62 protein-coding genes are annotated in these 53,356 nt (G+C 65.6%); 35 read left to right on the top strand and 27 right to left on the bottom strand.

Annotated features, from left to right (window positions below):
• Positions 1–469: 469 nt before the first annotated feature.
• The gene (locus tag VIR62_RS14880) at positions 470–898 is read left to right on the top strand and encodes an ExbD/TolR family protein (RefSeq protein ID WP_431872529.1); all 429 of its coding nucleotides are present in this window, start codon (positions 470–472) and stop codon (positions 896–898) included.
• Between the two features lie 157 nt (positions 899–1,055).
• Positions 1,056–1,601, top strand: a complete 546-nt coding sequence (locus tag VIR62_RS14875) for a hypothetical protein (RefSeq protein ID WP_431872528.1) — start codon at positions 1,056–1,058, stop codon at positions 1,599–1,601.
• A gap of 168 nt (positions 1,602–1,769) precedes the next feature.
• Here VIR62_RS14875 and VIR62_RS14870 read toward each other — a convergent pair whose 3' ends face one another.
• Entirely contained in the window at positions 1,770–2,177 is a 408-nt protein-coding gene (locus tag VIR62_RS14870) for a GFA family protein (protein WP_431872527.1), read from the bottom strand.
• Positions 2,178–2,372: 195 nt separating this feature from the next.
• Between VIR62_RS14870 and VIR62_RS14865 the strand changes: the two genes are divergently transcribed.
• Positions 2,373–2,555 carry a hypothetical protein gene (locus tag VIR62_RS14865; protein ID WP_431872526.1) on the top strand — a complete coding sequence of 61 codons (183 nt, stop codon included), beginning with the start codon at positions 2,373–2,375 and terminating at the stop codon, positions 2,553–2,555.
• Positions 2,556–2,679: 124 nt separating this feature from the next.
• Positions 2,680–3,075, top strand: a complete 396-nt coding sequence (locus VIR62_RS14860; protein WP_431872524.1) for a hypothetical protein — start codon at positions 2,680–2,682, stop codon at positions 3,073–3,075.
• A gap of 374 nt (positions 3,076–3,449) precedes the next feature.
• Here VIR62_RS14860 and VIR62_RS14855 read toward each other — a convergent pair whose 3' ends face one another.
• The 3 genes from VIR62_RS14855 to VIR62_RS14845 all read right to left on the bottom strand — a co-directional run bounded on the left by VIR62_RS14855 (position 3,450) and on the right by VIR62_RS14845 (position 6,940).
• Entirely contained in the window at positions 3,450–4,499 is a 1,050-nt protein-coding gene (locus tag VIR62_RS14855) for a ribonucleotide-diphosphate reductase subunit beta (protein ID WP_431872523.1), read from the bottom strand.
• A 138-nt stretch (positions 4,500–4,637) separates the two neighbouring features.
• Complete coding sequence (locus VIR62_RS14850) at positions 4,638–4,979, bottom strand: hypothetical protein (protein WP_431872522.1); 342 nt, start codon at positions 4,977–4,979, stop codon at positions 4,638–4,640.
• A gap of 44 nt (positions 4,980–5,023) precedes the next feature.
• Positions 5,024–6,940, bottom strand: a complete 1,917-nt coding sequence (locus tag VIR62_RS14845) for a ribonucleoside-diphosphate reductase subunit alpha (protein ID WP_431872520.1) — start codon at positions 6,938–6,940, stop codon at positions 5,024–5,026.
• 391 nt (positions 6,941–7,331) lie between these two features.
• Between VIR62_RS14845 and VIR62_RS14840 the strand changes: the two genes are divergently transcribed.
• On the top strand, positions 7,332–7,640 hold the full coding sequence (locus VIR62_RS14840) for an ArsR/SmtB family transcription factor (RefSeq protein ID WP_431872518.1): 309 nt from the start codon (positions 7,332–7,334) through the stop codon (positions 7,638–7,640).
• Positions 7,637–8,122, top strand: coding sequence for an SRPBCC family protein (locus VIR62_RS14835; RefSeq protein ID WP_431872517.1), 486 nt, complete (start codon positions 7,637–7,639; stop codon positions 8,120–8,122). Before VIR62_RS14840 ends, VIR62_RS14835 begins: the two co-directional genes overlap by 4 nt.
• 32 nt (positions 8,123–8,154) lie before the next feature.
• On the opposite strand, the gene VIR62_RS14830 is transcribed toward VIR62_RS14835, so the two are convergent.
• Complete coding sequence (locus tag VIR62_RS14830; RefSeq protein ID WP_431872515.1) at positions 8,155–8,655, bottom strand: winged helix-turn-helix transcriptional regulator; 501 nt, start codon at positions 8,653–8,655, stop codon at positions 8,155–8,157.
• Positions 8,656–8,744: 89 nt separating this feature from the next.
• On the opposite strand from VIR62_RS14830, the gene VIR62_RS14825 reads away from it, so the two are divergent.
• Entirely contained in the window at positions 8,745–9,389 is a 645-nt protein-coding gene (locus VIR62_RS14825; RefSeq protein ID WP_431872514.1) for a dihydrofolate reductase family protein, read from the top strand.
• Positions 9,390–9,393: 4 nt separating this feature from the next.
• On the top strand, positions 9,394–10,047 hold the full coding sequence (locus VIR62_RS14820; RefSeq protein ID WP_431872512.1) for a glutathione S-transferase family protein: 654 nt from the start codon (positions 9,394–9,396) through the stop codon (positions 10,045–10,047).
• Here the strand turns inward: VIR62_RS14820 and VIR62_RS14815 are convergent.
• Together VIR62_RS14815 and VIR62_RS14810 are read right to left on the bottom strand one after the other, a co-directional pair.
• On the bottom strand, positions 10,005–10,472 hold the full coding sequence (locus VIR62_RS14815) for a hypothetical protein (protein ID WP_431872511.1): 468 nt from the start codon (positions 10,470–10,472) through the stop codon (positions 10,005–10,007). The genes VIR62_RS14820 and VIR62_RS14815 overlap by 43 nt on opposite strands.
• Positions 10,469–10,606 (bottom strand): hypothetical protein, encoded by a 138-nt coding sequence (locus VIR62_RS14810; protein ID WP_431872510.1) that lies wholly within the window; start codon positions 10,604–10,606, stop codon positions 10,469–10,471. The genes VIR62_RS14815 and VIR62_RS14810 overlap by 4 nt, the downstream gene beginning before the upstream one ends.
• Positions 10,607–10,787: 181 nt before the next feature.
• Here VIR62_RS14810 and VIR62_RS14805 point away from each other — a divergent pair, with 181 nt between their 5' ends.
• Positions 10,788–12,308, top strand: a complete 1,521-nt coding sequence (locus VIR62_RS14805; RefSeq protein ID WP_431872508.1) for a fumarate hydratase — start codon at positions 10,788–10,790, stop codon at positions 12,306–12,308.
• Between the two features lie 35 nt (positions 12,309–12,343).
• Here VIR62_RS14805 and VIR62_RS14800 read toward each other — a convergent pair whose 3' ends face one another.
• Both VIR62_RS14800 and VIR62_RS14795 read right to left on the bottom strand, forming a co-directional pair.
• The gene (locus VIR62_RS14800) at positions 12,344–14,686 is read right to left on the bottom strand and encodes a putative bifunctional diguanylate cyclase/phosphodiesterase (RefSeq protein WP_431872506.1); all 2,343 of its coding nucleotides are present in this window, start codon (positions 14,684–14,686) and stop codon (positions 12,344–12,346) included.
• 242 nt (positions 14,687–14,928) lie between these two features.
• Positions 14,929–16,899, bottom strand: coding sequence for a M1 family metallopeptidase (locus tag VIR62_RS14795; RefSeq protein ID WP_431872504.1), 1,971 nt, complete (start codon positions 16,897–16,899; stop codon positions 14,929–14,931).
• A gap of 196 nt (positions 16,900–17,095) precedes the next feature.
• Between VIR62_RS14795 and VIR62_RS14790 the strand changes: the two genes are divergently transcribed.
• The 3 genes from VIR62_RS14790 to VIR62_RS14780 all read left to right on the top strand — a co-directional run bounded on the left by VIR62_RS14790 (position 17,096) and on the right by VIR62_RS14780 (position 19,688).
• On the top strand, positions 17,096–18,133 hold the full coding sequence (locus VIR62_RS14790) for a PRC-barrel domain-containing protein (RefSeq protein WP_431872502.1): 1,038 nt from the start codon (positions 17,096–17,098) through the stop codon (positions 18,131–18,133).
• 302 nt (positions 18,134–18,435) lie between these two features.
• Complete coding sequence (locus tag VIR62_RS14785) at positions 18,436–19,014, top strand: CC0125/CC1285 family lipoprotein (protein WP_431872501.1); 579 nt, start codon at positions 18,436–18,438, stop codon at positions 19,012–19,014.
• Positions 19,015–19,082: 68 nt separating this feature from the next.
• The gene (locus VIR62_RS14780) at positions 19,083–19,688 is read left to right on the top strand and encodes a GGDEF domain-containing protein (protein ID WP_431872499.1); all 606 of its coding nucleotides are present in this window, start codon (positions 19,083–19,085) and stop codon (positions 19,686–19,688) included.
• 6 nt (positions 19,689–19,694) lie between these two features.
• On the opposite strand, the gene gpmA is transcribed toward VIR62_RS14780, so the two are convergent.
• Genes gpmA through VIR62_RS14765 form a run of 3 tightly spaced genes read right to left on the bottom strand, consistent with a single transcriptional unit; the run spans position 19,695 to position 22,124 of the window.
• The gene (gene gpmA, locus VIR62_RS14775) at positions 19,695–20,381 is read right to left on the bottom strand and encodes a 2,3-diphosphoglycerate-dependent phosphoglycerate mutase (protein ID WP_431872498.1); all 687 of its coding nucleotides are present in this window, start codon (positions 20,379–20,381) and stop codon (positions 19,695–19,697) included.
• Between the two features lies 1 nt (position 20,382).
• Entirely contained in the window at positions 20,383–21,513 is a 1,131-nt protein-coding gene (locus tag VIR62_RS14770) for a M14 family metallopeptidase (protein ID WP_431872496.1), read from the bottom strand.
• On the bottom strand, positions 21,510–22,124 hold the full coding sequence (locus VIR62_RS14765) for a DUF4136 domain-containing protein (RefSeq protein WP_431872495.1): 615 nt from the start codon (positions 22,122–22,124) through the stop codon (positions 21,510–21,512). Before VIR62_RS14765 ends, VIR62_RS14770 begins: the two co-directional genes overlap by 4 nt.
• 93 nt (positions 22,125–22,217) lie before the next feature.
• Here VIR62_RS14765 and galE point away from each other — a divergent pair, with 93 nt between their 5' ends.
• From galE to VIR62_RS14745, 4 genes are all read left to right on the top strand, one after another.
• Complete coding sequence (gene galE, locus VIR62_RS14760) at positions 22,218–23,249, top strand: UDP-glucose 4-epimerase GalE (RefSeq protein WP_431872493.1); 1,032 nt, start codon at positions 22,218–22,220, stop codon at positions 23,247–23,249.
• A 60-nt stretch (positions 23,250–23,309) separates the two neighbouring features.
• Positions 23,310–25,025 (top strand): diguanylate cyclase domain-containing protein, encoded by a 1,716-nt coding sequence (locus tag VIR62_RS14755; RefSeq protein WP_431872491.1) that lies wholly within the window; start codon positions 23,310–23,312, stop codon positions 25,023–25,025.
• 62 nt (positions 25,026–25,087) lie between these two features.
• Positions 25,088–26,503: an amino acid permease gene (locus VIR62_RS14750; protein ID WP_431872490.1), complete on the top strand. Its 1,416-nt coding sequence runs from the start codon at positions 25,088–25,090 to the stop codon at positions 26,501–26,503.
• A gap of 160 nt (positions 26,504–26,663) precedes the next feature.
• The gene (locus VIR62_RS14745) at positions 26,664–26,852 is read left to right on the top strand and encodes a hypothetical protein (protein WP_431872488.1); all 189 of its coding nucleotides are present in this window, start codon (positions 26,664–26,666) and stop codon (positions 26,850–26,852) included.
• Positions 26,853–26,874: 22 nt separating this feature from the next.
• Here VIR62_RS14745 and VIR62_RS14740 read toward each other — a convergent pair whose 3' ends face one another.
• The 8 genes from VIR62_RS14740 to VIR62_RS14705 form a co-directional block, all read right to left on the bottom strand.
• Positions 26,875–27,567: a c-type cytochrome gene (locus VIR62_RS14740; protein WP_431872486.1), complete on the bottom strand. Its 693-nt coding sequence runs from the start codon at positions 27,565–27,567 to the stop codon at positions 26,875–26,877.
• A complete protein-coding gene (locus VIR62_RS14735; protein WP_431872485.1) occupies positions 27,568–27,945 on the bottom strand; it encodes a cytochrome C oxidase subunit IV family protein in 378 nt (125 codons plus the stop codon). It abuts the gene before it with no gap.
• Between the two features lie 7 nt (positions 27,946–27,952).
• Positions 27,953–28,648 carry a heme-copper oxidase subunit III family protein gene (locus VIR62_RS14730; protein ID WP_431872483.1) on the bottom strand — a complete coding sequence of 232 codons (696 nt, stop codon included), beginning with the start codon at positions 28,646–28,648 and terminating at the stop codon, positions 27,953–27,955.
• A gap of 13 nt (positions 28,649–28,661) precedes the next feature.
• Positions 28,662–29,282 carry a cytochrome c oxidase subunit 3 gene (locus VIR62_RS14725; RefSeq protein WP_431872481.1) on the bottom strand — a complete coding sequence of 207 codons (621 nt, stop codon included), beginning with the start codon at positions 29,280–29,282 and terminating at the stop codon, positions 28,662–28,664.
• On the bottom strand, positions 29,279–31,036 hold the full coding sequence (locus tag VIR62_RS14720) for a cytochrome c oxidase subunit I (RefSeq protein WP_431872480.1): 1,758 nt from the start codon (positions 31,034–31,036) through the stop codon (positions 29,279–29,281). The genes VIR62_RS14725 and VIR62_RS14720 overlap by 4 nt, the downstream gene beginning before the upstream one ends.
• Positions 31,037–31,894, bottom strand: coding sequence for a cytochrome c oxidase subunit II (locus tag VIR62_RS14715; protein ID WP_431872478.1), 858 nt, complete (start codon positions 31,892–31,894; stop codon positions 31,037–31,039).
• Positions 31,895–32,058: 164 nt separating this feature from the next.
• Positions 32,059–32,613 (bottom strand): SAM-dependent methyltransferase, encoded by a 555-nt coding sequence (locus VIR62_RS14710; protein ID WP_431872476.1) that lies wholly within the window; start codon positions 32,611–32,613, stop codon positions 32,059–32,061.
• Positions 32,610–33,962 (bottom strand): APC family permease, encoded by a 1,353-nt coding sequence (locus VIR62_RS14705; protein WP_431872474.1) that lies wholly within the window; start codon positions 33,960–33,962, stop codon positions 32,610–32,612. The genes VIR62_RS14710 and VIR62_RS14705 overlap by 4 nt, the downstream gene beginning before the upstream one ends.
• Before the next feature lie 111 nt (positions 33,963–34,073).
• On the opposite strand from VIR62_RS14705, the gene ykgO reads away from it, so the two are divergent.
• Both ykgO and VIR62_RS14695 read left to right on the top strand, forming a co-directional pair.
• Positions 34,074–34,199 carry a type B 50S ribosomal protein L36 gene (ykgO, locus tag VIR62_RS14700; protein WP_006833921.1) on the top strand — a complete coding sequence of 42 codons (126 nt, stop codon included), beginning with the start codon at positions 34,074–34,076 and terminating at the stop codon, positions 34,197–34,199.
• Between the two features lie 7 nt (positions 34,200–34,206).
• The gene (locus VIR62_RS14695; RefSeq protein ID WP_431872472.1) at positions 34,207–34,815 is read left to right on the top strand and encodes an HAD family hydrolase; all 609 of its coding nucleotides are present in this window, start codon (positions 34,207–34,209) and stop codon (positions 34,813–34,815) included.
• Between the two features lie 13 nt (positions 34,816–34,828).
• Here the strand turns inward: VIR62_RS14695 and pyk are convergent, their stop codons facing one another.
• The gene (pyk, locus tag VIR62_RS14690; protein ID WP_431872470.1) at positions 34,829–36,289 is read right to left on the bottom strand and encodes a pyruvate kinase; all 1,461 of its coding nucleotides are present in this window, start codon (positions 36,287–36,289) and stop codon (positions 34,829–34,831) included.
• Positions 36,290–36,424: 135 nt separating this feature from the next.
• Here pyk and VIR62_RS14685 point away from each other — a divergent pair, with 135 nt between their 5' ends.
• The 6 genes from VIR62_RS14685 (at position 36,425) to ruvA (ending at position 39,729) form a co-directional block, all read left to right on the top strand.
• Positions 36,425–36,667, top strand: coding sequence for a DUF2312 domain-containing protein (locus tag VIR62_RS14685; protein WP_431872468.1), 243 nt, complete (start codon positions 36,425–36,427; stop codon positions 36,665–36,667).
• 73 nt (positions 36,668–36,740) lie between these two features.
• The gene (locus VIR62_RS14680) at positions 36,741–37,061 is read left to right on the top strand and encodes a heavy metal-binding domain-containing protein (protein WP_431872466.1); all 321 of its coding nucleotides are present in this window, start codon (positions 36,741–36,743) and stop codon (positions 37,059–37,061) included.
• A 107-nt stretch (positions 37,062–37,168) separates the two neighbouring features.
• Entirely contained in the window at positions 37,169–37,837 is a 669-nt protein-coding gene (locus VIR62_RS14675; protein ID WP_431872464.1) for a hypothetical protein, read from the top strand.
• A gap of 58 nt (positions 37,838–37,895) precedes the next feature.
• Positions 37,896–38,639 carry a YebC/PmpR family DNA-binding transcriptional regulator gene (locus VIR62_RS14670; protein ID WP_431872462.1) on the top strand — a complete coding sequence of 248 codons (744 nt, stop codon included), beginning with the start codon at positions 37,896–37,898 and terminating at the stop codon, positions 38,637–38,639.
• Positions 38,636–39,133 (top strand): crossover junction endodeoxyribonuclease RuvC, encoded by a 498-nt coding sequence (gene ruvC, locus VIR62_RS14665; protein ID WP_431872534.1) that lies wholly within the window; start codon positions 38,636–38,638, stop codon positions 39,131–39,133. Before VIR62_RS14670 ends, ruvC begins: the two co-directional genes overlap by 4 nt.
• Positions 39,130–39,729, top strand: coding sequence for a Holliday junction branch migration protein RuvA (gene ruvA, locus VIR62_RS14660; RefSeq protein WP_431872460.1), 600 nt, complete (start codon positions 39,130–39,132; stop codon positions 39,727–39,729). Before ruvC ends, ruvA begins: the two co-directional genes overlap by 4 nt.
• Here the strand turns inward: ruvA and VIR62_RS14655 are convergent.
• Positions 39,726–40,856 (bottom strand): dipeptidase, encoded by a 1,131-nt coding sequence (locus tag VIR62_RS14655; RefSeq protein ID WP_431872458.1) that lies wholly within the window; start codon positions 40,854–40,856, stop codon positions 39,726–39,728. The two genes, ruvA and VIR62_RS14655, sit on opposite strands and share 4 nt — an antisense overlap.
• A gap of 99 nt (positions 40,857–40,955) precedes the next feature.
• Between VIR62_RS14655 and ruvB the strand changes: the two genes are divergently transcribed.
• From ruvB to pal, 7 genes are all read left to right on the top strand, one after another.
• Positions 40,956–41,987, top strand: coding sequence for a Holliday junction branch migration DNA helicase RuvB (ruvB, locus tag VIR62_RS14650; RefSeq protein ID WP_431872456.1), 1,032 nt, complete (start codon positions 40,956–40,958; stop codon positions 41,985–41,987).
• 76 nt (positions 41,988–42,063) lie between these two features.
• Entirely contained in the window at positions 42,064–42,525 is a 462-nt protein-coding gene (gene ybgC, locus VIR62_RS14645; protein ID WP_431872454.1) for a tol-pal system-associated acyl-CoA thioesterase, read from the top strand.
• Entirely contained in the window at positions 42,525–43,217 is a 693-nt protein-coding gene (tolQ, locus tag VIR62_RS14640; RefSeq protein WP_431872453.1) for a protein TolQ, read from the top strand. Before ybgC ends, tolQ begins: the two co-directional genes overlap by 1 nt.
• Before the next feature lie 136 nt (positions 43,218–43,353).
• Positions 43,354–43,797, top strand: a complete 444-nt coding sequence (locus VIR62_RS14635; protein WP_431872451.1) for an ExbD/TolR family protein — start codon at positions 43,354–43,356, stop codon at positions 43,795–43,797.
• Positions 43,797–44,573 carry a hypothetical protein gene (locus tag VIR62_RS14630; RefSeq protein WP_431872450.1) on the top strand — a complete coding sequence of 259 codons (777 nt, stop codon included), beginning with the start codon at positions 43,797–43,799 and terminating at the stop codon, positions 44,571–44,573. Before VIR62_RS14635 ends, VIR62_RS14630 begins: the two co-directional genes overlap by 1 nt.
• A 19-nt stretch (positions 44,574–44,592) precedes the next feature.
• Entirely contained in the window at positions 44,593–45,927 is a 1,335-nt protein-coding gene (gene tolB, locus VIR62_RS14625) for a Tol-Pal system beta propeller repeat protein TolB (RefSeq protein ID WP_431872448.1), read from the top strand.
• A gap of 35 nt (positions 45,928–45,962) precedes the next feature.
• A complete protein-coding gene (pal, locus tag VIR62_RS14620) occupies positions 45,963–46,493 on the top strand; it encodes a peptidoglycan-associated lipoprotein Pal (protein ID WP_431872446.1) in 531 nt (176 codons plus the stop codon).
• Positions 46,494–46,565: 72 nt separating this feature from the next.
• On the opposite strand, the gene VIR62_RS14615 is transcribed toward pal, so the two are convergent.
• The 4 genes from VIR62_RS14615 to VIR62_RS14600 all read right to left on the bottom strand — a co-directional run bounded on the left by VIR62_RS14615 (position 46,566) and on the right by VIR62_RS14600 (position 49,017).
• A complete protein-coding gene (locus tag VIR62_RS14615; protein ID WP_431872533.1) occupies positions 46,566–47,510 on the bottom strand; it encodes an isoaspartyl peptidase/L-asparaginase family protein in 945 nt (314 codons plus the stop codon).
• 97 nt (positions 47,511–47,607) lie between these two features.
• Positions 47,608–48,141: a DUF488 family protein gene (locus tag VIR62_RS14610; RefSeq protein ID WP_431872444.1), complete on the bottom strand. Its 534-nt coding sequence runs from the start codon at positions 48,139–48,141 to the stop codon at positions 47,608–47,610.
• 38 nt (positions 48,142–48,179) lie between these two features.
• Positions 48,180–48,662, bottom strand: coding sequence for a DUF6644 family protein (locus VIR62_RS14605; protein WP_431872442.1), 483 nt, complete (start codon positions 48,660–48,662; stop codon positions 48,180–48,182).
• A 4-nt stretch (positions 48,663–48,666) separates the two neighbouring features.
• Positions 48,667–49,017, bottom strand: a complete 351-nt coding sequence (locus tag VIR62_RS14600) for a DUF6152 family protein (protein ID WP_431872441.1) — start codon at positions 49,015–49,017, stop codon at positions 48,667–48,669.
• An 87-nt stretch (positions 49,018–49,104) separates the two neighbouring features.
• Between VIR62_RS14600 and ispG the strand changes: the two genes are divergently transcribed.
• From ispG to VIR62_RS14580, 4 genes are all read left to right on the top strand, one after another.
• Positions 49,105–50,232 (top strand): flavodoxin-dependent (E)-4-hydroxy-3-methylbut-2-enyl-diphosphate synthase, encoded by a 1,128-nt coding sequence (gene ispG, locus VIR62_RS14595; RefSeq protein WP_431872531.1) that lies wholly within the window; start codon positions 49,105–49,107, stop codon positions 50,230–50,232.
• A 112-nt stretch (positions 50,233–50,344) separates the two neighbouring features.
• Positions 50,345–51,238 carry a DMT family transporter gene (locus VIR62_RS14590; RefSeq protein WP_431872439.1) on the top strand — a complete coding sequence of 298 codons (894 nt, stop codon included), beginning with the start codon at positions 50,345–50,347 and terminating at the stop codon, positions 51,236–51,238.
• Positions 51,235–51,555, top strand: coding sequence for a DMT family transporter (locus VIR62_RS14585; protein ID WP_431872437.1), 321 nt, complete (start codon positions 51,235–51,237; stop codon positions 51,553–51,555). The genes VIR62_RS14590 and VIR62_RS14585 overlap by 4 nt, the downstream gene beginning before the upstream one ends.
• A complete protein-coding gene (locus VIR62_RS14580; protein ID WP_431872435.1) occupies positions 51,555–51,920 on the top strand; it encodes a TfoX/Sxy family protein in 366 nt (121 codons plus the stop codon). The genes VIR62_RS14585 and VIR62_RS14580 overlap by 1 nt, the downstream gene beginning before the upstream one ends.
• Positions 51,921–52,003: 83 nt before the next feature.
• Here VIR62_RS14580 and VIR62_RS14575 read toward each other — a convergent pair.
• Positions 52,004–53,356 (bottom strand): amidase (locus VIR62_RS14575; protein WP_431872433.1); only part of this gene is annotated, 1,353 nt, incomplete at its 5' end.

Genomic DNA, 53,356 nt, shown 5'->3' with positions numbered 1-53,356 from the left:
TCCTGGCGGACCTCGCGCTGATATTCGCGATAGTCGCCCCAGCTCTGCGCGCTGGCGGCGGTGGCCGGAAGTGCGACGGCGGCCAGGGAAGCGGCCAAAACAAGGATACGCATACTCACACTCTCCTCTTCTCGCGCCCGCGACGGGCGGGCGTTTACCCGGAAGAAGCCGTGATACGCGCTCTTTCCTGAACCGTTCGGCTACGGAACGTTCACCCACGGTTCGGGAAAAGCTGAGTGGAAAGGGGCCATGTCGCCATCACGCACAGCGGGCGCAAAGTTCACGAAGTTCACGATGTCGCGGTTTTTTTCCTCTCGCACAGCGATGCACTGAATGAGTCGCCATGCCGGGCCGGAGCCTGCCGACGCACGCTGACACAGAAGACCGGCTGTAGGAAAATGGTTTTTGAACCCATTGAGGGCGCGCACGCTTTCAGTTATGTTATCCTATAACATGACAGGAGGGCCTGATGAAAAAGCGCACGATCCCGCCCTTTGCCGGAGCCGGAGAGGCGCCGATCCACGATCTCAACACGACGCCGCTGATCGACGTCATGCTGGTGCTGCTCATCATGTTCATCGTGACGATCCCGGTCACGACCCACAAGGTGCCGCTGGACCTTCCGCAGGGGCCGCCGACGACGAGCGAGCGCGTCGTGCATCGGCTGGAGTTGGACGCGGGCGGAGCCATCGCTCTCGACGGACGAGCGGTGAGCCAGGCGGAGCTGCCGGCGCTACTCGCCCCCATCGCCGCCTATCCGGCGAGCGACCTTCACCTCCGCGCGGAGGGCGCGACGCCCTACGACCGCTTCGACCATGTGCTGGCGATCGTGAAGCGCGCGGGAATCACCCGGCTTGGCATGGTCGATAACGCCCGGTTCGTGAAGGCGGTGCGTTAGACGCAGGCGGGCGCGGCGCTGGTGCCCACCCAAGGGGTTGACCCGCTTTCAGGATTGAATAGTTTTGTCGTGCCGCTCCTTCGCGGGGCGGCTTGGCGGAGGGGGGCTCTCCGACCCCTCCTGCCCTTTCAGTGGTAACTCAGAGTGGAGGAGACATATGCCATTAAAGCGAAAGGCCGTTCTGGCCGGCCTGGTCTCGCTGGTGCTGGCCGGAACCGCGGTGGCGGCGCCCGGCGCCGCGCGCCTCAACGTCATGAACGTCAGCCTGCCGGACGGTTCGGTGGCGCACATCCATTATCGAGGCGACGCGCCGCCGCGCGTAGTGATCGCCGAGGCGCCGACGCTACGCTGGTTCGTGCCTATGAGCGCTTACCGCGTCGACAGGGCGCCGTTCGCCACCTTCCGGCGGATAGCGGCCGAGATGAACCAGCGAATGGCCGCGATGATGCGGCTGATGGCGGCCGTCCCGACGATCGCGCTGGACGGCGCGCCGGGCCTCAGGCTCGCCAGCGACGGAAGCCTGCCGGGCGGAAGCTACAGATTCGTCTCGCGCAGCGTCACTCAGGGCGGCTGCACCCGCACCGTCCAGATGGCGCGGGCGGCGGGCGACGCCGAGCCCAATGTCGTCACCCGCACGTCGGGCGACTGCGATGGCGCGGCGGAAGTGGCGCCGGCGCCGGCGGTCAGCCGCACGACGATCTGATCGGCCCGTTGCCGGCTTTGGAGGCGCTGGGGTTCAACATTCCGCGCCTCTTCTTCGTGACTTCCACCTTCGCGCTACGACCGCTTCGACCATGTGCCGGCGACCGTGAAGCGCACCACGTCGGCATGGCGGACAATGCCCGGTTCGTAGAGGCGGTGCGCTGGCCTCTCAGCTTTCCGTCGGGGTGCTGAACCGAGCGAATTGCGGCAAAGCGGGATTGGCGGCTTCCCAGGACAGGCGCTCTTCGGTCCAGATCTCCATCGTGGGCGGGCAGGATTCGGGATCGTCCAATGAGGCGGTGGTGACGTCGAACAGGCCGGGACGGTTGGCGCGGGCGTAGGTGAGCGACGTCCCGCAGCGCGCGCAAAAGCCGCGCTCGATGCCCGGCGAGGATTCGTACACCGCAAGTTCGCCGGCGACGATCTCGACCTTGTCCTCCGCAAAGATCGCCCAAGCGAGCGACGGCCCCCCGGTCGCGCGCCGGCAAGATTCGCAGTGGCAGAGCGAAGTCGATTGCGGCGGGGCCGTCACTCGGTAACGGATCGCTCCGCAAAGGCAGCCGCCTGACATGTCCATCAGCCTTCCTTTTCTATCGCGCAAATGTCCCCCTACATCAGATCGCTTTTTGCTGCACTGATCGCGCCTGGGCGGATCGGGAAAGTCGCGACGGGAGCGAAACGGACTTTACTTCCCCGTCCTGCGGGAGTAGGGGCCCCGTCCCGCGCAATTCCGTGCCCGATAAGAGGAGGCCGACAATGCCACGCATCGACCATGACGACCTCCCTTGCTTTCGAGGTCACCTCCAAGCGTCGTAAGGGCTTCCCGTCCGAAACACGGGTGAAGCGCGGTCTGCGCTTCGTGCGCGGCGGAGAAAAGGAGCTGGTCGAAAAACTCGGCCGGCGCGACCCCTGCTCGTGCGGCTCCGGAAAGAGCTTTCAAGCGCTGCTGCCTTAGCACCGGCCGGTTTCGACGGCCGGGAGCGCAAGGACTATTGGCGCGACTGAGCCCGCCCCGGTCCGCACCTTCGCCAATCGCTGAAACCAGCATCCAGCCGGGCCGGTCCGGCGGGAGGATCATCATGTACGTTCGTTTCATCACGCCGTGGTGGCGTTTGCCGCGCGGCACCGACTGTGGCCTGTTCGGCCCGGCCTATGCCTGCGCGCGCGACGCGGAGGTGCCGGCCGTGTTGCGTGCGGCGCTGTGGACCGAGATCGAGTGGTTCGAGCAGAACCTGCCAGTGCCGTCGCGCTTCTGGGTGAAGTCGCGCGGCCGCTGGCTGCCCGACGGCATATGCTGGTTCGTGGACGACGCGTGCGAGATGATCGCCCGTGCATTCGCGCTGGCGGCGCTGATCGGCGAGGCGGGCGTGCCGACCCGCAAGGTCGCGACGCGCCGCCCGGGCACGATCCTGTACCGCGACCCGTGGCAGATTGTCGCAAAGCCGGAGGCGGCGACGCCGACCACCTGGCACTGAGGGCTCCGCCGCAGCCGAAAGGCTGCGGCGGTCTATCGCGATTTATGTGGCAGGCAGCTGTTACATTAGAACTACGTCGCCGTAGAGGCATAAAAGGGCGATTTGAACTGCTGCTTGTCTGTGCGAGTTTATGTCGCTTCCTGCCCCATCGTTCGTCCGAATGAGTACGCGAAGTGCCTCTACGATCTCGCCGCTACCGCTCTCGAGGCGTGATCCGCAATCATCAAACATGATGTTTAGATCATCTGCGATAATCTTCCGCAGACCTGATCCGAGCGGCAGCCCAAATCCAAAACTTGAGCCTGCGCCAAGCACTAGGACGGTGTTGTTACGCACCGTTACCAGTCAGCCTCCAACGTCCCGAGTCCTCCCAGCTACTCCGCCGCCACCCCAGCCCGCGTGAACATGTCGTCGCCGCCTTCTTCCTCGACGGTGTCGTTCGCCTTGGCCTTCTTGCGCCGGTCGAAATTGTCCCAGACCTCGCCCCAGTTCCCGCGGGTCGCGGCCTTGCTGTATTCGGTCGCGCGAGTTTCGAAGAAATTGGCGTGCTCGACGCCGTTGAGGAGCGGCGCCAGCCAGGGCAGCGGGTGGTCGTCGACCATGTAGATGGGCGTGAGGCCGAGCTGGCCGAGGCGCCAGTCGGCGATGTAGCGGATATACTTCTTGATCTCCTTGGGCGTCATGCCGGGGACGGGGCCCTGCTCGAACGCGAGATCGATGAAGGCGTCCTCGAGGCGGACCGTCTTCTGGCAGACGTCCATGATGTCCTCGCGCACCGCCTTGGTCATGCAGTCACGCTCCTTGACGAAGGCGTGGAACAGCTTGGTGATGCCCTCGCAATGGAGGCTCTCGTCGCGCACCGACCAGCTGATGATCTGGCCCATGCCCTTCATCTTGTTGAAGCGCGGGAAGTTCATCAGCATCGCGAAGCTGGCGAAGAGCTGCAAGCCCTCGGTGAAGCCGCCGAACATGGCCAATGTGCGGGCGATGTCCTCGTCGTTGTCGACGCCGAAGGTGGCGAGATAGTCGTGCTTGTCCTTCATCTCCTTATACTGGAGGAACATGCCGTATTCGCTCTCGGGCATGCCGATCGTGTCGAGAAGGTGGCTGTAGGCGGCGATGTGGACCGTCTCCATGTTGGAGAAGGCGGCGAGCATCATCTTGATCTCGGTCGGCTTGAACACGCGGCCGTACTTCTCGTGGTAGCAATCCTGCACCTCGATGTCGGCCTGGGTGAAGAAGCGGAAGATCTGGGTGAGGAGGTTGCGCTCGTGATCGGTGAGCTTCTGCGCCCAGTCGCGGCAATCCTCGCCGAGCGGCACCTCTTCCGGCATCCAGTGGATCTGCTGCTGGCGCTTCCAGAAATCGAACGCCCAGGGGTATTCGAAGGGCTTGTACTGCTTGCGGGCTTCGAGAAGGGGCATCTTACGTCTCCGTCTAATTCGTCATCCCAGCGAAGGCTGGGATCCAAGCTGTGCTGTCCGCGCCACCGCGCTGGTCGGATTCCGTCTGGACCCCGGCCTTCGCCGGGGTGACGGGGAAAAGGGGCCGTTGGCTTCGCGTCACCGCACCCTCACGATGCGGTCGCGGTAGACGATGTGGCTCTTCCTCGCGCCGACGCCCAAAAAGACGACGCCGATGAAATAGCCGAAGTCGTACCACCCGCCATTGTTCGGCACCGCATAGACGGCGACGTCCGGCATGAAGAGCGACAGGATCCAGGCGACCGGGAAGATGAAGCCGTGCCAGAGGCCGTAGAGGAAGCCCGGCGAGCCCGCCTCGACGCCCGCCGAGACCTGCGTCGCGCAGGCGGCGAGGAGGGTTAGCGCGGCGAGAGAGATCAGTGCCCGAGGCCGTTCCCCGGCGAAAGCCGGGGTCCAGTCGGACTTGCCCGCATCTGCCACAGCTTTCCGCTGGGCCCCGGCTTTCGCCGGGGGACGAGAGCTCATCATTGGCACGCTAGACACTCGTCGTAATCCGTCGACTGGAGCTCAATCTGCTTCAGGTCCGGCGTATTGTCGGCCTCGACGCCGCCCGCGAAGCCGGCGCGCTGGACGGACTTGGAGCGCAGGTAATAGAGCGACTTGATGCCGAGCTCCCAGGCGCGGAAGTGGAGCATCAAGAGGTCCCACTTGTCGACGTCGGCGGGGATGAAGAGATTGAGCGAGGTCGCCTGGTCGATGAAGGGCGTGCGATCGGCGGCGAGCTCGAGGAGCCAGCGCTGGTCGATCTCGAAGCTGGTCTTGAAGGTGTCCTTTTCCTCCGGGGTCAGGAAATCGAGATGCTGGACCGAGCCGCCCTTCTCCAGGATCGAGTTCCACACCGCGTTGCTGTCCTTGGACTTTTCCTTGAGCAGCTTTTCGAGGTGCGGGTTCTTGACGATGAAGGAGCCCGACAGCGTCTTGTGGGTGTAGATGTTGGCCGGGATCGGCTCGATGCAGGCAGAGGTGCCGCCGCAGATGATGCTGATCGACGCGGTCGGCGCGATCGCCATCTTGCAGGAAAAGCGCTCCATCACGCCCTGGTCGGCGGCGTCGGGGCAGGGCCCGCGCTCGACCGCGAGCTGCATCGACGCTTCCTGCGCCTGGGCGGCGATGTGCTTGAAGACCTTGAGGTTCCACGATTTCGCCATCGCCCCCTCGAAGGCGATGTTGCGCGCCTGGAGAAAGGAGTGGAAGCCCATGACACCGAGGCCGACCGAGCGCTCGCGGGAGGCCGAATATTTGGCGCGGGCCATCTCTTCGGGCGCGCGCTCGATATAGTCGGAGAGCACGTTGTCGAGGAAGCGCATGACGTCCTCGATGAAGACCTTGTCGCCGTTCCACTCGTCCCAGGTCTCGAGGTTGAGGCTGGAGAGGCAGCAGACGGCGGTGCGGTCGGCGCCGAGATGGTCCTTGCCGGTGGGAAGGGTGATCTCGGAGCAGAGGTTCGAGGTCGTGACCTTGAGGCCCAGGTCGCGGTGGTGCTTGGGCATCGACCGGTTCACCTGGTCGATGAAGATGATGTAGGGCTCACCAGTGGCGAGGCGCGTCTCGACCAGCTTCTGGAAGAGGGCGCGGGCGTCGACGGTGGCCCGGACGCTGTCGTCCTTGGGCGATTTCAGATCCCATTCGGCGCCCTCGCGCACCGCCTCCATGAAGGCGTCGGTGACCAAGACGCCGTGGTGGAGGTTCAAGGCCTTGCGGTTGAAGTCGCCCGAGGGTTTGCGGATTTCGAGGAACTCCTCGATCTCGGGATGCGAGATGTCGAGATAGCAGGCGGCCGAGCCGCGGCGGAGCGAGCCCTGGCTGATCGCGAGGGTGAGCGAGTCCATCACGCGGACGAAGGGGATGATGCCGCTGGTCTTGCCGTTGAGGCCGACCGGCTCGCCGATGCCGCGCACGCCGCCCCAATAGGTGCCGATGCCGCCGCCGCGCGAGGCGAGCCACACATTCTCGTTCCAGGTGCCGACGATGCCCTCCAGGCTGTCGGAGACGGAGTTCAGATAGCAGGAGATGGGAAGGCCGCGACCGGTGCCGCCATTCGACAGCACGGGCGTCGCCGGCATGAACCAGAGCTTCGAGATATAGTCATAGAGCCGCTGGGCGTGCGCGGCGTCGTCGGCATAGGCCGAGGCGACGCGAACGAAGAGGTCCTGGTACGATTCTCCGGGGAGCAGGTAACGGTCCTTCAGCGTCTCCTTGCCGAACTCGGTCAGGAGCTCGTCGCGGCCGTGATCGACCTCGACCGGATAGGGGAGCGGCTTCACGCTCTTCGAGTCTTCCGCCGCCTTTTTGGGTGCCTTCGCGTCTCTCGCCTTCGGCGCCGCATCGAGGGTTGTGGCCATGTCGTTCGTTCCCACTTCGCTGCCGCCTGAAAGGTCCATCGCATTATCCCCTGTTCTTGTTCCGTTCACCAGCGAATTAACGCCAGCTTAGGCGCTTTTCCATGGGGGCGGGGCGCTATTTTCAGCTTGTCCCCGATATCCACAGGGCACGAAAAGCCACTCCCACGAATATGGTGATCGCGGCCAGCGCCTACAACGTCTAGCGTCACCCCCTTGGTTGCGCCACTAGCCATTGTGCCTCAACTGGAATCGGATGCAAGGGCGTTCGGCAAATTTTAATCACTCATTTCGTCGCATTGGCGGATTTCCGCCGTTCCCCGCTGACAAGGCTGACGGGGCTCGGGAGGGACCTTGGATCGGGGCGCGGAAAGGACCGCGATACAAGGTTGACAACGCGTAAGTGTTGCCTTACACGTTAGTGATGGCTTACATGATAAGTGGATGGACCGCCCTTGCCGACCCGACCCGCCGCGCGATCTTCGAGCAGCTGGTCGAGCATCCGTCCTCGGTTGGTGAGCTGGCTCGGGCCTTGCCGGTCAGCCGGCCGGCGGTTTCGCAGCACCTGAAAGTCCTTAAGGAGGCCGGGTTCGTGACCGACACGCCGGCCGGCAAGCAACGCATTTACCGGGTCGATCCCGCGGGGCTGGCGGGCCTTCGCGCCGAGCTCGACCTGTTCTGGAGCAAGACGCTGACGGCCTACAAGGCGGCCGTCGAGCAACTACCGGAGGAGCCCCAATGAGCACCCATGCCGCAGACACGTCCGTGAAACACTCCATCGTGGTCGACGCGCCGATCGAGCACGCATTCAAGGTCTTCACGGAGGATTTCGGCCGCTTCAAACCCGCCGAGCACAACCTGCTCGGCGCCCCGATCGCCGAGACGGTGTTCGAGCCGCGGGTCGGTGGTCATCTTTATGACCGCGGCGTCGACGGCGGCGAGTGCCGCTGGGCACGCGTGCTGGCCTACGACCCGCCCAACCGGGTGCTCCTGAGCTGGAACATCACACCGCAATGGCGGGTCGAAACCGATCCGGACAAGACCAGCGAGTGGGAAGTGTGGTTCACCGCCGAGACGCCGAAACGGACCCGCGTCGAGATCGAGCACCGGAACCTGGAACGCCATGGCGAAGGCTGGGAAAGCGTACGCGACGGCGTTGGCGGCGACCAGGGCTGGCCGCTGTACCTGCGGCGTTTCGCCGACCTACTGGCCCGCCAGGGCTGACGGTCGGTGTCGACACGAAAAGAAAATGGGCCTTACCCGCGGGCCGCCAGCGCGGCTTGGTAGGTGGCCTGGAGGCGTTCGGCGACGGTCGGGCCTTCGTGCTCCAGAAGGAGCCCGAGATGGGCGGCGCGAAGCTCGTCCATGAAGGCGTTCCACATGTCCGGCCCGCCCTCTTCGAGCAGCCTGGCGCGGACCGACAGCTCGTGCGTCACGGGGAGGTGGCGGCGGCCCCAGGCGCCCATGACGACGAACAGCGGAAGGAGCTGGATCGCCTTTTCGGTGAGGCTGTAGATTGCCTTCTGCTTGTGGCTGGGATCGTCGGCGCGGGTGAGGAGGCCGTCCCGCGTGAGCCGTTTCAGACGGTCGGCGAGGATGTTGGAGGCGATACCTTCCTCGGATCGATTCAGCAGCTCGCGGAAATGGCGGCGGTTGCCGAACATCATGTCGCGGAGAATGATGAGGCTCCAGCGATCGCCGAGCACTTCCAGGGTAAGATTGATCGGACATCCCGACCGCATTTCAACCACGCCCACGAACCTCCTGCCGAAAAACCACTTGCAATATACAATCAGTAACGTAATACGCAACCAGTTGCAATCCACAAGCAGATGGGGAGCGGATTATGTCGAAGCTCAGAGTGGCTGCATTCACCGTCTCGATCGACGGCTATGGCGCCGGGCCGGACCAGGGGGTCGAGCATCCTCTCGGTGTGGGCGGCGAGGCTCTTCATGAGTGGATGATCCCGACGAAGACCTTTCAAGGCCTGAACGACAGGCCCGGAACGACCGGCGCGGACGACGATTTCGCGAGGCGCAGCTTCGAGAATATCGGCGCGTGGATCATGGGCCGAAACATGTTCGGGCCGGTGCGCGGCGCCTGGCTGGATGAGTCCTGGCGCGGCTGGTGGGGCGAGACGCCGCCCTATCATGTCCCAGTCTTCGTCCTCACCCACCATGCGCGCCCGCCGCTGGAGATGGACGGCGGCACGACCTTCCACTTCGTGACCGGCGGCATCCATGAGGCGCTGAAGCGCGCGCGAGAGGCAGCGGGCGGCCGCGACATCCGGATTGGCGGCGGCGTCTCGACGATCCGGCAATATCTCGAAACCGATCTCATCGACGAGATGCATCTGGCGGTGTCGCCGATCCTGCTTGGGAGCGGCGAGCCTCTTCTTGCCGGGATCGATCTCAATGCGCTGAGCTTTGAGGTGACCGAGCATGTCGCGACCGATAAAGCGATGCACGTCGTCCTCCAGAAGCGGAGATAGGCCCATGACGATCGAGCTCTTCGCCCACCCCTTCTCGTCGTACTGCCAGAAGGCGATCACGGCCTTTTACGAGAACAGCATTCCGTTCGAATTCCGGATGCTGGAGCCGGGCAGCGCGGCCTCGGATGAACTGGCGCAAATCTGGCCGATCGGCCGCTTCCCGGTGCTGCGCGAGGGCGAGCGGGTCGTGCCGGAGGCGACCAGCATCATCGAATATCTCCACGTCCATCATCCGGGCCCGGTGCGGCTGATCCCCGAGGATGCCGACGCGGGGCTGGAGGTGCGGATGCTCGACCGCTTCTTCGATAATTACATCTCGACGCCGCAGCAGAAGCTGGTGTTCGACCTGATCCGGCCGGAGGCGGAGCGCGACCCGCGCGGCGTCGCCGAGGCACGGGCGATGCTCGACAAGGCCTATGCCTGGCTGGAGACGCATATGGCGGATCGCGAATGGGCGGCGGGCGATTTCAGCCTCGCCGACTGCGCCTCCGGCCCTTTCCTCTTCTACGTAGACTGGAGCCACCCCATGGACGGCCGCTTCCCGAATGTCGCCGCCTATCGCCAGCGCCTGATGGCCCGCCCCGCCTTCAAGCGCTGCATCGAAGAGGCGCGGCCTTATCGGACGTTCTTCCCGGGCGGCGCGCCGGATCGGGATTGACCGACGTGGCGGGCCGGCGGTTCGCGCCGACTCATGACGTGACCGGCAATCTCGACGCCTGGCGGCAGGTAAAGCAGCGTGTCGAGGACAAGTTTGCTGTGAAGGAAATCGCCGCGGCCGTCATCCGGCGCTTCGCACTCGGCCCGGAAGAAGGACGGGTGAGGCGGATAAATGTCAGTGACGCGGACTCCGCGATCGATCTGTTCCAGACGGAGCCAGGCACCGTCCAAGCCTTGCGGGCCACGCGCCTTAATCTCGATCCTCGCCGGTCCGGGCCGCCGGACGACCCGCACGGACGCGCGCGCCAGATTGAGCTCGACCTCACCGCCGGCCGCGATCGGTCCCTCCCAATGCCAATCAGGCGCTTCGGCGCGGGCCGGTGCGGGAAGCGAGCAGGCGAGCGCCAGCAGAAACCACCGCTTCACGCCCGGTCAGCCCGGCAGACGAAGCCGGTATTGGCGACGAGGCGCCTCGCCCGCCTTCCGTCGGGCCCGACATCGGCGAGGCCGGCAAGGGGACAGAAAGGATCGAGCGAAAGACCGGAGAAAAGAAAGGACATGACGGCAGTTCCGTTGTGAAACCCACACGCCTTAAGCCTCGGATATTATACAGCCGCACCCCGCTGACTGCGCTCAAAGCAAGGGCGATAATCTTAACTTGATGCGCAGTCAGGGCGGTTCCGGAGAACAGCATTTCGGTTATAGAGCGTCCCGGTATCCACCAGTTGGGAAGTAGACCCGTTGACCACCATCATCCGTGAGGCGCACCTCGTCGAGAGTGTTGCCGATGCCCTTCAGTACATCTCCTACTACCATCCGATGGATTATATCCGGGCGTTGGGGGAGGCTTACGAAGCCGAGCAGTCGCCGGCGGCGAAGGATGCGATTGCGCAGACTTTGACCAACAGCCGGATGTGCGCCGAGGGGCATCGGCCGATCTGCCAGGATACGGGCATCGTCACCGTGTTCGTGAAATGGGGGCAGGATTGCCGGCTGGAGAGCGGCAAGTCGCTCCAGGAGGTGATCGATGAGGGGGTGCGGCGAGCCTATCGCCATCCGGAGAACCCGCTGCGGGCGTCGATCCTCGCCGATCCGGCGTTCGGGCGGGTCAATACGAAGGATAACACGCCCTCCGTTCTGCATGTCGAGATGGTGCCGGGCAGCAAAGTCTCGATCGACGTCGCGGCCAAGGGTGGGGGCAGCGAGAACAAGTCCAAGTTCAAGATGCTGAACCCCAGCGATTCCATCGTCGACTGGGTGCTGGAGATGGTGCCGCAGATGGGCGCGGGCTGGTGTCCGCCCGGCATGCTGGGCATCGGTATCGGCGGTTCGGCCGAGAAGGCGATGCTGCTCGCCAAGGAAAGCCTGATGGGCGCGATCGATATGGCGCAGCTTAAGGCTCGGGGTCCGCAGAGCAAGATCGAGGAGCTGCGGATCGAGCTGTTCGACAAGGTGAACGCGCTCGGCATCGGCGCGCAGGGGCTGGGTGGGCTGTCGACCATCCTTGACGTCAAGATCCTCGACTGGCCGACCCACGCGGCCTCCAAGCCGGTGGCGATGATCCCCAATTGCGCGGCCACCCGCCACGCGCATTTCACGCTGGACGGCTCAGGGCCCGCTTATCTGGAGACGCCGAACCTTGCGGACTGGCCCGACGTCAACTGGACGCCCGACCAGGCCGCGATCCGGGTCGATCTCGACACGCTCACACCGGAGGTTGTGCGGAGCTGGAAGCATGGCGACCGGCTGCTCCTCAATGGCAAGATGCTGACCGGCCGCGACGCCGCGCACAAGCGGATCAAGGACATGCTGGACCGGGGCGAGACGCTGCCGGTCGAGTTCCGCGGCCGTGTCATCTATTATGTCGGGCCCGTCGATCCGGTCGGCGAGGAAGTGGTTGGCCCGGCCGGCCCCACCACCGCCACCCGCATGGACAAGTTCACCAGCATGATGCTGGAGCAGGGCCTGCTCGCCATGGTCGGCAAGGCCGAGCGCGGCCCCATGGCGATCGATGCCATCCGCGAGCACCGCTCCGCCTATCTGATGGCCGTCGGCGGCGCCGCTTATCTCGTCGCCCGCGCGATCAAGGGCAGCAAGGTCGTCGGCTTCGAGGACCTCGGAATGGAGGCGATCTACGAGTTCGAGGTTCAGGACATGCCGGTGACCGTGGCGGTCGACAGCGAGGGGCAAAGCGTCCACCATCTGGCCCCGCTAGTGTGGCGTGAGAAGATCGCCAAGGCGAAGGCGCTGGAGGGGGCCTGAACGTCACCCCGGCGAAGGCCGGGGTCTCGTGACAATCAAGCGGTCAGCTTCTTCTGCGTGCCGTGGACCAGCTCGGTGGCGCGCTCGAAGTCCATCGGGCGGCCGAACAGATAGCCCTGGATCTGGTGGCAGCCGAGATCGCGCATACGGGTGAAGTCGTCGGCGGTCTCGACCCCTTCGGCGGTCACCGTCATGCGGAAGCTCTTGGCGAGCTGGACGATCGACTGGATGATCGCCACCGTCTCCTTGTTGGTTCCGGCCTCGCGGACGAAGCTGCCGTCGATCTTCAGCTTGTGGAAGACGGCCTTGTTCAGATAGCCCAAGGACGAATAGCCGGTGCCGAAATCGTCGAGCGCGATGCCGACGCCGAGGGCGCGAAGCCGCTTCAGAACGTCCAATGACCCGGGGGTGTCCTCGAGGAACACGCTCTCGGTCACCTCCAGCTCCAGCCGGTTGGCCTGGATGCGATAGCGCGACAGGATCCCACTGACCGTCGCGGGCAGCGCCGGCAGCACGAGCTGGCGCGCCGACAGGTTGACCGCGACCGAGATATGCTCGGGCCAGGAGGCCGCGGCGCGGCAGGCTTCTTCCAGCACCCAGTCGCCGAGATTCATGATCAGGCCGGTTTCCTCGGCGACCGGGATGAATTCGGTCGGCGGCACCACGCCTCGGGTCGGGTGGTGCCAGCGGACGAGCGCCTCGAAGCCGAGGAGGCTCTGGTCGGCGGCGCTGATCAGCGGCTGGTAGAGCAGCCGCAGCTGCCCGGCGCCGATCGCGTGGGCGAGGTCCTGCTCGATCTTCAGCTTGTGCTCGGCGACGCTCTGCATCTCAGCGTTGAAATAGCAGCAGGTGCCGCGGCCCTGGTTCTTCGCCTGGTAAAGGGCGATGTCGGCCTTCTGGATGAGGTCGTCGACGCTCTGCCCGTCGATCGGGCCGAAGGCACAGCCGATCGAAACGCCGATCCGGATCTCGACCTTGTCGATCTGATAGGGGCAGGCGACGGCGGCGATCAGCCGGTCGGCGAGATTCTCGATGACCTTGCGGCCCTGGGCGTCCTTGATGACGATGGCGAATTCGTCGCCGCCCATCCGCCCGACATGGCCGGCATCGCCCACTTCCTTGACGAGGCGCTGCGCGACGCTCTTCAGGACAGCATCGCCCTTGGGATGGCCGAACGTGTCATTGACCGGCTTGAAGCCGTCGAGATCGAGGAACAGGATCGCGCAGGGGACATTGGTCGCCTGCGCGGTCGACAGCGCCTCGCCGAGCAGCTGGCGGACGCGGCCGCGATTGGGGAGGCCCGAGAGCACGTCCATGTTGGCGAGATTGGTGAGGCGCTCTTGCGTCTTCCTGACCTCGGTGATGTCGGAGCCGACGCCGCGAAAGCCCTGGAACTGGCCGGCCATGTCGACGATCGGATCGCCGGCGAGGCTGATCCAGCGCGCGCCGCGGCGGGTGCGAAGCTCCATCTCCAGATTGGCGAAGGGCTGGCGCGCGAGCAGGGTGCGGCCGAGCGCGCTATTGCCGCCGAGGGAAGCGGGCAGCGAATGGCCGATCAACTGGCTGGTCGAGCGGCCGAGCAGCGCCGTCATCCGCGAGGAGATGTAGACCACGCGGTTCTCGCTATCGACCTGCCAGAGCCAGCCGACGCCGCGATGTTCATATTCCCGAAGCAGCAGCCGGACCGATTCCGCCTGGGTCCGGATACGGGCCATCTCCTGCAGCGCGCCATAGGTCCAGCGGGTGAGGCGGGCGATGCCCAATATGGCGATCGAAGCGAAGCCGACGATGGTCATGGCCAGCTTCGGATTGATCGACGGATTGCCGAACCAGTAAGCGAAGCAGAGCGACAAGGTCATCGTCGCGATCCAGGCGACGGCGGCGGCCGGGACCGCGGTGAGCGCGATCGCCGAGACGATCAGCGCGCCCATCGCTCCGGCGATGACGACCTGGATTCCCGGCGGGTTCATGGCGAAGGAATAGACGGGCAGCGACGACCAGATGGCGGCCAGGCAGACCGCCTCGACCACCGGCCGCAATTCTGCCGCGGCCCGAACGCTGCGGCTTCCGGCCGCCGAGCCGGCCTCCACCGCGCGGCGGTAGGTCCACCAATGGGCGAAGACGACGGCGCCCAGCCACGGTATGATGCGCGTCAGATCGCCATGGTCCAGCATCGCCCAGGCAACGAGCAAGGCCGCGCCGACGCCGGCGAGCGCGAAATAGGATGCGAACAAGGCCGTCGCTTCGGCCTGGCCGTTGTGAAGATGCGCCCGTCGCAGACGCTCGTTGCTATCGTCGCAGGGAAGCTCCGCTTCCGGCATTTCGGCCGGTGCGGACTCGCCGGCGGATGCATCTGCGGAAACAGGAGCGTTGTACATGGACATCCGGGCCAGCTGACGGGAGCGATTGTCCTAACCGCAGAGTTTTGATGGAGTATTAAGAACGGCCCGGGTTTCGACGCCCGAACCGCCCCGGGCGGGCGTGGTAACGTTTGCCTAAATGATTGAAATTAAGTGATAATATTCCATAGGATCGCCTGCGTAACATTCGCGCTGGGTCGGTTGACGCCTGGTGGGGAAGGGGCTGGCGGAGGAAGGGGCCGGGTCGGCGACCCCGCCGCTCAGTTCGCCGCCCCGGCCTCGGCGGCCTCATCGCCCGATTCTTCGCTCAGGATCTGATCGACCGTTCCGGTGGTGACCGAATGATAGGCCGGGCGCGCCTTGGCGTAGATGCGGGTCGCGATCGGGCGGCCCCATTCGCCTTGCGCGACCAGGGATTCGAACAGGGGCGCGACGAACTTGCGCCGGCCCTGGGTGGTGAGGAAGCGCTCGAGCGCGGGCACGGCCGGCTGGTAGCGGTTGGCGATCGCCAGCTGCAGCCAGGCGAACAGCACTTCGCTGTTGGTCGATTTCGACAGGCCGAAGGCGGTGTCGAGGGCTGTCAGTCGCTCGGTGGGAAGCTCGCGCGGCAGGGCGTTCAGGAAGCGCACCCGCTCGGCATAGTTCCATTTGGGGAAGGCGAGCGACGCCGCCGGAGAGCCGAGCGCGAAGCCCTGCGCCGCCTGGTCGACCGCGCGGAAGCTTTCCGACCGCACGACCACAGCATTGCCCGGAAGCCCGGGTTCATAGACCCACTCGTCCAACCGAAGCCTTTCCTCCAGCGCCTCGTCGCCCTGGATCAGGTGCTGGCGCAGATCGGCCAGGAACAGCGCGCTGGTGATCGGCTGGAAGGCGTGACGGTCGAAATAGCCGCGCAGCCACTGGTCGAAGCGCTGACGGCCCACAGCCCTATCGATGGTGCGCAGGAAAGCCGCGCCCTTGTCGTAGGCGATAGAGCTCATCCCTTCGTCGGGATCCCGATCGGCGAGATCGAGATGGAGCCGGGTCGACGGCGAATCGACGCCCGCCTCCCGGATCGCGGCTTCCAGCTCCTCCCAGCCGAGCTCGATTAGCTGGGCGGCTCGTTCGCGGCCGTACACCTCCTCCATGATCCGGCTCTCGATATAGGTGGTGACGCCCTCGTTCAGCCAGAAATCCGCCCAGGTCGCGTTGGTGACGAGATTGCCCGACCAGCTATGGGCCAGCTCGTGCGCGATCAGCGAGACGAGGCTCTTGTCGCCGGCGAGGATGGTAGGCGTCAGGAAGGTGAGCCGCGGATTTTCCATCCCGCCGAAGGGGAAAGCCGGCGGCAGCACGATCATGTCGTAGCGCCCCCACTGATAAGGCCCGTAGAGCCGTTCGGCCGCCTCGACCATCTTCTCCGTGTCGACGAGCTCGTTGGCGGCCGCCTTCAGCATCGATGGCTCGGCATAGACGCCGGTGCGAGGGCCCAGCGACTGGAAGGCGATGTCGCCGACGGCGAGCGCGATGAGGTAGGGCGCGACCGGCTTGTCCATCTTGAAATGGAACGCGCGGCCACCTTCCACTTCCTCGCCTTCGGGCATCAGGTTCTGCGCGCTCATCACCGCCTTCAAGGGAGCCGGCACGACGATCCGGGCCTCCCAGGTCTGACGGATGCCGGGGCTGTCCTGGGTCGGAATCCACGTGCGGTTGAGGATCGCCTGGCCCTGGCTGAACAGGAACGGATATTTCTTGCCCGACGTCTGCTCGGGCGCCAGCCATTGCAGCGCCGCGGCATCGGGCGCGCTCCGGTAGGTGACTCGGATCTGTTTGGCGCCATTCAGCTGGACGGTGAGCGGCGCGCCCAGATTCTCGTCGGCGGCGCCGAGCTTCCAGGGGAGCATCTGGCCCTGGCCGTTGGTAACCGACCGCACGTCCAGGCCCTTGGTGTCGAGCACGATCTCGCGCGCGCCCTCGGCCGCCTGGATGTCGAGCGTCGCGGTGCCGCCGATCCTTTTCGCATCGAAGTCGGTGACGAGGTCGAGCGCGACATGGGTCACGCGGGCGATCTCCGGCCGGGCGTAGCTGTGGACGTCCTTCGCATCCTCGGTCGTCAGGATCGGTGCGACCATCCGCTCGTCGGACGCCACCGGCGGCGCGTCGGCCTGCTTTTCCGAGGAGCAGGCGGCGAGGAGGAGGGTAGCCGCGGCGAAGGCCGCTCCGAGAGTACGCGGAAGGGAGAAATGCAACACGGGCGCGGGTCCAATGGCAGCCGAAGGGGTCGGCGCGACGCTAACCGCCCGGCGCGTCGGGGGCAAGGCCGGGCGCCAGATCGGCACGCTACGGCCGCGTGTCCCCTCTGCTGCACGGCCCGCCTTCGCGGCCGGAACGAGAGCCGTCCTTTCCCGTTGATTCACCTTCAGCCCATTCAGCGAAGAGGAGCCCCAAATGGACATCATCCGCCATCTCGAACACGACCATAAGCAGATCCATTCGCTGGGCGAGGACATCGCCAGGAGCGGCGACGGCGCCGATGTCGGCGGCCGCGACAATCAGTTCGACCTTTTCGACCTTCAGCTCCGCCGCCACCTCGCGGTGATCGAGGAAGTATTCTTCACGCCGCTCAAGAAGAGAGAGGATGCGAAGACGGCCGTCGGCGACATAAAGACCCTCCACAAGGAGCTTCGCAAATCCTTATCCGCCCTCGACCGGCCGGACAAAAGCAGCCATGAATGGACCGCCGAGTTCCGCAATACTCTCGAACGGTTCGACGTCATCGCCAAGCGCCATCAGGCGATCGCGGCCCAGTGTGAGGCGGCCGAGCCCGACGTCGCCGACCAATATGAGCAAGCCAAGGTGAGGCGCCTGCAAGGTGGCCACTGGAGCTGGAACAAGGTGGGAATGGGTGTCGCGGGTGTCGCTGGAGCGGCTGCCGTGGCGGGCGCGGCCTATGCCGCCAACCGCTGGTACAACAGCGGCCGGCGCCGCCACGGCCGCGCTGAGGACGATTTCGAGCTCCGCCTCGAGACGGACGAAAATCTCCGCCTCATTTCGTCGAAGAAGGTCGAAGGCACGCCGGTCGTCGGGCGCGACGGCGAGCGGCTCGGGACGATCGTCAACTTCATGGTCGACAAATATTCCGGCCGCGTCGCCTATGCGGTGATGAGCTTCGGCGGCACGATGGGCTTCGGCGCCAGCCTGTTCCCACTGCCTTGGCCTCTGCTCGACTATGACGAGGAAAAGGACGGCTACGGCCTCGACATTTCCAAGGACGAACTTGCCGTCGCGCCGCGCTTCGAGGCTGGTGATGAGCCCGAGTTCACGCCCGAATATCGTCGTCGGATCCTGATCTTCTATCGTCCCTCCGACCTCACGGCGTCGGTTGCGGTCACGGAAGGCCGATCGGCGATCGGAGGCGCCGAGCGGAAGGAGAGGGCGGAGACCAAAACGGCCGAAAGCCGCAAGGCCGATACGACGGCAGCCTAGGCAAATGTCTCTCGGCCTGGGGTCGGCAACCAGGATGAGGCCGTGACGGCGAGACAGGCAAGGCGAGATCAGCCGGCGCTCGTTCCGTCGCGAGCGCCGGGGCGACTATCGCCGCGAACGCCGCGAGGAGCGTCCTGAGTTCCGGCGGGACGGTCGCGACTGGTGGGATTGATCTTCCCGATTGGCCGAAAGGGCGGGAGCGATCCCGCCCTTTTTCGTTCGCGCAACGTTTTTCCGGAACGGCGTCCCTGCAGCCGGCGTTGATTCGATAAGTCCATCGAAGGCCTAGAAAGGAGCTTCGCATGCACCGCCTGTCCCCGATCCGGCGCCGATCCTCGATCAGGCTTGCTCCGCTTGCCGCCCTCATGCTTTTCGCGTGCGCGACGCCCACTCCCTATCAACCGCTTGGCACGCGGGGGACGGGTGCGAGCGGTGGCTACGCCAGCCAGCAGATCGAGCAGAACCGTTTCCGCGTCAGCTTTTCCGGCAATCAGCTCACCTCGCGCGAGCGGGTCGAGAACTATCTTCTCTTCCGCGCCGCCGAGCTGACCGTGCAGAACGGCTATGACGGTTTCACCATTGTCAGGCGCGACACCGACCGCGACGTCGACACGCGCGTCCGCACCGATCCCTTCAGGCCCGGAGCCTTTGGCTATTGGGCGCCTTCCTGGCGCTATTACGGCCCCTATGGCTGGCGGGGATGGAATCCCTGGTTCGGCCGTCCCTTCTTCACCAGCACCGTCGATATCGACACCATCGAACGCTATGAGGCGATGGCCGAGATCGTCATGTTCCGGGGCACGCGGGCGAACGATCCGATGAGCTTCGACGCGCGCGCGGTGATGGCCAACTTGGGTCCGACGATCGAGCTGCCGAGCTGAGGCGCCTACCCTCTGTTAACGCTCCAAGCCTAGAATGACGGAAGATCAGCGGCTCATGGGGCGACGAGATGGCGGATGCCGGCAACAAGGAAGGACCGTCTTCGGTGCACGGCACCGTCGGGCTGGCCGACGAGAATGCGCTGCTCCGCGCATCGCTCGCCGAAATGCGCGAGCGGGTGGGCGAGCTTGAGCAGCGCGACGACTGCGACACGCTGACGCCGCTCCCCAATCGCCGCCGCTTTCTCGCCGAGCTGGGGCGGGTGGCTAGCCATACAAGCCGCCACGGCACGCCCGCGGCACTTCTCCAGATCGAGCTCGATAACCTGAAGGCGATCAACGACCGCCACGGCCGCCTGGCCGGCGATGCGGCGCTCATCCACGCAGCGAAGATCTTGAGCGGACTCATCCGTTCGACGGACATCCTTGCCCGCGTGGGGGGCAACGAGTTCGGCCTCATCCTCGACCATCTCGACCATAACAGCGCGATTGAGACCGCCGAACGGCTTGTCCGATGCATCACGGCCGACCCGCTGGACCTCGGCGGCGCGGTGGTCGCCATCGAAGTGTCGATCGGCGTCGCCACCATCCTTCCCGGCGACGACGCCAACGGCGTGATACGCAGGGCCGACCATAATCTGCGCGCGGCGAAGGAGGAACGCGTCCCCTCCTCGTAGGAGGGCTCAGCGATCCTTCAGATAGTAGCGCTCGCGGGCCGCGAGGCTGTCGTCCAGCTCGTAGATGATCGGCTGGCCGGTGGGGATTTCGAGGCCGGTGATCTCATCGTCCGGAATGTTCGACAGGTGCTTGACCAAAGCCCGGAGCGAATTGCCGTGGGCGGAGATGAGCACCCGCTCGCCCGCCTTCAGCGCCGGCGCGATCCGCTCGTCCCAATAGGGGAGGACGCGCGCGATGGTGTTCTTGAGGCTCTCGGTCCGCGGGACCTCCAGGCCGGCGTAGCGGCGGTCCTGCCCCACATCATATTTACTGCCCGGCTCCAGCGGCGGCGGCGGGATGTCGAAGGAGCGGCGCCAGATATGGACCTGCTCGTCGCCGACCTTCTCCCGCATCTCCTGCTTGTCGAGACCGGTGAGCCCGCCATAATGGCGCTCGTTCAGACGCCAGTGCTTTTCGACCGGAAGCCACAGCCGCCCCATCGCCTCCAGCGCGAGGTGGAGCGTCTTGATGGCGCGGGTCTGGACGGAGGTGAAGCAGAGGTCGAAGTCGAGTCCCCTGGCGGCCATCAGCTCGCCGGCCTCTTTCGCTTCCCTGGCGCCGAGATCGGTCAGGTCGACGTCCCACCAGCCGGTGAAACGGTTCTCGAGATTCCACGCCGACTGGCCGTGGCGGATCAATACGAGCCTCGGCATGTCAGCGGCGCTTCGGCAGCTCATCGATGATCGCGTGGAGCGCATCGAGGCACGAGCGGCCGAGGGCGCGGCTGCGTTCGGGCGACCAGCCATGGTCCGGATCGGGCAGGTCGTCATTGTCCTTGAACGGCATCTCCAGCGTCATCGACACCGCGCCGAAACGCTCGGCGAGTTGGGCGGTGGACATGGAAAGGTTCGCCCGACCGGGGGCGGGTATCTCATAGCCCTTCTCGGTCTGGAAATCGGGCGAGAGCCTGACCAGCGTCTCGCTGAAGCGGTCGAACAGGTCCTGCTGCGCCTGCCTGAACGAGGGGATGCCCTCGAAGCCGGCGAGGAAATTGGCGGCGATCGCCTCGTCCCCATGGATATCCATCGCGAAATCGACGCCGGTTTTGTCCATCTCTCCCAGGACATGGAGCACCTCCGGGCTCTTCTCCGCGCTCGGTTCGTGCCATTCGCGGTTGAGATTGGTGCCGACGGCATTGGTGCGCAAATGGCCGCGACTCGACCCGTCCGGATTCATGTTGGGAACGACGTGGAAGGTCGCCTTCTGGCGGAGGCGGCGCGAGACGGGGTCGTCGTCGTCGAGCAGCTTCTCGAGTGCGCCTTCCATCCACCATTCGGCCATCGTCTCACCGGGATGCTGGCGGGCGTAGAGCCAGATGGAAAGTTCGCCCTCGCCGATGCGGAAATAGTCGAGCTCCTGTCCGTCGAGCGTCTGGCCGAGCGACCTGTATTCGACATCGGGGTAGGCGGCGACGGAGGCGACGAGATCGTGGTGCCGCTCCATCGTATAAGGCGCGAAATAGGCGAACCAGACGCTGTCCGAGGCCGGCGTCACCTTGATGGTGAGGACGCCATTATTGTAGCTCGTTTCGGCCTGCTCCCAATATTCGCGGTCGTAGGAGAGGCGCGCGCGGTAGTTTTTCCAACCGTGGGGATAGGCGGAATCGCCGCAATTGAGCAGCCTGAGCTCGACGGGCTTGCCGCCGGCGCCGGTCAGCCGGAAATAGAACCATTGGTAGAAATCGGACTGGTGATCCTTCGTGATTTCAAGGTCGATACGGTCGCCTTCTATGGCGACCAGATGGATGTTGCCGCCATCGAAGGCGCTCGAAATGCTATAGGTCATTCGACCCTGATAGTGCGGCCCGACTCGCCGGGGAAGTCCCGAAACAGCGCTTCGGCGAGCTTTTGGGTGGCGAAAGCGGGCTGTGCCTGCGGGCTGCCGACGCAGGCTTCGGTGACGGCGCGGCCCTCCCAGAAGACGGTGCCTTCGGAGCGGCGCTTGATCCTGACCTCCATCAAGGTGCCGACGACTTCGCACGATCCGCCACCCAGCAGGCTGTCGAGGCCGAGGCCGACGCCCACGCCTACACCGCTGCTCCAGCCACCCGTATGGCCACCGACGCCGACGCTGACCGGGGAGCGCCGCTGCAGCGTCTCCCGAGTGCCGCGATCGACATGGACGGTCGCGACCTGCTCGGACTGGCCGACAGTGCCCACCACCGTCCAGCCCAGCCGCGCCAGCTCCCGCGCGACCGACGCCGCATGGGTCCTGAATTCGATCGATCCCGCCGCCGCCGGATTGATCGGCTCGACGACGATCTGGCCGCGGGCGATGGGCTGCTGGCCGAGGTGGAAGCGGGTGACTTCGACGCCGCGCGATGCCGGATTGGAGGCGCACGCGGCCAGCGAGGCGACAAAAGCGAGCGCGCAGGCGCGGGAGAAAAGGGCTTTCATTACATCACCTCGTCGTTATGCGGCGTCATATGGGGTCTGAAACGATCCTGACGGGTTTTTGCTGCAACTGGAAGCCTTTGGAGACAGGCGGGAATGAGCGAACGAAGGAATAAAGTTCCGGTCCTCGTGACGGGCGGCGGGGGCTATATCGGCAGCCATGCGGTGCTGGCGCTACTCGACGCCGGCTGGCCTGTGGTGGTGGTCGACAATCTCACGACCGGCTTTCGTTGGGCCGTGCCGGACGCGGCCGTGTTTGTCGAAGGCGACATAGCCGACCAGCCGCTCCTCGCCCGCCTGATCGAGAAGCACGGCATCCAGGCTATCATCCATTTCGCCGGATCGATCATCGTGCCGGAGTCGGTCGAAAACCCGCTCAAATATTATGAGAACAACACGGTGAAGAGCCGCTCGCTTATCGAAAGCGCGGTGAAGGGCGGCGTCAGGCATTTCATCTTCTCCTCGACCGCCGCGACCTATGGCATTCCGGAGCAGGTGCCGGTGCGCGAAGACGCCCGCACCCAGCCGATCAATCCTTATGGCTGGTCGAAGCTGATGACCGAGCGGATGCTGGCCGATACGGCCGCCGCCCATCCGATGAACTTCTGCGCGCTGCGCTATTTCAACGTCGCCGGCGCCGATCCGAAGGGTCGCTCCGGCCAGTCCACCGCCGGTGCCACGCATCTGATCAAGGTCGCCGTAGAGGCCGCGATCGGCAAGCGCGGCCACGTCTCCGTCTACGGCACCGATTACGACACGCCCGACGGAACCGGGGTGCGCGACTATATCCATGTCAGCGACCTCGCCGCCGCCCATATCAATGCGCTGGAAAAGCTGATCGCCGATCCCGGCACGTCGCACACGCTCAACTGCGGCTATGGCCGCGGCTTTTCCGTGCTGGAGGTCCTCGACGCCGTCGACCGCGTCACCAATTTGAAGCTCGACCGCCGCCTCGAACCCCGTCGTCCCGGCGACCCCGACGCGCTGGTGGCGGACAACGGGCGCATTCTTGGCACTCTTCCCTGGCGTCCCCGGCGCGACGACCTTGACATGATCGTCGCCGACGCGCTGGCCTGGGAACGAAGGCTGGCGGAGCGGGATCGCGGCCCGTCGGGAGCGGCGGGTTAATCCTTCCTTTCCGATGAGGCATTAGCGTCTAAGTCTGACCGGAGTCCGGGGGGTCTGATCGTGTTTGAGCGCCTGTTGTTCGTTGCCGCGCTGTTGCTCGCTTCGCGGGCGGCCGAGGCACGTCCGCAAGAGCCGCTCCAGCCCTTGAAGGATCGATACTGCCACGCGGTCACGGCCGCCACGGACCCCATAGTGGCTCCCGCGCCTTCACGGTTTACCTGCGGCGGCGAGCCGAGCGGCTATGAGGACGGACGGCTCTGGCTGAGCGCCGAGGTTCATCCGGACGACGTAGCCGGCGAGGGCGCCACCCTTCTCGTCCACCAGACGCGGTTCGAACGGCTCGACATAATGTTCGGCTATGCCGACGGGTCGGTGATCCGGCACCGGGTCCGGGCCGGAGACTTCGGCTCCTACTGGCGGGTCGGCGGACAGCTGGCCTTCAGCGCGCCCTATCGCGGGGCGCCGCTCGCGTCGGTGAAGCTCGGCATCGACGGGCTGGACGATTATTCGCTGCTCCGCACCCGCCTGCTTCCCGCCGGTGCCGCCGCTCGCGATGCCGCCCTCGCGGCAAGCCTTATCGGCGGCGCGCTGACCCTGCTCCTGCTCAGCAGCTGCTATAACCTGCTGCTGGCCCGGGCGTCCCGCCAGTCCTATGTCGTGTGGCATTCGGCCTGGGTGGCGACGGTGCTCGTCTGGGCCCTGCTCTGGTCGCAGCTTGCGCTGCTGGCGCTACCCATTCTCGCGGGGACGGCGACGGCTAGGCTCTGCACCATGCTGGCGACGCTGGCGATCGCTTTCGCCGCTACCTGCGCCGCGACCTGCCCGGAGGCGGGCTCCACCCCGTGTTGGCTGAGGCGCCTCGTCCTGGCGCTGGGCTGGGGCGTCGCGTTGATGGGGGCGCCCGTCGCCTTCGGTCCAGCAGCCATGATCGATGCGATCGGACCAGTGCTCGGCGTCACGGTTCTCGCCGTGCTGGCGGCCGTCACCCTGATGATCGGCCTCGCCTGGCGAAGGGGGTGCCGCGAGGCGCGATCCTTCTTCCTCGCCTGGGCGATCCCGATGGCGGTGCTGGCCGCGACGCAACTGTTCGACATGGGAACGAGCCTGTTCGGCGGCGGTCCGCAGATCGCGGTGCTGCTGGCATCGGCGCTCCAGACCGTTTGGCTTTCCATCGCGACGACCTTGCACCTCTCCCGATTCCGCGCCGAACGGGATACGGCGCGCGCGGCCCAGGCGGAACTACGCGAACTGGCCGAGCGCGATCCCCTGACCGGCCTCCTCAACCGCCGGGGCTTCGTCGATCGCACCGAGACGGCTCTCGCCGGTGCCGGGCACAGCTTCGGGCTGCTCCTGATCGACGTCGATCATTTCAAGGCGATCAACGATCGATACGGTCATGACGCCGGGGACCGGGTGCTTCGGCGGCTGGCGGATCGCCTCGGCGAGCTGGCCGGCTCGACCGTCCACGCCGCCCGCCTAGGCGGCGAGGAATTCGCGCTGGGCGTCACCGGCCTGGCGCTGCCCGACCTTGTCGACTTCGCAGAAAAGGTTCGGATCAGCCTTGGCAGCCTGGCGCTCGCCGATCTCATCGGCGAGGAAGGAAGGCTGAGCGTCAGCATCGGCGTCGCCGAGGCGGTCGGCCGGTCGAGCTTCCGGACCGTCTACCGGCTCGCCGACCAGGCGCTCTATGCCGCCAAGAATGCCGGCCGCGACCGTGTGGCGTGCGGCCACCTCGGCCGCATGGACAAGCCGGAGCGCCGGATGAAGGCCGCCTAGCTTGCGCTTGCCTCTTCGCGCCGGCTCGGGCAGCCCCCGAGAGTCGAGCCGTGGGAGCATTTGTGGAACAGACATTTTCGGACAGTTCGGCGGCGCTGAGCGCGGCGGAGGTGGAGGCCGATCGGGGGTTGCATCGCTCGCTCGGGACCGGGCAGCTGTCGATGATCGCGATCGGCGGGGCGATCGGAACGGGGCTGTTCCTGGGCAGCGCGTTCGCGATCGGGTTCGCGGGGCCTGCCGTGCTGGTAAGCTATGCGATCGGGGCGGTGGTGACCCTGCTGCTCATGGGCGCGCTGGCCGAGATGACGGTGGTGCTGCCGGCGTCGGGCTCGTTCGGGCTTCATGCCGAGCGCTTCGTCGGGCCGATGGCGGGATTCCTCGTCCGCTACGCCTATTTCTCCTGCCTGGTGCTGGCGATCGGCACGGAAGTGACGGCGATCGCGATCTATATGGGCTACTGGTTTCCGGGCGTCCCCGGCGTGTACTGGATCCTGGGCTTCGCGGCGGCGCTGGTGGCGGTCAACGCGTTCAGCGTGCGCGTGTTCGGATCGATCGAATATGTCTTCTCGATGATCAAGATCGTCGCCATCGTCGGTTTCATCCTGCTCGGCGCCTGGCTGATCGCCGCCGCGGAGCCGGGATCGCCGGTCGGTTTTTCAAACTATGTCTCGGACGGCGGTTTCCTGCCTAACGGCATCGGTGGCATGTGGGTCGCCGTCATCATCGCCATTTTCAGCTATTTCAGCGTCGAGATGATCGCGGTCGCGGCCGGCGAGGCCGAGGAGCCGGAGCGGGCGATCAGGAGCGCGTTCAAGGCGACGGTGTTCCGGCTGGTGCTCTTCTATCTCCTCACCCTCGCCGTCATGCTCGCCATTGTGCCGTGGCGCGAGGCGGGGGCGGGCGGCAGCCCCTTCGTCACCGTCATGGCCGCGACCGGAATCACGGGCGCGGCGGGGATCATCAACTTCGTCATCCTGATCGCGGCTCTGTCGGCGATGAACAGCCAGATCTACGGCGCGACGCGGATGCTGTTCAGCCTGTCGCGCGCCGGTTTCGCACCGGAAGCGCTGGGGCGGGTCAGCGAACGCGGCGTGCCGCTTGCCGCGCTCGCCTTGTCCACGGTCGGGATCGGCCTCGCCGCGATCGTCTATGCGTGGCGACCGGAGACCGCTTTCACCTTCATGATCTCGATCGCGATCTTCGGCGCGCTCTTCACCTGGCTGATGATCTTCGTCACCCATATCCACTTCCGCCGCCGTCATCTCGAGGGCGCGGCAGCGTTCCGCATGTGGGGCGCGCCCTGGACGAGCGCGGCCGGCGCGCTGCTGGTTGTCGCGATCCTCGTCACGACGCTTTTTACCGATGAGTTCCGGATGACCCTGGTCTACGGCCTGCCGCTGCTGGCGCTTTTGAGCGGCCTATATGCCTGGCGCTATGGCTTGGGAGATTCCTCCAACCCAGTCGGGGACGGGGAGTGAGTCGCCTTGCGCCGCTGGGCGTCGAACTTTGTTAACCATGGCGCGCTAGCTTTCCCGCCGATGAAGATCGTCATGCGCGCCATCTCCCTGCTTAAGCAGCCGTACAAAGGCCCCACCGACGGCAAGACACCGCCAACCGGCATGAAAAGGCGGGGCGCCGGTGGGCGTCATCGAGTTTCCACCGAAGGACGATCCTATGGTCCAGCGGCTGCTGGCGCAGCGGGAGGATATCTTCTCTGACTATAGCGACGAGAACTTCCTGTCGCTGCTGGGACAACGGGCCCGCATCGTTCGGACTGAACGCCTCGGCAATTGCGGGCGCCTGCTCGTCTGGTACGACCGTTCGTAGTCCACGCCGGCAGCGGGCGTGATCAGCTCTTAGTCTCGGCTTCGGTTTCCGCGGCGGCCACCGCCGGCGCCGGGAAGGGCGCGGGCGTCCGGTTCAAAGTGCCGAGCCAGGCCAGCAGGTTGGCGCGGCTCTTGGGATTGCGGAGGCCGCCGTAGGACATCTTGTTGCCGGGAACGGCGCGTGCGGGGCTTTCGAGATAGGCGTCGAGCTGCTCGTAGGTCCAGGCGCCGGGATGGCCGGCGAGGGCGTCGGAATAGGCAAAGCCCGGCGCGCTGGCGACCGGGCGGCCGACAATGCCCCAAAGGTTCGGACCGGTGCGATTGGGGCCACCCTGCTCGAACGTGTGGCAGGAGGCGCAGACCTTGCCCACGCTCTCACCTCTCGCCGGGTCGGCGGCGGCGAGGAGGGTGCCGAGATCGACGGGGAGCGCTTGCGCCCCGGTGCCGGTGCCGGCTTCCGAAACCGGCAGGACGGCCTTCTCGATATGGGTCATGTAGCCTCTAAGCTCGGCCGGGTCGCCCGGCTGGTGCATGCCGGCGGGCCAGGCGCGCTGGAGGGCGGCAAGATCGACCGGCACGGCGCCCTCGATGCCGTATCCGCGCGCCTCGGGATAATCGACGTTGATCAGCTCGCCCGCGAACCAGTAGCCGCTCAGCATCACCGCGACGGCGGCGGTGACCGCGGTGCCGACCTTGGTCCATTCCCAGCCGTCCATTCAGCCGCCCCCGTCGAAGAAGAGAATGCGCGTCCAAAAAGTGTAGTCGGATTCGATCCACATCAGCCAGACCAGCGTGCCGAGCGCGAGCGGCGGCACGAGAATCGCGTAGATAAGCGCCATCCGCTCCCACATCATGTGCATGAACACGGCGACGATGAGGCCCGCCTTCAGGATCATGAAGAGGATGATGAGCACCCAGCGCATCGTCCCCTGGATCGCGAAATAATCGACCAGATAGGACATGGTGCTGAGTACGAAGAGCAGCCCCCAGATTTTGAGATAGATGCCGATCGGATGCTGCTGCCCCGGATCGTGCGCCGGCGGCGGCGGCGCCTGGTGGTCGGCCTCCTGAACGGGATGTGTTGCGTGGTTCATGAGCGTCTCACCAGAGGTAGAAGAAAGCGAAGATGAAGACCCAGACGAGGTCGACGAAGTGCCAGTAGAGGCCGGCGATCTCGACGGCCGAATAGTCGCCCGAGCGGTCGTAATGGCCGCGCCAGACCTTGGAGGCGACAATCAGCAGCATGATCACGCCGGCCGAGACGTGGAGGCCGTGAAAGCCGGTGATCATGAAGAAGGAGGCGCCGAACTGCTCCGCGCCCCAGGGATTGCCCCAGGGGCGGACGCCCTCGTGGATGAGCTTGGTCCATTCGAAGGCCTGCATGGACACGAACGTCGCGCCGAGAGCGGCGGTGGCGAGCATCAGGGCGGTCGTGACCTTGCGGTTGCGGCGATATCCATAATTGACCGCCATCGCCATCGTGCCGCTGGAGCTGATGAGGACGAAGGTCATGATCGCGATTAGGAGGAGCGGCACCGATACGCCGCCGACGTCGAGACCGAACACCACGCTGGCATTGGGCCAGGGCACCGTCACCGACGAGCGCATCGTCATGTAGGAGATGAGGAAGGACGAGAAGATGAAGGTGTCGGAGAGGAGGAAGATCCACATCATGGCCTTCCCCCAGTGGACGCCCTTGAAGACCTCCTGGTCGGACGCCCAGTCGTCGGCGAAATCGCGCAGGGCCTCCGGCGGCCCGCCGGCCGCCTCTTCCCCTGGACGGATCACGGTCGACATGCCTTCCCTCTCCTCAGGTCGATACGAACAGTCCCAGCATCAAAATCCAGACGAGCAGCAGGAAATGCCAGTAAGCGGCGGTGAGTTGGATCGGCAGCGCCGCCGCTCCGCCTCCGCGCGCACGCCGCATCGCCAGGCCCCAGAACCACAGGCCCCCGATGAGGTGGAGGCCGTGAAGGGTGGTGATCATGTAGAAGAAGGCGTTGGCCGGGTTCGACTGCAGGAAATAACCTTGGGTAGCGAACTGGCTCCAGAGCAGGAGCTGGCCGCCGAGAAAGAGGACGCCGAGCGCGCCGGCGGCGATGAGACCCGGGCGGACGAGCGCCGTTTCGCCCCGGCGGGTGCCGATCCGGGCCGCTTCCCAGGCGAGGCTGGCGAGCAGCAGGACAGCGGTGTTGATCCAGATGAGCGGCGGCTCGGGCATCGGCCGCCAGTCCATCGCGGCATGGCCCATGCCCGGCATGCCCATCCTCATGAAGTAAGCCGAGGAAACGAGCCCGAACAAGATGGTGATGACGCCGAAATAGACCAGCATCATCACCTGCGCGGCCGGCGGGCGGTAGGTGGCGGGGTCGGGGCGGTCGGAGCCGGGCGTTTCCCAGCTTTTCTCGCCGAGGCGGGTGAAGAGGCTCATGTCGGGTGATGCCTCGCCGAGCCGTCATGCGGCACGTTCTGGGGAATGAAGTCTGTTTCCGCACCCGGAACCGAATAGTCATAGGCCCAGCGGTGGACGACCGGGAGCTTCTCGCCCCAATTGCCGTGCTTGGGCGGTGTATCGGGTGTCTGCCATTCGAGGGAGGCCGCGCCCCAGGGGTTTGGATCGGCCTTCGGCCCGCGGAACAGGCTCCAGATCATGTTCCAGAAGAACAGCATCTGCGCCGCGAAGACGACCAGGGCGGCAATGGTGATCGCCTGATTGGCCAGATGCGCCGAGGGCGGGATGAAGCCCGTCTCGCCCAGCTCGAAATAGCGGCGCGGGACGCCCAGGATGCCGAGATAGTGCATCGGCAGGAAGATGGCGTAGACGCCGAGGAAAGTGATCCAGAAATGGAGCTTGCCGAGCGTCTCGTTCCACATCCGCCCGGTGATCTTCGGATACCAGTGGTAGATGGCGCCGAAGATGACGAGGATCGGCGACACGCCCATCACCATGTGGAAATGGCCGACGACGAAGAAGGTGTCGGAAAGCGGCACGTCGACGCTGACATTGCCGAGGAAAAGTCCTGAAAGCCCGCCGTGGATGAAGGTGAAGAGGAAGGCGATGGCGAACAGCATCGGCACCGTGAAATGGATGTTGCCGCGCCAGAGCGTCAGCAGCCAGTTGTAGACCTTGATCGCGGTCGGGATGGCGATGATGAGGGTCGAGGTCGCGAAGAAGAAGCCGAAATAGGGGTTCATGCCCGATACGTACATGTGGTGCGCCCAGACGAAGAAGCTGAGCGCGCCGATGATGACGATCGCCCAGACCATCATCCGGTAGCCGAAGATGTTCTTGCGGGCGTGGACGCTGACGAGATCGGAGACGATGCCGAAGGCGGGCAGCGCGACGATATAGACCTCGGGGTGGCCGAAGAACCAGAAGAGATGCTGGAAGAGGATCGGCGAGCCGCCCTCATAGCCCATGTCCTCGTTTCCCATGGCCATGATGGCCGGCATGAAGAAGCTGGTGCCGGCGATGCTGTCCAAAAGCATCATGATGCAGGCGACGAACAGGGCCGGGAAGGCGAGCAAAGCCATGATCGAGGCGACGAAGATGCCCCAGACCGAGCAGGGCATCCGCATCAGGGTCATGCCCTTGGCGCGCGCCTGGAGAACGGTCACCACATAGTTGAGTCCCCCCATCGTGAAGCCGACGATGAAGATGGCGAGGCTGGCAAGCATCAGGATGATGCCCCAGTCGTGGCCCGGCGTTCCCTGGAGGATCGTCTGCGGGGGATAGAGCGTCCAGCCGGCGCCGGTGGGCCCGCCGGGGACGAAGAAGCTCGCCACGAGAACGAGCACCGCGAGAAGATAAACCCAGTAGCTCAGCATGTTGACATAGGGGAACACCATGTCCCGCGCGCCGACCATCAGCGGGATCAGATAGTTGCCGAAGCCCCCGAGCAGGATCGCTGTCAGGAGGTAGACCACCATGATCATGCCGTGCATGGTCACGTACTGGAGATAGTTCTCTGGCTGGATGAAGGTGAACGTGTCGGGGAAGCCCAACTGCAGCCGCATCAGCGCCGAGAGGACCAGCGCGACCAGTCCGATCGCGATCGCCGTCAACGCATATTGGATGGCGATGACCTTATGGTCCTGGCTCCAGATATATTTGCCGATGAAAGTCTTGGGGTGGTGGAGGGGCTTCAGGTCGTCGGCTAGCGTCGGATGCGTAACAGTCGCCATTCAGCGTCCCCCGGTCATGGCTGTCGCGCCGGCGTCGGCCAGCTGGATATTCTTCGCCGCTTCGTTCCGGGCCAGGAGCTGGCCGAAGGTCATCTGCTCGGACAGCCAAGTATCGAAGGCTTCGCGGCTCTCGACGACGACGGTGCCGCGCATATTGTGATGGCCGACGCCGCATAGCTCGGCGCACAGAATGTCGTACGTGCCTTCCTTGGTCGGCGTCATCCAGAAATAGGTGACGATACCGGGCACCAGATCCATCTTGGCGCGGAACTGCGGCACATAGAAATCGTGGAGCACGTCCTTGGAGCGGAGCACCATCTTCACCGGCTGGCCCACGGCCATGTGAAGCTCGCTCGTCTCGATGAGGATGTCGTCGCGCCCATAAGGATCGCGCGGGTTGATACCGAAGGGATTGTCCGGCGAGATATGGGCCACAGCGGCCGTGCCGAGCACGCTGTCTCCACCGGGGAAGCGATAGCCCCACTGCCATTGCTGTCCCGTCGCCTCGATTACCGCCGCGTCGGCCGGTACCGTCACATATTCGTTCCAGGCGAGAAGGCCGGGGGCGAGCATTCCGGCAATGCCGATCCCGGTCCAGAGCGTCAGGCGCTTCTCGAGCCTGGCATTTTCAGGCTCGTAATGGGCGCGATGGCCGGCGCGGCTGCGATAGCGCCACAGCGCCAGCGCCAGAAACAGGTTCAGCACGATAAAGGCGACTGCGCAGATGTAGAGGGTGATGATCAGCGCGTTGTCGATCGATCCCCAATTGGAGGCGAGCGGCGTCATCCACCAGGGGCTCACCAAGTGGAAGATTACGGTGCCCAGCACCAGCAGCGCAATGACGATTGCGACAGCCATCACCCCTCCTGTGCATGGCGAAACTCGCCAAACATGCAGGGTGACCTTGGACCTGGTTCAACCCGGCACGCGGGAACTCACCAACCAAACTGGGGCGACCATATAGCGAAAATTCCTCTGGGGAAAGCGTTAGCCGCCCGTGGATGATTTCACTGGGAAATCCGTCACTTCCGCCTGGGAATGGTCCAGAGATAGATGGTGTTGCCGTCTACCTCCTGTGTCACTTCCGGCTCCCATTCGCCCATGCTGAAGGCATGGCTGACCACGCGCGTGCCGGGCTTCAGCTCGCCCAGCAGCTTGGGCCGAAGCTTCTCGTTGAGGCTCTGGAGGAGATAGAGGGTGACGACGCTCGCTTCGCTGATGTCTGACTGGAAGAGATCAGCCTGGCGAATAGTGACCTTATCGGTCACGCCGGCCTCTTTGACATTGGCTCGGGCCTCGGCGATGCGTTCGGGATCGATGTCGATGCCGACGGCACGGATACCGTAGGTCTTCGCCGCCGTAATCGGAATGCGGCCGTCGCCCGACCCGAGATCGTATAGAACGTCGCCCTTCTTGACCTCTGCGAGCTTCAGCATGGCGTCGACTACGGGCTGCGGCGTCGGTACGTAAATGACGTCCGGTTCTCGGCTGGGCGCTTCGGCAGTGGGGGAAGGCGCGTCCTGGACGGGGGCCGGAGCGAGAAGACCGAGGGCGAGAAGAGCGAGCAGGGTTTTCATGATCTTGTCTCCTGATCGGATGGACGCAGGAACAAGAGCAGCAACGCGCCGACGGCGAGGACCGCCACGCCGACGAGCGCGCTGGTGCCCGTATACGCAATGCTCGAATAGAGCAGATAGGCGCTGGTCAGGCAGAAAATGATCGGCAGCACGGGGTAGAGCGGCACGCGGAACGGTCGCTCCGCCTCGGGCTCCCGCCGGCGCAGCACGAACAGGCTGATGCCGACGAGCAGCAGGAACAGCCAGAAGACCGGCGCGGTATATTCGACCGCCATGCGGAAGCCGTCGCGAGCGAAGGCGCCGGCTCCGATCAGCAGCAACGCGATGGCGCCCTGGACCAGCAGGGCGTTTCGGGGTGTGTGGCCGCCGGGGCTCCACCGGCCGAGCCAGCCGAGCTGCGCAAAGCTGCTGCCCAGTGCATAGGTGGTGCGCGCGCCGGTGATCGAGGTGCCGTTGGCCGATGTGAGGGCGGAGACAGCGACGAGAAAGCTGATCAGCACCGCGCCGCCCGATCCCGCGGCTCTTTCGGCAAGATCCGCGGCTACGACATCGGTTCCGGCGATGCCGCCGAGCCCGAGAGCCCGGATGTAGGCGAAGTTGACGAGCAGGTAGAGGAGAGTGACGAGGCCGAGGCTTGCGACCAGCACCGTCGCGATCCGGCGTCTGCCGCCTCGAAGCTCGGCGGACATATAGGCCCCCTCGCTCCAGCCGCCATAGGTCAGCAGCACGAATACCATCATCAGGCCGACCGAGGATTCGGCGGGCGGCGCGGCTGCGCCGGACGGGGTAGGCGCGATGAGGAAACCAGCGGCGATCAGGGTCAGCAGGCCGAGGACCTCGACGACGGTGAGCCAGAGCTGGCTTCCCGTCCCCTGCCGGACATGAATCCAGTTGATCGCGGTGAGGGCGATGACGGCCGCGGCCGCGTAGATGGCCGGACCCTGGGGCCCGAGAGGCAGCAATTCGGACGCATAGTCGCCGAACAGGAAGGCGAGCAGCGTCAGCGAACCGGTCTGGATGACCGACAGCCTTGCCCAGGCATAGAGGAAGCCGAGGCGGCGGCCGAAGGCGCGGCTGAGGAAATGATAGTCGCCGCCGGCGCTCGGAAAGGCGGCCGCGAGCTCGGCATAGCAAAGGGCGCCGATGATGGAGAGGATGCCGCCCGCCAGCCAGGCGACGAGAAAGGCCTCTTCGCTTCCCGCAACTCCCGCCACCAGGGAAGGTGTCCGGAATATCCCCGCGCCGATGACGATGCCGACGACGATCGCCGCGACATGGCGCGCGCCCAGCGTCGGGTGCGGCCCTTCGGCGGGCGGTGCGTCCAGCGCGGGAATATCGGTCCGGTTCACGCTCCTCTCCATGGCGCGGCTGCGCTTGACTTGAGCGGCCCTTCCCCATAGGGGAGCGCCTTCTTTTCCAGCAATCAGAATCGTAAAAAGAACAGGCAGGTCAGTTCGGCCATGAAGATCCGCAACTCTCTCAAGTCCCTCAAGTCGCGCCATCGCGACTGTCGCGTGATCCGTCGCCGGGGCCGCACCTACGTCATCAACAAGACGAATCGCCGCTTCAAGGCGCGCCAGGGCTAAGAGAGCCTTGGCCCCGACCGCCGTCGTCTTCGACGTCGGCAACGTCCTCTACGGCTGGGATCCCGAAAGCTTTCTCGCCCGCCAGATCGCGGATGATGACGCGCGCCTGAAATTCATCGAGGATGTCGACCTGTGGGCCTGGCACGAGAGCTTGGACGGAGGCCGCGCCTACGGCGAGGCCGCTGCGGCACTCAGCGAGACCTTCCCTGAATACGCCCATCTGATCGCGGCATGGGGCGAGCGGTTCGGCGAGACGATCACCGATCCGGTGCCCGGCGTGCACGCGATCGTGGCAGAGCTGGACGAGCGGGGCGTGCCGCTCTTCGCAATCACTAACTTCTCCGCCGACTTGTGGGCGCCGTTCCGTCGGCGGGAAGACGCGTTCTTCCGCCAGTTCCGCGACATCGTCGTGTCGGGCGAGGAGAAGCTCCTGAAGCCCGATCCCGCGCTTTATTATCGCGCGCTCGACCGGTTCGGCCTGAAACCGGCGGAGGCGCTGCTCATCGACGACCGGCTCATCAACGTCGATGGGGCGCGGGCGGTCGGGATGCAGGCGCATCTTTTTACGGACGCGGCGAGCCTCAGGGCGCGGCTGGAAACCGAAAGGCTGCTCTAGACCTCTCGAAGGTCTAGCCGCCTTTGTGCCGCTCCAGCTCGTCACCGACCAGCCGGACAATGTGGATGACGTTGGTCGATCCGGGGGTGCCGAAGGGCACGCCGGCGGTGACGACGACACGGTCGCCTCCCTTGGCGACCCCGTGCCTCAGCGCCATGCGCTTCGACTTTCCGACCATCTCCTCGAAGTTCGCGACGTCGCGCGTGCGCACAGCGTGGGCGCCCCACAGCAGCCCGAGCCGCCGCGCGGTCTTGAGTGAGGGCGTCAGGACGAGGAGGGGCACGGTCGGCCGCTCACGCGCGACGCGGCGAGCGGTGGAGCCCGACGTGGTGAAGCACACGATCGCCGATCCGCCGACGGTACGGACGATATCGCTCGCCGCGCGGGCGATGGCGTCGTTGGTGGTAGCGTCGGGCAATGTCTCGGTGAAGTGGACGCGGGCGGAATGGCTCGGGTCCGCCTCGACGCTGGTCGCGATGCGATTCATGATCGACACCGATTCGAGCGGCCACTGGCCCGATGCGCTTTCGGCCGACAGCATGATCGCGTCGGCGCCGTCATAGACCGCCGTGGCCACGTCCGAGACTTCGGCGCGAGTCGGCGAGGGCGAGGTGATCATCGATTCGAGCATCTGCGTCGCCACCACCACCGGGCGCCCGAGGCGGCGCGCGGCCTCGACGATCTGCTTTTGCAGAGGCGGCACATCCTCGGGCGGAAGTTCGACGCCGAGATCGCCGCGCGCGACCATCACCGCGTCGGCGAGCTCCAATATGCCCTCCAGCCGCTCGACCGCCGCAGGCTTCTCGATCTTGGCGAGCAGGGACGCCCGCCCGGCGATCAGGCGCCGCGCCTCGGCGACGTCCTCCGGCCGCTGGACGAAGGAGAGGGCGATCCAGTCGACATGCTGGTCGAGCGCGAAGGCGAGGTCGGCCCGGTCCTTTTCGGTGAGGGCCGCGACGGGGAGGACGACATCGGGGACGTTGAGGCCTTTTTTGTTGGAAATCTGACCGCCGACTTCAATTAGCGTTTCGATCCGTTCCGGACCGGCGCTGACGACGCGCAACACCAGCTTGCCATCGTCGATGAGGAGCCGCGTCCCATCCTTCACTGCATCGAAAATCTCGGCATGGGGCAGATTGACCCGGGTCGAATCGCCTGGTTTCGCCTCGCGATCGAGGACGAAGGTGTCTCCCTTTACCAAAAGCGCCTTGTCGCCCTTGAACTTGCCGACGCGGAGCTTGGGGCCCTGTAGATCGGCGAGGATGGTGGTCGGGCGGTCGAGCTCCTTTTCGAGGCCGCGGATCGTCTCGATCAGCTTCTTGTGATCCTCGTGCGTCCCATGGCTCATGTTGACGCGGAAGGCATCGGCGCCGGCCTCGGCCAACTGCCGGATCATCTTGGGCGTATTGCTGGCGGGGCCGAGCGTGGCGAGGATGCGGACCTTGCGGCTGCGGGGAACGAACTGGCTCTGCATGGTCTCTCCCGTCGGCGTCGATGGCGGAATAGCCACTATTGGCGGCAGTTCAACCGGAACGTGCCAAGGGCGCTTGAGCCGCGTCCATCGACCCCCTAGAGGCAACCTCTCATCTTGAATCGACGGAGTGTTTTAATGGCGGAAGGAACCGTCGCGGCCGACGAGCTGCGATTGCTGATCGAGCGTATCGAGCGGCTGGAGGAAGAGAAGAAGGCGATCGCCGACGACGTGAAGGACGTCTATCTGGAGGCGAAGTCGCGCGGTTACGACACCAAGACGATCCGCGCGATCGTGCGCCTCAGGAAGATGGAAAGCCATGTTCGCCAGGAAGCGGAGGCGCTGCTGGAGACCTACAAGGCGGCGCTGGGGCTGGAGTAATGGCCCGTCATTGCGAGCGCAGCTTCGTCGCTGCGCTCCTCGCAATGACGCCTGAAACAGAGGGAGGAACGACATGATCGTCACCACGACCACGGCGGTAGAGGGCCACCCGGTTCAGCAATATCTGGGCGTCGTCACCGGCGAGGTCATCGTCGGCGCGAACATCTTCAAGGATCTATTCGCCGGCATCCGCGATATCGTGGGCGGTCGCGCCGGCTCCTATGAAAGCACGCTTCGCGATGCACGCGGCACGGCCTTTGAGGAGCTGGAAGCCGAGGCCGCCCGGCTCGGCGCCAACGCCGTGATCGGCGTCGACATCGACTATGAAGTGATCGGCAAGGAAGGCTCGATGCTGATGGTCACCGTATCAGGGACGGCGGTCCGGCTCGGCTAGGGATGTTCGGTCTTCGGTCAATGCGATAGGCCAGCCTGAAACGGGGGGGGCTTGATCATGAGCGATAGCGCTACCGGCACTTTGGCAATCCCGACGGGGGAGGGTTGGTGAGCTTCCTCGTCGAAGCCGTTAGGAATCTGCGCGATCCGAGGATGCGGCTCCCAGCGGGGCTGCTCCTCGTCATCCTGACGTTGAGCAACATCGTCATTCTCTTCAACATTCCCGAAGCGGGCGCCGTACCGTCCTACGCTTTTCTGGCGGCAGCGTTCGTGCGGATCGGTGGAATACTGGTTCTCTCGGTCGCGATCCTTCGCATCCTCGCGCCTGGCGGGCGTTATCCCTGGCAGCCGGATGGTGCTTTCTGGCTTTACGCGCTTTCGCTCATCGCCAGCTTCGGCATCGCGTCGCTGGTAAGCGGTCTGATCGATTCGCCCGAGACGCTGTCAGGCATCGTTCTTCGGAACATTCTCCTGACCGTGGCTCTGGCGCCGTTGGCGCCCTGGGCCGTCGGAATTGCGGTGGCGACTCCGCTGGGCTGGAATCCGGCTCGCTTCCTGCGCGATTTCGGTCGCTGGCTTCCGCATTTGGTGGCGTGGACGCTGATCCTGGTCGCACCCATGGCCGTTCTCCACGCCATTATCGATCTGCTTCTGATCGACGGTGCCGGCGATTGGTTCTGGCCATTGGCGCTTTTCGATGGCCCGCTCAGCACGGTAATGGCCTTGCTCGGCCTCGGCCTCAATGCCGAAGCCTACAGGCGCGTTGCGCAAAGGTGAGCCACTCGGCTAGCGCGGCGGCACCACAGAAATTTCTCGAAGAGGCGAAACCGGATCCATGGCCGGCCACAGTAAATTCAAGAACATCATGCATCGCAAAGGGGCGCAGGACAAAAAGCGCTCGGCGATGTTTTCCAAGCTGTCGCGCGAGATCACCGTCGCGGCCAAGATGGGCACGCCCGATCCGGACATGAACCCGCGCCTCCGCGCCGCCGTGCTCGCGGCCAAGGCGCAGTCCATGCCCAAGGACAACATCCAGCGCGCGATCGACAAGTCTTCGGCGGGCGAAGGCGATAATTACGAGGAACTGCGCTACGAGGGCTTCGGCCCGGGCGGCGTGTCGCTGATTGTCGAGGCGCTGACCGACAACCGCAACCGCACCGCGACCAACGTGCGCACCATCTTCTCCAAGAATGGCGGCAGCCTGGGCGCGAGCGGATCGGTCAGCCACGGCTTCGACCGATTGGGCCTCATCACCTATCCAAGCTCGGCGGGCAGCCACGACAGGGTGTTCGAGGCGGCGATCGAAGCGGGCGCGGAAGACATGGAGTCGAACGACGAGACCCATGACATCTGGACCGCGCAGGAGGATCTGCACGAGGTCGCCAAGGCGCTCGAGAAGAGCCTCGGCGAGGCGGAGAGCGTTAAGCTCGCCTGGCGGTCGCAGACACCGGTAGAAGTGGGTGAGGACGATGCCGGCTCCCTGCTGAAGCTGATCGACGCGCTCGACGATGACGACGATGTCCAGACGGTCTGGGGCAATTACGATGTCCCGGACGAGGTGATGGAGAAGATCGCCTGATCCTGATCGGCCTCGATCCCGGGCTGGGATGCACCGGCTGGGGCATGATCGCGGCGGAAGGCAATCGCCTCAGCCACGTCGCCAACGGGCAGATCAGGACGGATGCCAAGGCTGAGTTGGCCGTGCGGCTGGTCGACCTTCACGACCGTCTGGCGGATGTGCTGGCCGAATATCGGCCGGAGGGAGCGGCGGTCGAGGAAGTGTTCGTCAACGAAAATCCGCAATCGACCCTGAAGCTTGGCCAGGCACGAGGCGTCGTGCTGCTCGCGGCGGCGCGGAGCGGCATTGCGGTCGGGGAATATGCGCCCCGGCTGGTGAAGAAGGCGCTGGTCGGCACGGGCGCCGCCGAGAAGGCGCAAGTGCACGCGATGGTCCAGCGGCTGCTGCCCGGCGCGAAGGTCGCCGGAGCCGACGCGGCCGACGCCTTGGCGGTAGCGATCACCCACGCCCATCACCTCGCCAGCAACCGGGCGCTGAGGGGACACGCGGCGTGATCGCGAAATTGAGGGGGCTGCTCGACAGCTTCGGCGCCGATCACGCCGTCATCGACGTGGGCGGCGTCGGTTATCTGGTTTCGGCCTCGACGCGGACGCTTTCGGGGCTGGGGGCGATCGGGGACGAAGTGGTGCTCCACACGGAGATGCAGGTTTCGGACGACGCCATCAGGCTTGTCGGCTTCGCCACCGCCGAGGAGCGCGACTGGTTCCGGCTGCTGACGTCGGTCCAGGGCGTCGGCTCCCGCGTTGCTCTCGCGATCCTTTCCGCCCTCACCGGCGATGAGTTGCATCGCGCCATCGCCAGCGGCGACAAGGCGATGGTGGCGCGCTCGCAGGGTGTAGGTCCCAAGCTTGCCCAGCGGATCGTGAACGAGCTGAAGGACAAGACGGGCGGTATCGTGCTTGGCGGCGGCGGGACGGTGCCCGGCCTGGCTCCGGGCGGCTTTAGCGCCGACGCCGTTTCGGCGCTGCAGAATCTCGGCTTCAGGCCGGCCGAAGCCTCCGCCGCCGTTGCAAAGGCGGAAGCGGAGCTCGGGCCGGACGCGACGCTGGACGCCCTGGTGCGCACCGCGCTCAAGAAGGCCGCGCGCTAGGCCTTCCAGACTTCGGTGAAGAGACGGGCGAAATTGTCGCCGAGCAGCTTGTCGACGCGCGCCGAGCTCCAGCCCCTGGCCTTGAGGTCCGCCGCCAGTTGGTCGTAGCGCGTGGCGTCATTATAGCCTTCGACCAGGTTCAGCACGTCCGCCCCCTCGCCCGGAGCGGCGATGCCGCGCTTGGCGCGGTCTTCGTAGAATTCGCGCTGTCGCTTGCGGGTCTCGTCGTTGACCTCATAACCGAGGAAGGGACCATCGGTGCCGATGCCGACATGGTCTTCGCCGCAGACTTTCACGGCATGCTCCAGATGGCGGATTAAGTCCTCGCGGCCGGGCTGTCCCTTGGCCCGGAGGAAAGGCATCAGATAGACTCCGAACACTCCGCCCTTGTCGGCCAGCGCCTTCATTTCGGCATCGTATGTATTGCGCGGGAAATCGACGAGGGCGCGACAGCCGCTGTGGGTGATGGCGGGCGGACGCTTCGCGGCGGCGATGCCTTCGGCCTGGGTGCGCTGTCCCGAGTGACTGAGGTCGAGGAGGACGTTCGCCTTCTCGATCTCGGCGATCGCCTCGCGCCCGAAATCGGAAAGACCCGCATTGGCGGATTCGAGGCAGCCGTCGCCCGCTAGGTTGCGCTTGTTGTAGGTGAGCTGGATGATCTTGACGCCGAGCGTTCCGAACATCGCCGCCTTGGACGGATCGGCTTCGAGCGGCGTCGTGTCCTGGAAATTGTAGATGAGGCCGCATCGGCCCGGCGCGCGGGCGGCGGCGAGATCGGCGGCGCTTTCGACCTTGATCAGCAGGTCCGGATGTTCGCCGATCATCTTGTCCCAGCTGGCGATCGCCTCCATCGCTCCGCGGAAACGATCGGGCCCGTTGCCGACCTCTGCGATGGTCATGCTGACAACGTCGATGCGGCGCTGCTTGAGACCTTCGATCAACTTCTCGGTAGGTGTGTAGCCGCCCTTGCCATCCGGCTCGAATCCGTCGAGGCCGCCTTGGGCGTCGATGTAGAGGGAAGGATGCTGGGGCGGTCTGGGTGCCGCATCCTGCGACCGCGCCATGGCGGGAACGCCGAGAAGGGCGCCCGCCGCGCCCGCCGTCAGAAGAAACTCGCGACGATCCATGATGCCCTCCCTATTTTAGACGAGCCTAGGCGAGGCTGGGGCCAGGCTCAACATGCTCGCTTGTGGACAGGGAATCCCGTTGCGCTAAAGCTGCGCCTTGTGGAGCAGCCCGAACGCATCATCGCCGGCGACCGCCGTCCCGAAGACCTCGACGCGGCGTTGCGGCCCAAGTCGCTCGACGATTTCGTGGGCCAACGCGCGGCGCGGGAGAATCTGCGCGTCTTCATCAACGCGGCCAAGAGCCGGGGCGACGCGCTCGACCACGTGCTGTTCTTCGGGCCGCCGGGACTAGGCAAGACGACGCTGGCGCAGATCATCGCGCGCGAGCTGGGAGTCGGCTTTCGGGCGACGTCGGGACCGGTGATCGCCAAGTCCGGCGACCTTGCCGCCCTGCTCACCAACCTGGAGGATGGCGACGTCCTCTTCATCGACGAGATTCACCGGCTCAATCCGGCGGTCGAGGAGGTGCTCTATCCGGCCATGGAGGATCGGGCGCTGGACCTGATGATCGGCGAGGGACCGTCCGCCCGCTCGGTGCGGATCGACCTGCCGAAGTTCACGCTCGTCGGCGCGACCACGCGGCAGGGGCTGATTACCACGCCGCTCCGCGACCGCTTCGGCATCCCTGTGCGGCTTACCTTCTATTCGGTGGAGGAGCTGGAAAAGGTGGTGCGCCGCGCTGCCGGCCTCATTGGTCTCGACCTCACCGACGATGGCGCCACCGAAATCGCCCGCCGCTCGCGCGGAACGCCGCGCATCGCGGGCAGGTTACTGAGGCGGGTGCGGGATTTCGCCCATGCGACGGCGGACGACCGCGTCGATGCCAAGGTGGCCGACGGCGCGCTCACCCGCATGGAGGTGGACGAGCTCGGCCTCGACGCGATGGACCGGCGCTACCTCACGATGATCGCCGACATCTACAAGGGTGGGCCCGTGGGGGTGGAAACGCTCGCCGCCGGCCTTTCCGAGCCGCGCGACACGATCGAGGAAGTGATCGAGCCCTACCTCATCCAGCTCGGCCTCGTCGCCCGCACCGCGCGCGGCCGCTGCCTCAACGGCCGGGGCTGGACCCATCTCGGCCTGACGCCCCCGCGATCCGCAGCGCAGGACGGGCTGTTCGACGCCAAATAGGCTCGGTTCGCCGAGGATAAGAGTGAAACGGCGTTCGGGCCTTCACCAAAAGGTTAATACTGCTAGAGACGTTGGCATGACCGAGATGCTGCGCGATAGGCCCTATGAGGGCGCCTTCCACGGCCGCACCCATCGCTTCGCCCTCCGCGTCTATTTCGAGGACACGGATACGGCGGGAGTCGTCTATTACGCCAACTATCTTCGCTTCATGGAGCGGGCGCGCTCCGACATGCTGCGCGCGGTCGGCATCGACCAAAGAGCCGCATTGGAAAGCGGCGAGGGCGTCTATGTCGTCGCCGAGGCGAACATCAAATATCGCGGCTCCGCGAAGCTCGACGACGAGCTGGTGGTCGTCAGCCGCGTGTTGGAGGTGCGCTCCGCTTCCTGCGTCATTCATCAGCGAGTCATGCGCGGGGCGGAAGTCTTGACGGACGCGACCGTGACCGCCGCCTTCATCTCGCCCGAAGGCCGGCCGAAGCGACAGCCGCGCGCCTGGGTGGAAAAGTTCGAGAAGCTGAAAGGGGAAAGCGAAGCGTGATGAACCTCAAACTGGCCGGCGGCGCCGAAATGATGTCGCCGGTCGCGCTGTTCATGCAGGCCGATATCGTCGTCAAATCGGTGATGATCGGTCTCATCCTGGCGAGCATCTGGACCTGGGCGATCATCATCGGCCACGCGCTGCGCATCAAGAAGGTCGCGCGGGAGAACGAGCGGTTCGAGCGCGATTTCTGGAAGGCGCAGGACATCGACCGCTTCCATGAAGCGCATGGCCGCGAGGATTGGCCGAGCGCGAAGATATTTTCCGCCGGTATCGCCGAATGGCGACGCTCGACGAGAAGCAAAGCCCTCGACCGTGACGGCACGCGGGCGCGGCTCGCGACTGCGATGCACGGCGCGGTGGCGGCCGAGATCGATCGATTGTCCGAGCGTCTCAACATCCTGGCGACGGTAGGATCGGTGGCGCCCTTCGTCGGCCTGTTCGGCACGGTCTGGGGTATCATGCGCAGCTTCAACGACATCGCCGGGGCCAACAACACCAGCCTCGCGGTCGTGGCGCCGGGTATCGCGGAGGCGCTGTTCGCGACCGCGCTCGGGCTGTTCGCGGCCATCCCGGCGGTCATCGCCTACAACCGCATGACGCACGGGATCAACCGCATGGAGGCGCGCCTCGGCCGCTTCGCCGACGGCTTCCACGCCACCCTGAGCCGGGAACTGGAGCAGGAGGGATGAGGGTGGTGAAAATCCTCCCTGGGACGGGGAGGGGGACCATGCGCAGCATGGTGGAGGGGGTTCGTCGCCCTCCACAGACCCCCCTCCACCACCGCCTGCGGCGGCGGTCCCCCTCCCCATGCGGGGGAGGATTGTAATGGCCATGGGTCCGATCATCGGCGACCATCGCCAGAGGCGCCGCTCGCCGATGGCGGAGATCAACGTCACGCCGATGGTCGACGTGATGCTGGTGCTGCTGATCATCTTCATGGTGACGGCGCCGCTGCTGGTCGCCGGCGTGCCGGTCGACCTGCCGGACAGCAAGGCGGGCGCGCTCGACCAGGAGCAGGAACCGGTGCAGATCTCGCTCGACGCGAATGGCGCGATGTTTATCGACGAGCGGCCGGTGAACGAGTTCGATCTGCCGGCCCGGCTGGCGCAGATCGCGGGCTCGGCGACCGAAGAAGGCGGCCCGCGTATCTTCCTGCGCGCCGACCGCGGGCTGGATTATGGCCGCGTCATGCGGGTGATGGGCGAGATCAATGCGGCCGGCCTCAAGAAGGTCGCGCTGGTCAGCACGCAAGGCGCCGAGGCGAATTGATGGACCGGGCGGAGGCAACCGGCCTCGGCGTGGCGGTGGCGGGGCATCTGGCCCTGCTGGCGGCGCTGTCGCTCGGCCTCGCCTCCGTCACCCGCCCGATGATGCAAAGCGATCCGATCCAGGTGTCCTTCGTCGACGAGGTCGGCCTGCAGGCCGCCGTCACCGAAGCGCAGATGGAAGACCCGGCCGAGGCGATGGCGCCCGAATTGGGGCCGATGGAGGAGGCCGCTCCAACCTCGCCGGAGACGCCGACGCCCGAGCCGACGCCCGTCGAGAAAGCCGCCGAGCCCGCGCCCGCCCCGACACCTAAGGAAGCGAGCAAGCCGGCGCCCTCAAGGCCCGCGCCCAAGGCCAAGCCCAGAGAGAAGCAGCGCTCGTCTCGCCTCGGCGACGATTTCCTGAAAGGGATCACCGACAAGAGCCAGGGCAAGGCGACCAAGCCCCGCGCTGCCGTCAGCAGCCGCGACATGGCGAGTCTCGCCCAGGCCATCATCCGGCAGATCAAACCCTGCTATGTCGTTCCCTCGGGCGGCGTCGATATCGACGAGATCGTCACCGTGTTCAGGCTGCAGCTGAACCGGAACGGGTCGGTCAGGAAGGTCAGCCTGGAAGAGCAGGAGGGGGTGAATTCGGCCAACCGCGACTATGCTCGCCAGATGGCCGAGGCCGCCCGCCGTGCGATTCTGCGCTGCGCGCCGCTCGACCTGCCGGCCGATTTGTACGCAGGCGGATGGGACGACATGGATATCGGCTTCCGGCCGAGCTCACTGGGGTAAGGGGCAAGAGATGCGACGCATGGGAGAGAGTATGAAACGCGCGGCTTTGTTCATTCTGGCGATCGCTGCCGTAGCGGCGCCGGCCGGCGCGCAGGAGCGCCTCAGGGTCGATATCACCGGCGGCATCGCCGCCCCGATGCCGATCGCCATTCCGCCCATGCCGACGCCGAATCCCGCTTCGACGGCGGCCGGGAATACGGCCGAGCTCGGGCGCCAGGTGGCGGCGATCGTCACCAACGACCTCAAGAATAGCGGCCTGTTCAGTCCCTTGCCGCCGGGCTCGCTTCGCCCGGTTTCCTACCCCGAGGTGACCGCACCCAATTTCACCTACTGGTCGGGCAGCGGCGCGCAGGCGCTGGTGCAGGGCTTCGTCCAGGCCAATGGCGACGGATCGCTGACCGTCGGCTGCTATCTCTACGACGTCTTCGCCCGCACCGAGCTCGACCGGCAGGGCTTCGTCGTGACCCCGCAATATTGGCGCCGCGCCGCCCACAAATGCGCCGACACCGTCTATACGCGCCTCACCGGCGAAGGGCCCTATTTCGACAGCCGCGTCGTCTATGTCTCGGAGACCGGCCCCAAGGGCAAGCGCATCAAGCGGCTCGCCATCATGGACCAGGACGGGGCCAACCATCGCTTCCTGACCAACGGCCAGTCGACCGTGCTGACACCGCGCTTCGCGCCCAACATGCAGACGATCACCTACATGAGCTATGACGGCAATCGGCCGCGCGTCTATATCTACGACATAGGTTCGGGGCGGCAGCGGCTATTGGTCAACCAGCCCAACATGACCTTCGCGCCGCGCTTCTCGCCCGACGGCCGCTATGTGATCTTTTCGATGGCGGTCGGCGGCAACACCGATATCTATCGCGTGTCGGCGGGTGGTGGGGCGCCCCAGCGCCTCACCAACGCGCCGGGCATCGACACCGGTGGCAGCTATTCGCCCGACGGCAGCCAGATCGTCTTCGAGAGCGACCGCGGCGGATCGCAGCAGCTCTACGTGATGAACGCCAACGGCTCGAACCAGCGGCGGATCAGCTTCGGTGGCGGCCGCTATGCGACCCCGGTGTGGAGCCCGCGCGGCGACATGATCGCCTTCACCAAGATCGGCGGCGGCTTCAGGATCGGAGTCATGACCCCGAGCGGGTCGGGCGAGAAGATCCTGACCAGCGCCTGGCAGGACGAGGCTCCGACCTGGTCGCCCAACGGCCGCGTCATCATGTTCTTCCGCACCGCCCAGGGCTCGGGCCGCACCGATCTCTGGTCCGTGGACCTCACCGGCGTCAACGAAAGGCGCATCCCGACCCCGCTCGATGGATCCGATCCGGCCTGGTCACCGTTACTGCCCTGAAACTATTTTCGTCCCCTCGTTCAAAGGAGAATAGAATGAACAGGAACGTCCTCAGCACCGCTGCCATCGCCGCGGCGCTCGCGCTCACCGCCGGCTGCGCCAAGAAGGCGCCGGAGGAGCTGCCGCCGCCCCCGCCACCGGTGCCGACCACGCCCACCGACACGATGCCGGGCGACACCGGTCAGGTCGGCACGGGCGTGATCCCAGGCTCGCGCGCCGATTTCATGCAGAACGTGACATCGGACCGGGTCTTCTTCGGCACCGACATCCACACCCTCGACGCCGAGGCGCGGGCGGTGCTCGATACGCAAGCACAGTGGCTGCTCGCCAACCCGTCGGTTCAAGTCACGATCGAGGGTCATGCAGACGAACGCGGCACTCGCGAATACAATCTCGCGCTCGGCGACCGCCGCGCCAATTCGGTGAAGAACTATCTCGCCGGACGCGGCGTGCCGGCCTCGCGGATGAATGTGGTCAGCTGGGGCAAGGAACGGCCCGAGGCGCTGGGCTCGACCGAGGAAGCCTGGGCCCAGAACCGGCGCGCGGTGACCGTTATCCCGCAGTAAGAGGTTGTGCCCCGGCGAAAGCCGGGGCCCAGCTTTTCTTGTTGGGGCTGGACCTCGGCTTACGCCGGGGAGCTACTCATCCCCGAAGATCGCCACCGTCCGGCCCTCTGCGCTGGCCTGGCCGCGATACATGCCCGGCGTGTTGAACGACCAGGTGGCCTCGCCCTTGGGCGAGACGACGATGACGCCGCCGCTGCCGCCCAGTTCCTTCACCTCGGCCATCACCGCGTCGGCGGCCGCCTTGGCGGTGTCGCCCTTCATGCGGATGCGGGCGCAGATTTCGTGGGCCACGCCGGCCCGGATGAAATATTCGCCAGACCCCGTCGCGGAGACGGCGCAGGCGCGGTCGTCGGCATAGGTGCCGGCGCCGATGATCGGGGAATCGCCGATCCGGTCCCAGCGCTTGCCGGTGAGGCCGCCGGTGGATGTCGCGGCGGCGACATGGCCCTCGCTGTCGAGCGCCACCGCGCCGACCGTGCCGTATTTAAGATCGACGTCGAACCAGCTGATCTTCTTCGCCTTCATTTCCTCAAGCTGGCGGCGGCGCTCGGGCGTCGCGAAATATTCGGGCGGCGCCTGCTCCAGGCCCTGCTCGCGGGAGAACTGGTCGGCGCCCGCGCCGCTCAGCATGACGTGGGGGCTGTCCTCCATCACCGCGCGGGCGACGCTGATCGGATTCTTGGTGGCAGTGATACCCGCGACCGCGCCGGCTTCGCGATTCTCGCCGTCCATGATCGCCGCGTCCATCTCGTTGGCGCCGTCATAGGTGAAGACGGCGCCCCGGCCCGCGTTGAAGTGCGGATCGTTCTCGAGGACCTTCACCGTCGCTTCGACCGCATCCAGAGAATCGCCGCCGGCGGCGAGAATCCTCGACCCCGTCTGAAGCGCCAGATCGAGCGCCGCGCGGATTTCCTTCTCCTGCTCGGCCGTCAGCCGGTCCCGCTCGATCACGCCGGCGCCGCCATGGATGACGAGCTTCCAGTCGGTCTTTTCCTGCGCGTGGGCGGCGGTGGTCATCATCAAGGCTCCGATCAGCAAATACAAACGCATATGTCCCTCTCCTTATGCTCACGCGCATAGCAGAAAGCGCGCAAGCCGCCAGCACGCGGGTGCCTCAATCTTGCGCCGGATATACCAGGTTGCCATCGCTCTCGTGCGCCGCAACCGTCATCCTGGTCCGTTCCACCCGGTCGTTGCCCATGAGGTGAAACACCGCTTCGCCGCGCGCCATGAGGTAATCGGCGACGATGCGGCGGTGGCAGCGCCACCAGACGGCTTCCGAGCACATCATCGCCACCCGCCGCTCGCGTCCGAGGTCGACAAGCTGGGCCAGGCCGCGCCTGAATTCGTCGGACATCGCGTAGTCCGCATAATTGTGGAAGCTCTGATTCTCCCACCAACCGTTGACTTCCGGCGGCACGTCGGTGGACTTGCTGCGAAGGCCGCCCAGCTCCTCGATCCGGGTGTGGCCGATCTGGCAGGCGGCAAGCGCCTTCGGCAGCGCGTCGAGATTATATTGCGGATTGGTTCGCGAGCGTGGAACGGTCCGGATATCGACGACCATCGCGACTTCGCCGGCGCGCAGCAGGTCGACGAACGCCTCGATGGAACGGGTCGAGTGGCCGATGGTGAAGAAGGGAAGGTTCATTACGGCGTCCAATTACCAGGCGAGACGTACTGCCCGCTTCAGTAATAGGCGATCAGCCGGCCAAGGGTTCCCACCGCCAGCCAAAGAAGGAGCGACGCGGCCGCCATCAACCGCCCGGCCAGGGGTGGGGACAGGTGCCACTCGGCGATCCGGTCGCGCCACAGCCAACGAAAGGCGGTGGCGTTGGCAAGCGCCAGCGCGATCAGCACCAGCTTGCGCAGGAAAATGTCGGAGGTGACGAGCGTCTTCGCGTCGGCGGCGAACATGATGAAGCCCGTCGGCAACATCACCAGAAGGCCGGCGATGGCGACCGGCGTCAGCGTCCTCGAAAGGGCGGTGGGCGACAGCGAGCGGAACGCGCCCGCCAGGCGGAGGTCGACCACGCCGATCCCGCCGACCAGCATGACGAGGCCGAGCAGGTGAAGGACATTGGCGACGGGATAAGCCAGTGACGACTGCGCCGCCCAGACGCCGAAGGTTGAGGCTTGCAGCGCTTCGGCGAAGCCGGTCAGGCTCTCCACCGGGTCAGCGCAGCTCGATCGTCTTGTCGCCGACGATGATGCGCTCGAGCCGCATCTCGGCGGTACCGTCCTTGCGCGGGTAGCCGACAATCCGGATCCGCTTGCCGGGCGCGATCATGGCTGGGGTGAGGCCGCGCGCCTCCATCCTCGAGACCGGCGCGAGGATCACGTCCCACTCCTTGCCCTGCCAGTTCATCGTCGCGGTGCCGTGCGGGTTGGACCAGCTGACGGAGGTGAACGGCCCGGCCAGCCGGGTCGTCTTATCGGTGTTATAGCTGCTCCAGCCATGATGGGCGAGCGCGGCGGCGGGCAACGCGATGAGCGCGAGCGCGACGGCCATTCGACCTTTGTGCATCCTCATCTCCTCGATCATTCCAGGAGCAGGGCGCGAGTGCCCTGTCTCCGCCTTGGCCTTGATAGCACGAGCCTCTATATGGCGGCCATGTCCATCCGCCCCTGGCGCGACATCGCGCGCCGACCCTCGCGACAGATCATGGTCGGGAACGTCCCCGTCGGCGGCGACGCGCCCGTCACTGTGCAGACGATGACCAACACCCCGACGCCGGACGCGAAGGCGACGATCGACCAGATCAGGCGCTGCGAGGAAGCGGGCGCGGACATCATCCGCGTGTCCTGCCCCGACGAGGAATCGACGGCGGCGCTGAAGGAGATCGTGCGGGCGGCCAACGTGCCGATCGTCGCGGACATCCATTTTCACTACAAGCGGGCGCTCGAAGCGGCCGATGCAGGCGCGGCATGCCTTCGCATCAATCCCGGCAATATCGGTTCGGAGGCGCGGGTCGCCGAGGTGGTGCGCGCGGCCAAGGCCAATGGCTGCGCGATGCGGATCGGCGTCAACGCCGGCAGCCTGGAGAAGGACCTGCTCGAAAAATATGGCGAGCCTTGCCCCGAGGCGCTGGTCGAATCCGCCCTCGACCATATCAAGCTGCTCGAGGATCAGGATTTCCGCGAGTATAAGGTCGCGGTGAAGGCGAGCGACGTCTTCCTCGCCGTCGCCGCCTATCAGCAGCTCGCCGAGGCCGTCGATTGCCCGCTCCATCTCGGCATTACCGAGGCTGGCGGCCTTCGCGGCGGCACGGTCAAGTCGGCGATCGGCATTGGCTCTTTGCTCTGGTTCGGCATCGGCGACACGATTCGCGTTTCGCTGTCGGCCGAGCCCGAAGAGGAAGTGCGCGTCGGCTTCGAAATCCTGAAGGCGATGGGCATCCGCAACCGCGGCGTCCGCGTCGTCTCCTGCCCGTCCTGCGCGCGGCAGGGCTTCGACGTCATTCGCACCGTCGAGAAGCTGGAGGAGCGGCTCTCCCACATCCGCACGCCGATGTCGCTGTCGGTGCTGGGCTGCGTGGTCAACGGCCCCGGCGAGGCGCGCGAGACCGACATCGGCATCACCGGCGGCGGCCAGGGCAAGCACATGGTCTATCTCTCCGGCGTCACCGACCACCATGTCCGCGACGACGAGATGATCGACCACATCGTCAAGCTCGTCGAAGCCAAGGCGGCCGAGATCGAAGCCGGCACTGCCGACGCCGTCGCCCACGCCGCGGAATGAAGCATCAACGTCATCCCGGACTTGATCCGGGATCCAAGAACAATGTCGTTTCCGTCCTGGCCGCGCCGATGTTCTTGGGTCCCGGCTTTCGCCGGGATGACGAGATAGGGCTATGAAGCCGGCCTCCACGGCGACGGCTTTCGGCGTCGCCTCGCTCGGCATCGCGGCTTTCTCCACGATGGACGCCCTGATGAAGGGGCTGTCCATCGAGATGGGCGCCTATAACGCCTTGCTCTGGCGCACGATGGCCGGAGCCCTCATCGGAGGCGCGGTGTTCTTCGCCCGCCGCAGCCCCTGGCCCGGGCGGGAGGCGGCGCGGATCCATCTGCTGCGCGGAGTGCTTTCGGCGGGAATGGCGATCCTCTTCTTCTGGGGGCTCGCGCGCGTGCCGCTGGCGCAGGGGGTGGCGCTGTCCTTTGTTGCGCCGCTGATCGCACTCTATCTCGCCGCCTGGCTCTTGAAGGAGAAGATCGAGCGGCAGGCGATCTTCACCTCCCTGCTCGGCTTTGCCGGCGTGCTCGTCATATTGTCGGGGCAGGCACGTACCGACTTGGGTCCGGAGGCGTTTCGCGGTGCGCTCGCGATACTCGCCTCGGCGGGTCTCTATGCCTACAACATCATCCTTATGCGCCAGCAGGCGCTGGTTGCGAAGCCGCTGGAGGTTGCTTTCTTCATGAGCCTCATCATGAGCACCTGCTTCCTGATCGCTGCGCCGGTGCTGGCGACCCTGCCGACCGCGCCGCAGATGCCAGCGCTGGTCGGAGCGGCCTTCCTCGCCTTCATCTCTCTGATGCTCCTGTCCTGGGCCTATGCGCGAGCTGAGGCGCAGCATCTCGCGCCGGTCGAATATACCGCCTTCATCTGGGCCTCGATCCTGGGCCTCATCGTCTTCTCGGAGCCGGTGCGGCCGATGACCCTGATCGGCGCGGGAATGATCGTCGCGGCCTGCATTATCGCGACACGGCGGAAACCCGTCTCGATCGCGGAAATGGAGGCTGCCTTATGACGATGGCCTGGGTCTGGCTGATCCTCGGCGGCCTGTTCGAGGTCGGTTTCACCACCTGCCTCCGCTTCGTCGATGGGTTCAAAAATGTGCCCTGGACGATTGGCTTCCTCGTCTCGGTGGCCCTATCGATGGCGCTGCTGGAGCTTGCCTCGCGCAATATTTCGATGGGAACCGCCTATGCGGTCTGGGGCGGCATCGGTGCGGTGGGAACCGTCCTGGTCGGCATCGCCTTCTTCCAGGAACCCGCCGGAGCGCTCCGCATCGCCTTCATCTTCGGCATCGTCGCCTGCATCGCGGGCCTGAAGCTGCTCCACTGATGGCGGTGGACGAGGGCCTTTGCGCCTGGGTGCAGGAAGCGCTGGAGCCGCTGGGGCCGGTCACCATGCGCAAGATGATGGGCGGCGCGACGCTCTATCTCGACGGCACCATCTTCGCGATCCTCGACGAAGGCGAGATCTGGTTCAAGGCCGACGCGGAGACGGACACCATCTGGGACGCCGAAGGCTGCGAGCGATTCTCGATGACGTTCAAGGACGGTCGCGTCGACACGATGAACTACAGGCGGGGGCCGAGCGACGTCTATGACGAACCGGAAGCGATGCAACGCTGGGCGAAGCTGGCGGTAGGGGCCGGCCTTCGGGGCGCCGCGAAGAAGAAGCCGCGGAAGAAGCCGTCATGCTGAACTTGTTTCAGCATCCAATCACGAGCCGTCGTGGGCGGCGGAGAGATGGACCCTGAATCAAGTTCAGGGTGACATCTTCTTTCTTACTCCGCCGGCTCCAACAATGGCGCGATATCGAGACTGTCCTCGATGGAGTCGAGAAACTGCGGTTCCACCCGCTTCTGCGTCGCCTGCTCATAATCATAGCCGAGCGACAGGATCAGGGCGTCGGACCATTTGGGGCCGATGAAGCTGAGACCGACGGGGAGCCCTTTTACCTCGCCCATGGGCACGGTGACGTGCGGATAGCCCGCCACCGCGGCGAGGCTGCCCGCGCCGCCGCCGGGGACCTGATCGCCGTTGACGCTGTCGATCAGCCAGGCGGGCGACATGGTCGGGCCGACCAAGGCGATGACGTTATAGTCTTTGAGCAGTCGGTCGATGCCATCGGGGCCTGCGAGGCGCAACGAAGTCTGACGCGCTTTGATATAGCCGGGGTTTTCGAGGCCCTTCGTGGCCTCGGCTTCGACGAACGTGTCCTGACCGAAGAGCGCCAGCTCCCGCTCCGAATGAGCCTCGTTGAAGGCGATGAGGTCGGCGAGGGTGCGCGTCTCCACATTGGGCGGCAGGGTCGCGAGATAGGCGTTGAGGTCGGCCTTGAACTCGGCGAGGAGGACGGTGAACTCGGCCTCGCCCATCTCGTCCCGGCCCTCGAACTTGTCGATGTCGACCAGGATCGCGCCTTCGCGCCGCAAGGCCGACAGTGCCTCCTCAAAAGGCGCGTCTGTGCCGAATCCATCCGCAAAGCCCATGACGCCGATGCGCTTTCCCTCCAGCGCTGTGGTCGAGAGCGCGGTCACGTAATCCGTCTTGAGAGCATCCGCCTCCGCCGTGGCCGGGTCGGCGGGATCGGTGCCGGCCATGGCGGTCAGCACCCGCGCCGTGTCGCGGACCGTGAGGGTCATCGGGCCGGCCGTGTCCTGGCTGTGACTGATCGGCACGATATGGGTGCGGCTGACGAGGCCGATGGTGGGCTTCATTCCGACGATGCCGTTCACCGCCGCCGGGCAGGTAATCGAGCCGTCCGTCTCCGTGCCGATCGCCGCCGGCACCATGCCCGCCGCCACCGCCACCGCGCTGCCGGAGCTGGAACCACAGGGATTGCGGTCGAGCGCGTGCGGATTGCGGGTCTGGCCGCCGATCGCGCTCCAGCCGGAGATCGAGTTGGATGAGCGGAAGTTGGCCCATTCGCTGAGATTCGTCTTGCCGACGATCACAGCGCCCGCCGCGCGGAGGTTCGCCACCAAAGGCGCGTCGCGGTTCGTCACATTGTCCTTGAGCGCCAGACTGCCCGCCGTCGTGGGGAGCGGCCCCTTCGCCTCGATATTGTCCTTGAGGAGAATGGGCATGCCGAACAGCGGCCCGCGCGCCTTCCGTTGCCGGTCAAGCGCCCGCGC

The sequence above is a fragment of the Allosphingosinicella sp. genome, from assembly GCF_036570505.1.
Taxonomy (GTDB): domain Bacteria; phylum Pseudomonadota; class Alphaproteobacteria; order Sphingomonadales; family Sphingomonadaceae; genus Allosphingosinicella.
This window is presented reverse-complemented; position numbering and strand designations above follow the sequence as displayed.

Coding starts and splice junctions, on each gene's coding strand:
- VIR62_RS14880 (WP_431872529.1), top strand. CDS start 470: ATGAAAAAGCGCACGATCCCGCCCTTTGCCGGAGCCGGAGAGGCGCCG.
- VIR62_RS14875 (WP_431872528.1), top strand. CDS start 1,056: ATGCCATTAAAGCGAAAGGCCGTTCTGGCCGGCCTGGTCTCGCTGGTG.
- VIR62_RS14870 (WP_431872527.1), bottom strand. CDS start 2,177: ATGGACATGTCAGGCGGCTGCCTTTGCGGAGCGATCCGTTACCGAGTG.
- VIR62_RS14865 (WP_431872526.1), top strand. CDS start 2,373: ATGACGACCTCCCTTGCTTTCGAGGTCACCTCCAAGCGTCGTAAGGGC.
- VIR62_RS14860 (WP_431872524.1), top strand. CDS start 2,680: ATGTACGTTCGTTTCATCACGCCGTGGTGGCGTTTGCCGCGCGGCACC.
- VIR62_RS14855 (WP_431872523.1), bottom strand. CDS start 4,499: ATGCCCCTTCTCGAAGCCCGCAAGCAGTACAAGCCCTTCGAATACCCC.
- VIR62_RS14845 (WP_431872520.1), bottom strand. CDS start 6,940: ATGGACCTTTCAGGCGGCAGCGAAGTGGGAACGAACGACATGGCCACA.
- VIR62_RS14840 (WP_431872518.1), top strand. CDS start 7,332: ATGATAAGTGGATGGACCGCCCTTGCCGACCCGACCCGCCGCGCGATC.
- VIR62_RS14835 (WP_431872517.1), top strand. CDS start 7,637: ATGAGCACCCATGCCGCAGACACGTCCGTGAAACACTCCATCGTGGTC.
- VIR62_RS14825 (WP_431872514.1), top strand. CDS start 8,745: ATGTCGAAGCTCAGAGTGGCTGCATTCACCGTCTCGATCGACGGCTAT.
- VIR62_RS14820 (WP_431872512.1), top strand. CDS start 9,394: ATGACGATCGAGCTCTTCGCCCACCCCTTCTCGTCGTACTGCCAGAAG.
- VIR62_RS14810 (WP_431872510.1), bottom strand. CDS start 10,606: ATGTCCTTTCTTTTCTCCGGTCTTTCGCTCGATCCTTTCTGTCCCCTT.
- VIR62_RS14800 (WP_431872506.1), bottom strand. CDS start 14,686: ATGTACAACGCTCCTGTTTCCGCAGATGCATCCGCCGGCGAGTCCGCA.
- VIR62_RS14790 (WP_431872502.1), top strand. CDS start 17,096: ATGGACATCATCCGCCATCTCGAACACGACCATAAGCAGATCCATTCG.
- VIR62_RS14785 (WP_431872501.1), top strand. CDS start 18,436: ATGCACCGCCTGTCCCCGATCCGGCGCCGATCCTCGATCAGGCTTGCT.
- VIR62_RS14780 (WP_431872499.1), top strand. CDS start 19,083: ATGGCGGATGCCGGCAACAAGGAAGGACCGTCTTCGGTGCACGGCACC.
- gpmA (WP_431872498.1), bottom strand. CDS start 20,381: ATGCCGAGGCTCGTATTGATCCGCCACGGCCAGTCGGCGTGGAATCTC.
- VIR62_RS14770 (WP_431872496.1), bottom strand. CDS start 21,513: ATGACCTATAGCATTTCGAGCGCCTTCGATGGCGGCAACATCCATCTG.
- VIR62_RS14765 (WP_431872495.1), bottom strand. CDS start 22,124: ATGAAAGCCCTTTTCTCCCGCGCCTGCGCGCTCGCTTTTGTCGCCTCG.
- galE (WP_431872493.1), top strand. CDS start 22,218: ATGAGCGAACGAAGGAATAAAGTTCCGGTCCTCGTGACGGGCGGCGGG.
- VIR62_RS14740 (WP_431872486.1), bottom strand. CDS start 27,567: ATGGACGGCTGGGAATGGACCAAGGTCGGCACCGCGGTCACCGCCGCC.
- VIR62_RS14735 (WP_431872485.1), bottom strand. CDS start 27,945: ATGAACCACGCAACACATCCCGTTCAGGAGGCCGACCACCAGGCGCCG.
- VIR62_RS14730 (WP_431872483.1), bottom strand. CDS start 28,648: ATGTCGACCGTGATCCGTCCAGGGGAAGAGGCGGCCGGCGGGCCGCCG.
- VIR62_RS14725 (WP_431872481.1), bottom strand. CDS start 29,282: ATGAGCCTCTTCACCCGCCTCGGCGAGAAAAGCTGGGAAACGCCCGGC.
- VIR62_RS14720 (WP_431872480.1), bottom strand. CDS start 31,036: ATGGCGACTGTTACGCATCCGACGCTAGCCGACGACCTGAAGCCCCTC.
- VIR62_RS14715 (WP_431872478.1), bottom strand. CDS start 31,894: ATGGCTGTCGCAATCGTCATTGCGCTGCTGGTGCTGGGCACCGTAATC.
- VIR62_RS14710 (WP_431872476.1), bottom strand. CDS start 32,613: ATGAAAACCCTGCTCGCTCTTCTCGCCCTCGGTCTTCTCGCTCCGGCC.
- ykgO (WP_006833921.1), top strand. CDS start 34,074: ATGAAGATCCGCAACTCTCTCAAGTCCCTCAAGTCGCGCCATCGCGAC.
- pyk (WP_431872470.1), bottom strand. CDS start 36,289: ATGCAGAGCCAGTTCGTTCCCCGCAGCCGCAAGGTCCGCATCCTCGCC.
- VIR62_RS14685 (WP_431872468.1), top strand. CDS start 36,425: ATGGCGGAAGGAACCGTCGCGGCCGACGAGCTGCGATTGCTGATCGAG.
- VIR62_RS14680 (WP_431872466.1), top strand. CDS start 36,741: ATGATCGTCACCACGACCACGGCGGTAGAGGGCCACCCGGTTCAGCAA.
- VIR62_RS14670 (WP_431872462.1), top strand. CDS start 37,896: ATGGCCGGCCACAGTAAATTCAAGAACATCATGCATCGCAAAGGGGCG.
- VIR62_RS14655 (WP_431872458.1), bottom strand. CDS start 40,856: ATGGATCGTCGCGAGTTTCTTCTGACGGCGGGCGCGGCGGGCGCCCTT.
- ybgC (WP_431872454.1), top strand. CDS start 42,064: ATGACCGAGATGCTGCGCGATAGGCCCTATGAGGGCGCCTTCCACGGC.
- tolQ (WP_431872453.1), top strand. CDS start 42,525: ATGAACCTCAAACTGGCCGGCGGCGCCGAAATGATGTCGCCGGTCGCG.
- VIR62_RS14635 (WP_431872451.1), top strand. CDS start 43,354: ATGGCCATGGGTCCGATCATCGGCGACCATCGCCAGAGGCGCCGCTCG.
- VIR62_RS14630 (WP_431872450.1), top strand. CDS start 43,797: ATGGACCGGGCGGAGGCAACCGGCCTCGGCGTGGCGGTGGCGGGGCAT.
- tolB (WP_431872448.1), top strand. CDS start 44,593: ATGGGAGAGAGTATGAAACGCGCGGCTTTGTTCATTCTGGCGATCGCT.
- pal (WP_431872446.1), top strand. CDS start 45,963: ATGAACAGGAACGTCCTCAGCACCGCTGCCATCGCCGCGGCGCTCGCG.
- VIR62_RS14615 (WP_431872533.1), bottom strand. CDS start 47,510: ATGACCACCGCCGCCCACGCGCAGGAAAAGACCGACTGGAAGCTCGTC.
- VIR62_RS14610 (WP_431872444.1), bottom strand. CDS start 48,141: ATGAACCTTCCCTTCTTCACCATCGGCCACTCGACCCGTTCCATCGAG.
- VIR62_RS14600 (WP_431872441.1), bottom strand. CDS start 49,017: ATGCACAAAGGTCGAATGGCCGTCGCGCTCGCGCTCATCGCGTTGCCC.
- ispG (WP_431872531.1), top strand. CDS start 49,105: ATGTCCATCCGCCCCTGGCGCGACATCGCGCGCCGACCCTCGCGACAG.
- VIR62_RS14590 (WP_431872439.1), top strand. CDS start 50,345: ATGAAGCCGGCCTCCACGGCGACGGCTTTCGGCGTCGCCTCGCTCGGC.
- VIR62_RS14585 (WP_431872437.1), top strand. CDS start 51,235: ATGACGATGGCCTGGGTCTGGCTGATCCTCGGCGGCCTGTTCGAGGTC.
- VIR62_RS14580 (WP_431872435.1), top strand. CDS start 51,555: ATGGCGGTGGACGAGGGCCTTTGCGCCTGGGTGCAGGAAGCGCTGGAG.